Here is a 54,429-nt window from a genome sequence, read left to right as displayed (position 1 = left end):
AATGCCTCGGCCTCGGCCCGCCAACCCCGCCGCGAGCCGACACCCCCGCCGCGCTCGACTCGAAGGGGCTGGAATCCCTCCTCGCCGCCCTCGCGACGGCGGAGGTCGCGCCCTTCCTCCGCCGACAGTTCATCTGCCGCATGGCGCCGGAGCAGGATGCCGAACCCGTCGCCGAATCCGTCCGCCCCTGGCCCGAGGCCCTGCGCGACCGCCTTCTTCCCGGACGCGACCTGTCCGCCGCCCCCGCCCTGACCCGCCGCCTGTGTCTGGCGCTGGAGGAACGGCTGCTCGCCTCCCTCGCCGGCCCGGAATGGCGGGCCAGCCCGCGCCGGCTGCACCTCGGCATCTCCGTCCCCGCGCTCACCTGCGACGCCCTGCTGCGCCTGGACGCCGCCCTTCCCGCCGCGACCCGTCCGCTGCTGACCTTCGCCGTCCCGATCGGCGACGTCCTCGCGGATCCTGCGGGCTTCGCCCTGGGGCGCGACCTCGTCCGCTCCCGCGGCTACGGCCTGGCGCTGGAATCGCCCTCCGCCGCCGCGCTCGCGCTCCTGCCGCCAGAAGTCATCGGCGTCACCGCCGTCCGCCTCGCCTGGTCCGACGCCCTGCCGGGGGAGGACGCGCCCATCCCCGCCCTGCCGCCCATCATCCTGGCCGGCGCCGACCGCGCCGCCGCCATCGCCTGGGCCTGGGAGCACGGCATCACCCTCTTCCAGGGCCGCGCGACGGACCGCTGGATGCGGGCCGGCCTGAATCGCGCGGCCTGAGTCGAGCGTCTTGAGTCGATCGGCCTGATCGCCCGGCCTGATCGCGCGGAAAGCCGCCGGCCTAGCTGCAGCGCAGGCGAACCGGGGAGATCAGCCGCATCTCCGTCCAGAGCCTGCCAAGGAAGGTCTCGACCAGGATCGTCCCGCCCGGCTCCATCGTGACCAGACGGAACGACCAGTCCGTCGCGTCGCGGGAACCCCGCGGCGTCTGCATGAGGAACCCGTAGCTTCCTCCCGCCCGATGCGGCACCGGCGCGAGCGGCGTGATGCTGTCCCACCCGCCCCCCGCCCGTCGCAGGCGGGTTACGCGCCCCTCGGTCACCTCGACCTGCCACCTCGCCGCGGCGTCCTCGAGGTCGGTGTCGTCCAGCACCTCCACGCGGCAGGAAGACAGCCATTCCTGCGCCGCGGCGGGGCCGGCAAGGCACAGGGACAGCGCGATCAGGACCCACCGCATGCGACACATCTCCGAATTCGCCCAGCCGCGACACCTCGAGCCTAGCCGGGGTCGCGGCAGCCCCGTGTGACGAATGCGTGTCCCGGGCCGTCCCCTGGGCCATCCCCTGGGCCATCCCCTGGGCCATCCCAAGGATGCGTGACCGGCGGCCCGCTGGCGCCGCGCGGCCCGGCCCCCTTATGCATCGCCGATGCGGTCCCACCCGAAGCCCGACGCCCCGGCCATCGTCGCCGCCGGCCTGTCCAAGCGCTACGCCGAGACCTTCGCCGTCCAGGACCTTTCCTTCACCCTGCCGCGCGGCGCGACCTTCGGCCTGCTCGGCGGCAACGGCGCGGGCAAGTCCACGACGATCGCGATGCTGCTCGGCCTCCTCGTCCCGACCTCCGGCACCGCGACCGTGCTGGGCCACGACATGGCGCGGGACCGGTTCGCGGCGCTGGCGCGGATGAACTTCTCCTCCCCCTACGTCGCGCTGCCGCACCGCCTGTCCGTCTAGGAGAACCTGCGCGTCTATGCCCACCTCTACGACGTGCCGGACGCGCGCGCCCGCATCGCCGAACTGTCCCGCGACCTGCACCTGGAAGACCTGATGGGCCGCCCCGCTGGCCAGTTGTCGGCGGGTCAGAAGACGCGCGTCGCGCTCGCGAAGTCGCTCATCAACCGCCCCGACCTGCTGCTGCTGGACGAACCGACCGCCAGCCTCGATCCCGACACCGCGGACTGGGTCCGCACGTGGCTGGAGCGCTACCGCGGCGAATCTGGCTGCGCCATCCTCCTCGCCTCCCACAACATGGGCGAGGTCGAGCGCCTCTGCTCCCACGTCATGATGCTGAAGGGGGGCCGCCTCGTGGACCAGGGCTCGCCGGACGACCTGCTGCGCCGCTACGGCCGCGACGACCTCGAGGAGGTCTTCCTCGACATCGCCCGCAACCGCCAGGCCGCGCAGCAGGAGGAGCCGGCGTGATGCGGCACGGCGCGTCGCACAGTGGACCGCGCGCTGCCGCGCGACGCGTCTGGGGCATGATGTACCGCCACATCGCGCTCTTCCGCCGTTCCTGGCCGCGGCTGCTGGAACTGGCCTACTGGCCGGTCCTGCAGATGGTCGTCTGGGGCTTCGTCACCGCCTACATCGCGGGCGTGCAGGGCAACATTGCCTCCGTGGCCGCAGGTGCCCTCCTCGGCGGCGTGCTGCTCTGGGAAGTCGCGCTGCGGTCGCAGATGGGCTTCGCCATCTCCTTCCTGGAGGAGATCTGGTCCCGCAACCTCGGCCACGTCTTCGTCTCCCCGCTCCGCCCGCGTGAACTCGTCGCGGCCCTGATCGGGATGAGCCTCATCCGCACCGCCATCGGCGTCCTGCCCGCGATCGGGCTGGCCTGGATCCTCTACGGCTTCGGCCTCTTCTCCCTCGGCCCCGTCGTCGTCCTGTTCTTCGCCGCGCTGATGATCATGGGCTGGGCGATTGCCTTGGGCGTGACCGCCATGATCCTGCGCCACGGCGCGGGGGCCGAGGCGCTGGCCTGGTCGCTGATGATGGGCCTCGCCCCCGTTTCCGCCGTCTTCTACCCCGTTTCCGTCCTGCCGGGCTGGCTGCAGGCCTTGGCCGCGGTCATCCCGGCGTCCCACGTCTTCGAAGGCATGCGCGCCGCGCTGCTGGAGAGCCGCATCGCCTGGGCACAACTCGGCGCCGCCTTCGCCCTCGACGCGGTGTGGCTCGCCGTCATGTCCTGGATTTTTCTGCGCCAGTTCCACGCGGCCCGCGTGCGCGGCGCGCTGCTGAGCATCGGGGAGTAGGGGCGCGACAGCCGCGATCCGGGGCTTCCATCCCGTGACGTGGCCCGTCCAGGCGGGTCGCCGGACCGTCACGGATGGGTCGCGCCGTCTCCGCCTGTCGCGACGCACGGGCTTGGCGTAATCCGCCCCGGGTAACCCGGAGGACGAAATGACGGCGGTACGCACGATCGAGGACCTCGAACGCCTCTACGGCGCCTGGGACAAGGCCGTCGTCCCGGCATCCACGACGAAGGTCGCGGACCACGTCACCCCGCAATACCGTCGCTTCATCGAGGCCGCGCCCTTCCTCGCGCTCGCGACCGTCGGGCCGGAGGGGCTGGACTGTTCCCCCCGCGGCGACCGCCCGGGCGAACTGGTCCGCATCGCCGACCCGCGCACGCTGCTGCTTCCCGACCGCCGCGGCAACAACCGCATCGACAGCCTGCGCAACGTCGTCCGCGACCCGCGCGTGGCGCTGATGTTCCTCGTCCCCGGCAGCGGCAACGCGATCCGCGTCAACGGCCGCGCGCATGTCGAGGCCGATCCCGCCTTGCTCGATACCTTCAAGGTCGAAGGCAAGGCGCCGCGCACCGTCATGGTGATCGAGACGGTCGAGGTCTACTTCCAATGCGCGCGCGCCCTGATCCGCTCGCAACTCTGGGACCCCGCGGCGCGCGTGGATCCCGCGACGCTCCCCACCCCCGGCCAGATCCTCGCGGCGATGACCGCCGGCGCCGTCGGCGGCGACGCCTACGACCGCGAATGGCCTGAACGCGCGAAGGCCAGCATGTGGTGACGGCGCAAGGACCCGCCCGGCGTCGGGCCCGCCCGCCCCGGATGGCGCCCCTGCCTCCCGCGTCGTAAGCCGCGCGCCGATGCCGACGCGCCTGCACCTGATCCGCCACGCGTTGGTGGAACCCTCCGCCCGCCTCACCGCCTACGGTGCCATGGACGTCCCCCTCTGCGCCCTCGCGCTGGCCGAGGAGGTCGCGGCCCATGCCTGGCTGGCGGATCGCCTGCCGCAGCCCGCGCGCTGGTACTGCACGCCGCTGATGCGCACGAAGGCCACGGCAGCCGCCATCTTCGCCGCCGGCTACCCGGAAGCGGAACTGACCCCGCTCGACGGCTTCGTCGAACAGCGCCTCGGCGAATGGGAAGGCCTCGCCCATGACGCCTTCATCCGCATGCTGACCCTCCCCGCACATCCCTTCTGGATGCACGGCGCCGACGAGAAGCCGCCGGGCGGCGAATCCTTCCGCGACGTCATGGACCGCGTCGCACCTGCCATGCAGCGCATCGTGGACGAAAACCCGGACGGCGACGCGATCGTCGTCGCCCATGGCGGCTCCATCCGCGCCGCCATCGCCTGCGCGATGGAGCTCTCGCCGTTCCAGGCCTTCCAGTTCAGCGTGAAGAACCTCTCCCACACCCGGCTGGAGGCGGAAGGTGGCCACTGGCGCGTCATCACGATCAACGAAGAACCGCCCCTCGGCTGAGCCTGCCGCAACCCCGCCCCGATTCGGCCCTGGCGCCGCCCGAGTCGCCGCTGTAGGATGCCAGGTGCATCAGGGGGTTGGGGGACCTGCTTCATGCGTTATCTGATCCGTGCGGCGGGCTTCGCGCTCGCCCTGTCAACCGTCGCCTTCGCGCGGGACGCGAGGGCCCAGGTGGACCCGCAGACCGTCGTGGACCGCGCCACGCTCGCCGTGCAGGAGATGCTGACGGAAGGTGACGCCGCCGCTCGGCGTGACCTCGCCAACAGCATGTCCCGCGCCCGCGCCGTCATGGTCTGCCCGCGCGTGCTCCGCGCCGGCTTCATCATCGGCGGCCAGGGCGGCGACTGCGTGCTGGCGGCGCGCGACGGCGCGGGCTCCTGGTCCTCGCCGGCCTTCTACACGATGGGTGGCGGCTCCTTCGGCCTTCAGGTCGGCGTGCAGGACATGCAGCTCGTCATCCTCATCATGACGGATCGCGGCCTGTCGGCCGTCATGGACAGCCAGTTTAAGTTCGGCGCGGACGCCTCCGTGGCGCTGGCGACGCTCGGCGGCGGCGTCGGCGGTGCCACCACGGCGGCCGCGGGCGCGGACATCCTGACCTTCGCGCGCAACCGCGGCCTATACCTCGGCATCTCGCTCGACGGCTCGCTGTTGTCGGCGCGGAGCGACCTGAACCAGGGCTACTACCAGCGCTCGGTCGGCGCGCGGCAGATCGTCGTGGACATGCAGGCCCATAACCCCGCGAGCGACCCGCTCCGCGCCGCCCTCCTGCGCGGTGCCGGGGCGCAGCAGGCCGCCGCGGCTCCGTCGCCCGGCCCGGCCACGGCCCAGGCGCCGCAATCCTGGTCCAACCCGCCCGTCCCGGCGGCCCCCGCCGGCCGCGTGACTCGCGAGCCGCTGCGCTAGGCCCCACCCGGCCGACCGGGTCCGGCATGGCGACGCGGGCTCCCCCCGACGCGCTGCCCGGGCTGCCCGTGGCGGCGCGACCCCGGCGCGCGACAAGCTGTGCCGCGGCGCTCGGCGTCCTCCTCCTCGCCGCCTGCGCCGCCACCCCCGCGCCGACGGCCTGGGATGGGCGCCGCGGCTATGACGGCCTCGGCGATTACGGTTACGACCCCGAGGCCTCGCGCGCCGAGGCCCGCACCTACCGCGCCGCGGCGACCGGGCGTTACCGCGTCCCCGGCCCGCCCGAGGACCCCTGGGGCCCGCATGTCCAGGAAGCCGCCGCGCGCTTCGGCATCCCCGAGCGCTGGATCCGCGCCATCATGGCGGCCGAGAGCGGCGGCCGGCTGTATGACGCGGCCGGTGGCCTCATCACCTCGCCCGTCGGCGCGATGGGCCTGATGCAGGTCATGCCCGGCACCTACGACGTGCTCCGCGCCCGCCACCGCCTCGGCGCTGATCCGTACGAACCGCGCGACAACATCCTTGCCGGCGCGGCCTATATCCGCGCGATGCACGACCGCTTCGGCGCCCCGGGCTTCGTCGCCGCCTACAATGCAGGGCCGGAGCGGGTGGAGGGTGTCATGTCCGGCGCGACGATCCTGCCCGACGAGACGGTCACCTACCTCGCGCGGGTCGTCCCCGCGCTCGGCCTGGGGCGGGAAGCCCAAGCCACCTCGGCCCGCGACGCCGCGGGCGGCCTCCGGACCGCCGGCTACGACCCCTCCGGCGCCGCCTATGCCGGCGGCGGGCTGGTGGGCGGGGGCGGCGATGCGGTCTCGGCCGACGATCCCTCCCTCCGCGCCTATGACGGCGGCGGCCTCGTCACGCCGGGGTACCCGACCGGCCGACCGCGCTGACCCGGCGCGGGTCTTCGAGACGCACGCCGCCGTGGCACGCGCTGCGGTTCATCGCCCGACTAGTCCTGGAAGCGCCGGCCGGAACACCCCCGCGAAGACGATCGAGAGGATGGCCTCCAGCGCCGGCGCCGGCGGCACGCCCGCGCCGAGCAGCATCGGGGCGTAAACGGGGGAATACAGCGCCGCCAGCGCCGCCTCCACGTCCAGCCCCTCCACGCATTCCCCCGCGGCGATCGCGCGGTGCATCCGCTCTACTCCCCACCGCTTCCGGGGCATGACCCAGCGCTCGGCCAGCGCGCGGCCGAGCGCCGGATCGGTCCGCGCCCCCGCGACCATCGCGGCCATCGCCGCGCCCCGCTCCCCCGCAGCAGGTCCGCGACGCCGTGGATCTGCCGCCGGAAATCCTCCCGCGCCGATCCCGTGTCGGGGAAGGCCAGCGCCTCCCGCGTCGCCTCGAAAAAGGCCTCGACCGCCAGCGCCGCGCGGTCCGGCCACCAGCGGTAGATCGTCGCCTTCCCGACGCCCGCGCGTTCCGCCACCGCCTCGATGGCCAGGCCTGCGTAGCCCCGTTCCCGAAGCAGGTCGAAGGCCGCCGAAAGGATCGCCCCGCGCGAGGCCGGGCTCCGCGGCCGCCCGCGCGGTCGTTCCGTGGCCGTTGACTCCGTCATGGCATTCCAGGCATTAACGAGACACTACCGTATCGCAAATCTGCACAGGAAGCCCACCATGGCCGTCGTGCCGCACACCGTCGACATCGTCGTCTCCGACATGGCCCGCGCACTGGCCTTCTACCGCCTGCTCGGCCTGCCGGTGCCGGAGGGCCAGGAACAAGCCTTCCAGGTCGAGGTCCCGACCAGCGCCGGGTACAGCATAGGCTTCGTGGCCGAAGAAGCCGTCCGCCGCGCCAACGGCACCTGGGTGGAGCCGGTGGGACAGCGCATCGCCCTGGCCTTCCGCTGCGACACGCCGGCCGAGGTGAACTCGACCTACGCCGCCCTCGCCGCCGCCGGCCATCCCGGCACGAAGGAGCCCTGGGACGTTTTCTGGGGCCAGCGCTGCGCCTTCCTGCGCGACCCCGACGGCAACCGCGTGGACCTCTTCGCCCCCTCGGCACGGCCTGACGCCGTGCCCACCGTCCTCGTCACCGGCGGCGCCTCCGGCATCGGCGCCGGCCTGGCCCGCGCCTTCCACGCCCGCGGCGCGACCGTCGTCATCGCGGGCCGCGACCCCGCGCGCCTCGCCCGCGTCGCCGGGGCCTGCCCCGGCATGGAGACCGAGGTGCTGGACGTCGCCGATCCCGCCTCGATCGCCCGCTGCGCCGCCGCGATCGGCGAACGGCACCCGGACCTCGACACCCTCGTCAACAACGCGGGCATCCAGCGCCTGCTGGACTTCGCAGCCGGGATCCCGCCCGACCCCGCCGCGATTGCGGAGGAGGTGAACACCAACCTCCTCGGCCTCATCAATGTCACGTCGGCCTTCCTGCCCCTGCTGCGGCGGCAGCCCGCGGCGCGGCTGGTCCAGGTCGGCTCCGGACTCGCCTTCGTGCCGCTCGTGCGCGCGCCCGTCTATTCCGCGACGAAGGCCGCGGTCCACGCCTTCACCGTCGCGCTGCGGGAACAGCTGCGCGGCACTGCCGTGAAGGTCGTCGAACTGATCCCGCCGGTGGTCGCGACCGAACTGCACCGTGGCCAGGACCGCGCCCCGCCACGCGCCATGCCGTTGGACGCCTTCGTCGCCGCCGCCATGGCCGGCCTGGATTCCGGGAAGGACGAGGTCAATGTCGGCCTCGCCAAGGTGCTGCGCGTCGGCGCCCGCGTGGCGCCGGGACGGTTCCTCAAGATCATCAACGCGCCACGCGGCTGATCACGCGATCTGGTCCAGCCCCGCCCGAAGGCTCCCGTCCGGGTCCTCCACCAGCCCCTCCCGCAGGAAGAGGTCGAGCAGGACGAGGTTCACGTTGAACTTCACGTCCTCCGTATCGCGCACGCATTCCAGCACGCGCGCCAACGGCCACAGCTCGTAGCGCTCCACCTCGTCGTCGTTCGGCTTCGGCACGACCCCTTCCGGAACGTCGAGGTCGTAGAGGTGCAGCACGTCCCGCCGCATCCCCTCCTGCGTCCGCATGACGTAGGACACCCGCCCCACCCGCCGCGCCGTCACCGCGAGCTCGGCCGGCAGCGACGCCTCCTCCTCCGCCTCCTTCACCAGGCACCGTTCCGCGTCGTAGCCAGCGGGAATCCCGCCCGCGACGATGTTGTCCAGCTTCCCCGGCGCGACCGACTTGTCCTTCGCCCGCCACCCCACCCACAGGTGTAGGCCGTCGCTGCGCCGGACCAGCCCGTTGATGTGCACGCCCTGGGACATGACCCCGAGGGTCGGCAGCACCCCCCGGTCCAGCGTTGCGAGCACCGGCCCCTCCGGCGTCGCCCGCACGTCGAACCGCTCCCCGCGGATCCGTCCATACCCCGCCTTCGCCAGCGCCTCCGCGACCCCCGCCAGCGCCTCGGTCCGCGCGCCAACGCCCCGCAGCCGGGCGGCCAGCGACACCCCGCGCCCGTCGAAATGCACGTCCCGCGGCCGGAAGGTCAGCACCCGCGCCGCGTCCGGCGCGATCCAGCCGACCTGCTCCTCCCCGATCCGGAACGGCAGGTAACCGGCGGGGGAGGGGAGGTTGTTGCAGGCGGCGATGTGCCGGGCGAAGGGGCTCGTCATCCGGGGGTTATGGGGCCAGGCCCCGCGACCCGCCATGCGGGCAGGTGGCGGCGGCCCTGCCACGCCCCCATCTGGCGGGCAGGGCGCCGTGGCCCCACAACCCTCGACGGTGCCGTCCCCTTCCGTCGGGCCCTCCCGTCGGGTGGGGCGCGGCCCTCGACCCATGTGTGGCGCCGCCGGGCGCCGATCCCGGAGCGCCCCTTGTCCGCGACGACCCCTGCCGCGACTCCCGAACGCGGGAACTTCGCCACCCTCCGCACCCTCCTCCCCTACCTCTGGCCGGCGGGGAGCCCGGCCTGCGCGCACGCGTCGTCCTCAGCCTCGTCCTGCTGGTCTTCGCGAAGGGCGCGAACGTCCTCGTCCCCCTCGCCTTCGCCCGTGCCGTGGACGCCCTCGCGCCGCATTCCGGGGCCGGGGCCGGGGCCGGGGCCGGGGCCGTCGCCGCCGTCCCGATCGCCCTCGTCCTGGCCTATGGCCTGACGCGCCTCACCGCCTCCGGCTTCAACGAGCTGCGCGACGCCATCTTCGCCCGCGTTCAGGGCCGCGCGCTGCGCCGGATCGCGCTGCGGGTCTTCACGCATCTTCACCGCCTCTCGCTCCGCTTCCACCTCGACCGGCAGACCGGCGGCATGTCGCGGATCATCGAGCGCGGAACGCGCGGGATGACCTTCGTCCTCGACTTCCTGCTGTTCAACATCGTCCCCACGATCTTCGAGATCCTGCTGGTCTCCGTGATCCTCTGGGGGATGTTCGACATCTCCTTCACCGCCGTCATCCTCGGCACCATCGGCGTCTACATCGGCTGGACGCTGATGTTCACGGAATGGCGCCTGAAGTTCCGCCGCCGGATGAACGAGACGGACCAGGAGGCCAACACGAAGGCCGTGGACTCCCTCCTGAACTTCGAGACGGTGAAGTACTTCGGCAACGAGGCGCACGAGGCCCGCCGCTACGACGCGAGCCTGGAGCGGTATGAGCGCGCCTATGTCCGCTCGGAAACGTCGCTCAACGGCCTGAACTTTGGCCAGCAATCCACCATCGCACTGGGCCTGACCGTCGTGATGATGATGGCGGCGCACCGCGTCAGCGCGGGCGGGATGACGGTCGGCGACTTCGTCCTCGTCAACACCTACATGATCCAGCTCTTCGCGCCGCTGAACATCCTTGGTTTCGCCTATCGCGAGATCAAGCAGGGCCTGATCGACATGGAAGCCATGTTTGCCCTGCTGAAGGAGGAGCGGGAGGTCGCCGACCGCCCCGGCGCGCCGGCCCTGCACGTTGCGGGCGGCGAGGTCCGCTTCGAGGACGTGCGCTTCGGCTACCGCCCGGACCGCACGATCCTGAAGGGCGTGTCCTTCGCGGTCCCGCCCGGCCGGACGCTTGCGATCGTGGGCCCCACGGGCGCGGGCAAGTCCACCATCTCCCGCCTGCTGTTCCGCTTCTACGACGCGACGGGCGGCGCGGTCCGGGTGGATGGCCAGGACGTGCGGGACGTGACGCAGGACAGCCTTCGTGCGGCGATCGGCGTCGTCCCGCAGGATACCGTCCTGTTCAACGACACGATCCACTACAACATCGCCTACGGCCGGCCCGATGCGACGGAGGAGGAGGTGATCGCGGCTGCGCGCCTCGCCCAGGTTCACGACTTCGTCCTGCGCCTGCCCGACGGCTACAAGACCCGCGTCGGCGAGCGCGGCCTGAAGCTCTCGGGCGGCGAGAAGCAGCGCGTCGCCATCGCCCGCACCATCCTGAAGAACCCGCGCATCCTGATCCTGGACGAGGCGACCTCAGCCCTGGATACGCGCACCGAGCAGGAAATCCAGGCCGCGCTCCGCGGCGTCTCGCGCGGCCGCACCACCCTCGTGATCGCGCACCGACTGTCCACGGTGGTGGAGGCGGACGAGATCATCGTCCTCGTGGACGGTCGCATCGCCGAACGCGGTACCCATGCCGGACTGGTGGCGGCCGGCGGCACCTACGCCGCGATGTGGGAACGCCAGGCCCAGGCCGTCGCGGCGGCCGAGGCCGCGGCGGAGGCCCAGCGCGCCGCCGACCTCGACACCCCCCGCGACGGAGCGGCCGCCCACGCGCGTCATGCCGACCCCGTGGCCGCCGCACCGACCGACTGACGAAAGATCCCGACCGGAACCCTCAACAATCCGGGAAGCGTTCCATATCCGTCGATCAGCCGGCAACCAGCGGTTGTAGGGTGTCCCAGCGGGCCGGAGCCCGGCGAGTGGATCGGAGGGGTTCGATGCGGACGGCAACGCACGGGACAGGCCCTGGAGCCCGGCGTTCGGGAGAACGTGCCCCGTGACGGCGGCAGCCCACGCCTTCGGCGGCGAGTGGCTCCTCCCCGGGCGGGAGGTGATCGCATGGCGGATCTGGGATCGCTTCGCCGCCGGCGTCTACGAACGCGGGGCCGGGGAAGGGGTCTGGCGCGGCGGCCAGCACCGCCTCGTCTATCCGCTCAATCCCCGTCCACCGATCCTCCTCCAGGTGGATGGGGGCCCGATCGAGCAGCTGCCTTACGCCGAGGACGAAATCCTCGGCTTCTACCCCGCCGGCGCGGCGGTCCGGACCCAGGGCGACAGCTCCCGCTACGCCCAGCTCTGCTGGGACCCGAACCTCTACGGCAGCATCGCCCCCGACCTCCCCGCGCCCCCGAGCCTCGAGCCCGTGATCTGCGATGACCCGCTTGTCGGCCAGATCATGCGCACGCTCGTCGCGGAGATCGGGGCCGGCACCCTCGACCGCCTCCTCGCCGAAAGTCTCGTCGCCGCACTCGCCATGCGCATGGCGCACCGCACCGCCGCCAAGGCGCCTGCGACGCCGGACCTGGACCAGCCCCGCCTCCGCCGCGTCCTCGACTATATCGAGGCCAATCTCGGCGCCGACCTGTCCCTCGCCGAACTGGCGGAGGTCGCCTGCCTCAGCCCCTGCCACCTCTCCCGCAGCTTCACCCGCGCCCTGGGCATCGGCCCGCGCCGCTACGCGCAACGGCGGCGCGTCGAGCACGCGAAGGACTTGCTGCGCGGCGCTGACCCCATCGCCACCATCGCCGCCGACCTTGGCTTCGCCGACCAGAGCCATTTTACCAACGTCTTCCGGAAGGAAACGGGGATGACGCCCGGCCGCTTCCGCCGCGGCGCCGCGGGCTGAGGCAGGTCCGCGCGGGGTGGCCTGCGCCAGGATGCAGCGAAGCCCGCGCCGCGGGTCATCCCACGCTGCCGACCGCAACGGCCGTCCGGCGGACGCGCGTCCCGGGGTCGCCGGCCGTCGCCCCTTGCGCGCCACACGACGCCCTGCGCCGAAGCCCTGCTGCGCTCGGCGATCCAGCGCAGCGCCTGGCGTCCGCAAGAACCTGCAAGAACTCCGCAACACCGTCCAAGCGCCGCGGCCCCCCGCCCCGCTACGCCATCCGGACCGACCAGCACCGGATGACGGGGAATGCGGAGGTCCGGAGGGAGAGACGCCGCCGAAGCGATCCGCTGCCTTCGGGCCGCGAACCGCGCCGGCGATCCGGACGACCGCGACGCGCTGATGCGCCGCGCCCTCGCCATTCTCGACGCAACCCGGAATGATCGTCGGCGGGCCAACCGATCCGGGCCGGCCCGGCAAGGGATGGAGGACACGACCATGAACCGCAAGCTTGCGGCGGAGTTCCTGGGCACGCTCTGGCTCGTGCTCGGCGGATGCGGCAGCGCCGTGCTGGCTGCCAAGTTCCCCGAAGTCGGCATCGGCCTCGTCGGCGTCTCGCTCGCCTTCGGGCTCACCGTTCTCACCATGGCCTACGCCATCGGCCATATCTCCGGCTGCCACCTCAATCCGGCAGTCACCCTCGGCCTCGTCGCGGCCGGGCGGTTCCAGGCTAAGGAAGCGCCGGCCTACATCGCGGCGCAGGTCGTCGGCGGCATCGTCGGGGCGGGGCTGCTGTTCCTCATCGCCTCGGGCAAGGTCGGCTTCGACGCGGGCGCCGGCTTCGCGACCAACGGCTACGCCAGCGGGTCGCCCGGCGGCTACGGCACCGCGGCCGCCTTCCTGACGGAGGTCGTGATGACCTTCTTCTTCCTCCTCATCATCCTCGGTGCCACGTCCGAGCGCGCGCCCAAGGGCTTCGCCCCCATCGCCATCGGCCTCGGCCTGACGCTCATCCACCTCATCTCGATCCCCGTCACCAACACCTCGGTGAACCCGGCGCGGTCCACGGGCGTGGCGCTCTTCGGCCCGTCCGGCTCGATCCTTCAGCTCTGGATGTTCTGGATCGCCCCGATCGCCGGCGCGGTGCTGGCCGGCATCGTCCATGCCTGGCTCGGTGCCGAGGACAGCGCCGCCGACCGCGACGCCGCCGCCGCGAAGGCCGCGGCCATCGCGCCGGAGGAGCCACTGGCCCCCGCCACCGCGCGCGAGCCGCGCTGACCCGCCGGAGCGAACCGCCCGCCCCGCCGGGGACGGGCTGTCCGCTCCCCGGAGGACCCCGGGGATGCGGGCCTCTCGAGGCCCGACGGGGGCACCCCCGGGGCGCCGGCGCGGGCTTGCCGCCCGCGCCGGCCACCCCACACGAAGAAGTTCCGAAGTCGCACCGATACCGGAACGAAGCTTTCGGAAGAGCCGGGATGCGAGGAGACGAAAGAGCGCCGTGAACCAGGAAAGTCCCATCGCCCGAACCTGTCTCCGGCGAACCCTTCTCCGGATCGTCGCCGTGCTCGTCTTCTGGATCGCGGCGGCGCCCGCCTTCGCCCAGTCCACCTGGACCGGCACCTGGGACACCCGCTGGCGCGGCGGCGGGGCCATCCTCGACCTGCGCCAGGACGGCAGCCGGGTCACCGGCACCTACCCGCTCTACGGCGGCACCGTGGAGGCGGAGGTCCGCGGCCGCGACCTCGAAGGCCGCTGGCAGGAAGGCGACCGCTTCGGCCGCTTCCTGTTCGTGCAGTCGGAAGACGGCGCCTCCTTCATGGGCCGCTTCGACACCGGCGAATGGTGGACCGGCGGCCGTGTCGGCACCGCCAATGCCCGCCTGGTCGTGGACCAGGGCACGCCACGCCGGGCCATGCGTACCTTCCTCGCCGCGGCCAACCGCGCCCGCGCCGGCGACGTGGAGGCCTGGGGCGCCGCCGCCGCCGTGGTCGACTTCGGGGAGGCCGGCCGCTCCCTCCGCCCGGGTCAGCGCCTTGCCGCGGCCCAGGCGCTCGCCGACGCGCTGGACCTCACGACCTTCCGCCTCTGGTCCATCCCCGGCCGCTCCGCCGCGGGGGACGACGTGGAGGTTGAGCTCCCCCAGGCCGGGACCGAAGTCGAACTTCCGCTCTCCTTCCGCCGACGCGACGGGCGCTGGTCCATCCTGAACCCGCCCGCCGAGGCGCTGGAGGCGCGGGTCCGAGCCCTGCGGGCCGCCCGCGGCGGCGCCCCGCCACCGGCCGACGCCTACCTCTCCCTCCGCAGCGCCCGCGACGTCTTCCTGACCCTGCTCGACCGCCGCGCACCGGAAGCCGCCCGCCTCGCCGCCTTCGACCTCTCCGGCATCGCCGAGCCGGTCCGCGTGCACGAGGGGAACCTTGCCGCCGAATACCTGCGCCAGATCCTCCTGCGCATCGGCCCCGTGCTGCCGACCGAAGTGCCCGACGACCCCGCGGCCACCCAGCCCTACGTCCATTTCGAGCACCCGGCCGGCCGCATCGCCGTCACCCGCGACCCCACCGCGACCAACCCGGGGGACCCGCCGCGCTGGCGCGTGTCGCGCGAGACCGTCGCGTCCCTCCGCGCCCTCTACGCGGCGTCCGAGGCCATCCCGCCGGACCCGGAAGCAGCGAGCGCCGCGCCGCGCCCCACCGGCTTCTTCGCGCTCCGCGAACGGATCGGCGGCGTCGCCCCGGCCCTCCTCTCCCGCGTCGGCCCGGTCGAGGCCTGGCAGATCGTCGGCATCCTCCTCCTGCTGCCGATCGGCTGGTTCGCCGGCTACCTCCTCGCCTGGCCCGCCGTCGCCGGACTGCGCTGGGCGACCGCCGCGTCGCGGGAGGACGCGTCGCCCCTCCGCTGGCCCGTGCGCCTCGCCGCGGCCTCGGCGCTGTGGCTCGTCGGCACCGCCCGCCTCGGCCTGCCGGAGGTCGTGCAGGGCACGCTCGTCATCACCTTCACCGTCACCCTCGCGCTTGCGGCGGTCTGGGGCGGGTGGCACCTGATCGACCTCGCGGCGCGGCGGCTGCACGGCGTCGCGTCCCGCAGCAACTCCCAGTTCGACGAGATCATGGTCTCCCTCGTCGCCGGCGCGGCGAAACTCGGCCTCGTCGTCGCCGGGCTGCTCTACCTCGCCGACGCATTCGGGATCCCCGCCGCAGGCGTCGTCGCGGGCCTCGGCGTCGGCGGCATCGCCTTCGCCTTTGCGTCCCGGGAGACGCTGTCCAACGTCTTCGGCGCCGGCATTCTGCTGACCGACCGTCCCTTCCGCCGCGGCGACTGGATCGTCGCCGGCGACGTGAAGGGCACGGTCGAGAAGGTCGGTATCCGCTCCACCCGCGTCCGGACGTCGGATGACAGCCTCGTCGTCGTCCCCAACGGCAAGCTGGCCGACGCCACCATCAACAACCTGGGCACCCGTCGGCACCGCCTCGCGAACGGCAAGGTCACGATCGGCTGGACCGCGACGCCCGCGCAGGTGGACGACTTCGTCGAAGGCGTGCGCGAGATCCTTGCCACCCGCGGCGACGTGGCGCAGGGCCGCACTCAGGCCGGCGCGACCGGCCTCGGCACCGACGGCGTGGAGGTGGAGTTCAGCGCCTACCTTGCCGCTGCGACGGCGACGGAAGAGCGCGCGGCGAAGCACGCCATCCTCCGCGACGTGTTGGCGCTTGCGCACCGCCTGAGCCTGCCGGCCTGCGACCCGCCCGCCGCGCCCGACATTCGCTGGGCCGCGTTGCTCCGGCCGGAACGCACCGCCTCCGCTGCGGATTGAACGAGGGGACCGGGCGGATCCCGCTTCCGCCCGGTCGGTGCCACGCCGTATCGTTCCCTGACAACCCGGGGTTGCGCGGCCCGGGACGGGGGATGCCATGCGCTTCGGCAACCAGCATCGCGGGCGGCCGGCGACGCTGTCCTGCACGACCGCGAGGCCGGGGGCACGATGCCGGGGGCGTGATGCCGGGGGACGCCGCCGACTGCGCCTGCTGCGGCCCCGCCGCGCGCGCAGCCACCGCGCGCCTCACCGCCGAGATGTCGCGCCGCGGCTTCCTCGCCGGCCTCGCAGCCATCGCCCCGGCCGCCGCCGGCGCGCAGGCTCCGTCAGACGCCCCGCAACGCCCGATCCTGCTGACGAACATCCGCCTGTTCGACGGCACCGAACGCCGCCTGCGCGAAGGCGTCGCAGTCCTCGTCCGCGGCAACCGCATCGAGGGCCTGCCGCGCCGGGGCGAACCCGTCGCCGAGGCGCAGGTGATGGACTGCGGCGGCCGCCTCCTCATGCCCGGGCTGATCGACGCGCACTGGCACGCCTTGATGTGCGCCCTGCCGCAGGTCGTGCTGCTGACCGCCGACGTCGCCTTCGTCCACCTCGTCGCCGCGCGGGAGGCGGAGCGAACGCTGATGCGCGGCTTCACCACCACACGCGACGCGGCGGGGCCTGCTTTCGTCCGGAAGCGGGCGATCGACGGCGGCCTCTTCCCCGGGCCGCGCATCCACCCCTCCGGCGCGATGATCTCCCAGACCTCCGGCCACGGCGACTTCCGCCTCCGCCACGAGGTGCCGCGCCAGCGCCCCGCCTACACCGAAATGCAGGGCGTCGGCGCCATCGCCGACGGAGAGGCCGAGGTACTCCGCAGCGTGCGGGAGCAGCTCCTCCTCGGCGCGACGCAGATCAGGTTGGCCGGGGGCGGGGGCATCGCATCTGACTACGACCCGATTGACGTCGTGCAATTCACCGAAGCCGAGCTCCGCGCCGCGGTGGCAGCCGCGTCGGATTGGGGCACCTACGTCATGATCCACGTCTACACGCCCGTGGGTATCCAGCGCGCCATCCGCGCCGGCGTGCACTGCATCAAGCACGGGCAACTCGCCGACGCGGAATCCGCCCGCATGATGGTGGGGGAGGGGACCTGGTGGAGCCTCCAGCCCTTCCTCGCCGACGAGGATGCGAACGAGCGCGCGACGCCCGAGGCCGCCGCGAAGGGCCGGGAGGTCGCGCGCGGGACCGTCAACGCCTTCGAGATGGTCAAGCGCTTCAACCTGAAGATGGCCTGGGGCACGGACATCCTCTTCTCGCCGCAACTCCTGCCGTTCCAGGGCCGGCAGCTCGCGAAGATGACACGCTTCTTCGACCCGCTGGAGATCCTCTCCATCGCCACTGCCCGCAACGGGGAGCTGCTGCGGATGTCTGGCCCGCGCGACCCCCATGGCGGCCCGCTCGGTGTCATCGCACCAAGCGCGCTTGCCGACATCCTCGTTGCCGACGGCGATCCGACGCGGCGCCTCGACTTCTTCATGAACCCGTCCGAGACGCTCCGCGTCATCATAAAGGACGGCCGTCTTCACAAGAACACGCTGTGATGCGCCGCATCGCCCTTGCCATCGCGGTCCACCTCGCCGCCGGCACGGCGCGCGCGCAGGACACCGCGCCGCCACCCGACGCGGGCTGGCGTGGCCAGGTCACGCCCTACCCCTGGCTCATCGCCGTCGGCGGCGCGATCCAGCCGCGGGACGGCCTGCCGACCTTCGACGCCAGCCTGCCGCTCCTCGGCCTCACCTACCCCTTCTGACCACCCGCCGCGTCATGCTCGGCCGTCCCTGCGCCGCGCATCACCCGCGCAGCGCCGCCTCACGCCCCAACCGGCGTGACCCGCACCTCCGCGCCGGGGATGAGCGCCGTCACGTCGGCCCGCACCTCCTCCACCACCCCCTGCACCGACCCCATCGTCCGCTCCGGCGCAAAACCCGGCGCGACCTCGACCACCGGCGTATCCCCGATCGTCCGCGACCTCACGGAGACCAGGCTCTCATAGGCGTGGAAGCGCTGCGCCAGCACGCGGTTGATCGCCGCCTGGCTCTCCTCGTCCAGCGTGCGATCCAGCAGGGAGGGCAACGATCGCCGCCACATCGTTACCGCCAGCTCGATCGTCACCACCGACACGAAGGCTGCGCCGATCACCGCCGCAGCCACCACCACAGGGGAATCCCCGACTACCGCTTGCACGACGAGCAAGACGGGCACGAGCGCCGAGGACACGGTCTTCGTCAGCCGCGACCGGATCTGCCCCCCATGATGAGCGAGGTCCCGCCCCGCCCGCCACAGCCCCAGGAAGGCAAGCCCGTTCTGCACGAGGTTCGCGGCCCCGACCGCGGCCGCGAAGACCAGCCCCGGCCCCGGGTGCTCCGACGGGTTGCCCCAGGTGTCGAAGGCGCCGACCGCGACCCAGACGCCTGCCAGCCCCATCGCCGTGCCGGTCACCCGGTTGCCGAACTGCTCCAGCTTCGCGATGCCGTAGTCGAAGCGGTGGACGCGCCCGCGGTGGATCCGCCGCATCAGGATCAGCAGCAGGAACTCCAGCGCCATCAGCAGCGCGCCGCGCAGCGTCTCCGCGAGCATCGTCAGCGAATTGGCCCGGAGCGCCGCGGCCACGATGGCCACCAGCATCACGCAGTCCGAACCGAGGGCGAGGACGATCGAGCGCTCCCGTGCCGCGGCGTCCGGTCCGATGCTGGGCTGCGATGGCACCGGCGCATCTTTCGCCGTTTCCCGCCCGCCGGGCGACGTGACGCGGGACCGCCGCTCACGCCGACGTGACTGGCTATGCTGCACCGCAGCATTACGTGGAGGTCATCAGGGAGGAACAACACGGAGACACCTCCCATGCTGATCCTGGCCGCCCTGATCCTCGCCTGCCTCGCGGCTTCCGTCGTGACTGCGCGGGCCGTCGCCCGCTTCCCCGCGGTGCAGCACCGCCCAGGCCCCGTCGGGACCTGAGGCCGGACCCTTCCCGTCGCCCGCAACCCCGCCCATCTGCGCGGGGCAACGAGGAGTGACGGGATGGCGTCCGACCAGCTAGGCGCAGACCAGCCGAAGAACCTCGGCGACGACGCGCCGCAGGACCTGAGCCATGCCGGCTCCGTCACCGACAAGGCGATCGAGTACATGATCGAGCAGGGCATCGCCCCGATCTCCATCGCCTCCGCCCTCCTCGGTGGCGCGCTCGGCCTCATGGCGAAGACGATGGAGGACCGCGCGATCGCCAACGTCCTCCGCTCCGCCCTCGCCTCGGTCGAGGGCGGGGAGCTCCGGTCCATGCGCGACGGCAACGCCTGAGGCGTCCCCCGCCCCGCCTCCCTTTCGCCTCGCCTTGACTCGCCGACCCCGCCCGGCCATACGCCCCGCCTCATCCCGCGCCGCCCGCCGCGTCTCCGCGCGGCCACTGCCCAAGGTCATCCATCATGTCCCGCCGCTGCGCCATCACCGGCAAGGCCGTCCTGACCGGCAACAACGTCAGCCACGCCAACAACAAGACCCGCCGCCGCTTTCTCCCGAACCTGCAGCAGGCCTCGTTCTTCTCGGACGTGCTGGGCACGCCGGTGCAGATGCGCCTCTCCACCCGTGGCATCCGCACGGTGGAGCACAATGGTGGCCTCGACGCCTTCCTGCTCGGCACGCCCGACCGCAGCCTGCCGGACGAGGCGAAGGTCCTGAAGCGCCGCATCCTGCGCGCCCAGGCCAAGAAGACGGCCTCCGCGGCGGCCTGAACCGCCCATCCCTGACGGGCCGACCGACGGCGCGGGCATCCCCCGCGCCGTGGGCGTTTCAGGCCGGCCCGTTCAGCTTTCGGTAAGCCCTGCCCGGCATGCTGCGCCGATGGCCCTGGACGACGCCCTCCTCGCCGCCTGCGCGCTCGCCCTCGTCGCGGCGGTTCTCGCCGGCGCAAACCTTCTGCGTCGCCTTCGCCGGACCGAAACGGCGCTCGACCACTGCGAAGCCCTCGCCGCCACTCGCGGCCGCTGCCTCGGCCTGCTCGCGCGGGAACTGGAAGCGCCGGCCCTCACACTCCTGAGCCAGGCACCCGAACTCGCGCCACCCCACGCTGCCGCGGTGGACGCGGCCGCCCGGCGCTTCCTCGCCCTGGCCGATGAGGTCAGCGACGTCCTCTCCCTCTCCACCGGGCCACGCCGCCTGGACCCCGTGCGGATCGCCCTCGGGCCCCTGCTCCGGGAAACGCTGGAGGAGGTCGGCCTGATCGGCACCGGCCGCCACTGGCGCATCGCGCCCGAAGCCGAAGCCGCCATTCTTCATGCCGACCGCCGCGCCCTCAAGCGCATCCTGTTCCAGGCCCTGGCGCGTGCGGTCCGGGAAACCCGTCCCTCCGACTGGATCGCCCTTCGCCTCGACCGCACCGAGGACACGGTTGCCCTCGTCGTCGAGGACGAGGGGGCAGGCCTGTCCCCCGGCGACCTCACCGCACCGGGCGGCACGCGCGGGGTCGGCCTCGGCCTCGCCACGGCGCGGGACCTCATGCGCGCCCATGGCGGCGACCTGGTCACGGAAGCCGCCCCGGGCATCGGCGCCCGCACCTGGCTGACCTTCCCCGCCTGGCGCGTGCTGGAGGCCGATCCCGTCCCCGCATAGTGCTCCGGCCCGGCGCTCCGGCCGGCACCTTGCGATCTACGCGCCCGGCCAGACGAAGACGGACAGCAGGCTCCGCTGCAACGGGATCTCGTTGTCGTCGGACAGCACCGCGACCAGCAGCCGCCCGCGGTGGCGGAAGGCGCTGATGCCCTCCCAGTTGTCCGTCGGCAGCGGCGGGCCCAGCAAGGCGACCGTCGCGCCTTCGATCACCCCGTCCCCGATCGGGCCGGGCAGGTGCGCGACGCGCGCGGAGAAGCCCTCGACCCAGGTGAAGCGTCGTTCCAGCACCAGCGCCCCGCCCCCGGGCAGCGGGCAGGCGTCGCTCGGGTCGAAGCCCGGCGCCGCGCGATAGGTCAGCGGGCGCCATCGGCCCGGCCCGCCGATCCAGGCCGCGCGGTGGCCCGGACCCCGCGCTGCGGCACCAACCGCTCGGCCACCGCCAGCCAGCGCCCGTCCGACAGCACCGCCAGCGCTTCGAGGCCCCCATTGTACGGCGCGTCGTCCAGCCCGGGCGGCGACTCCACCACCTCTGCCGGTCCGTCCAGCCGCGGGTAACGCCAGATGCGGTGCGCCCGCTCGAACCCGACGAGCCATCCGCCGTCCGGCAGCGCTGCCAGGCACTCCGCATCCCCCTCTACCCCGCGCCCAAGGCGCCGCCCCAGCGGATCCCGCAGCGCCCCGCCCGCCACGTCCTCCAGCCCCAAGGGCGCCCCGTCCGCCCCGAGCACCAGCCGCGCCCGGAACCACCGTCCGATATCCGTCACCGCATGCAGCGTCAGGTCCTCCGCCACATGAAGCCCGGAGAGTCCCGCGGTCCCCTCCGCCTCCATCACGATCGTCCCGAGCCAGCGAAGGAGGTTCCCCGACCCGTCCTCTCCTTCCCGCAACACGCGTGCCGCGGGACGCACGCCCCGCGTGTCCGCACAGGCCCCGACCAGCGCCGCTATCGCGGCCCGACGCCCGACGCGACGCGGCACGTCAGTGCGGGGAGGGTGTACGGGCGGCGACTCCGGGGAAAGGCTCCGCCTTCCCCCGGACCCCCATCCGCCAGGAGCCTATCCTCCTGGACCTCGATTTATTGAGGGGATGCCCTCGATCGGAGGGTGGGTCGCATACCGCGCAAGCGCGCGTGCGACCCCCCCTCCGATCGAGGGCGTTCAATAGAAGTGGGTCCAGGGGACAAGTCCCCTGGTGGGAGGGGTCCAGGGGAGGGCCAAGCCCTCTCCTGGGGCCACCACCCGTATGCTCACACCAGCACCGGCGCCCGCTCCGCGGCCGCGCGCTGCCACGCCAGGGCCGCGTCCTCGTCGAAGAGTTCGGCGAGCTTCTTCATCATCGTGCCGCCGAGTTCCTCGGCATCCACGATCGTCACGGCGCGGCGGTAGTATCGCGTGACGTCGTGCCCGATGCCGATGGCGATGAGTTCGACGAGTTCTCGCCCCTCGATGTCGTGGATCACCTTGCGCAGGTGCCGTTCGAGGTAGTTGCCGGGGTTCACGGACAGCGTGGAATCGTCCACCGGCGCGCCGTCGGAGATGACCATCAGGATGCGCCGGTGCTCCGCGCGCGCGAGGAGCCGGCGGTAGGCCCAGTCCAGGGCCTCCCCGTCGATGTTCTCCTTCAGCAGCCCCTCGCGCAGCATCAGCCCGAGGTTCTTCCGCGCCCGCCGCCACGGCGCGTCGGCCGACTTGTAGATGACGTGCCGGAGGTCGTTCAGGCGCCCGGGGTTGCGCGGCTTGCCGTCCTGCACCCAGCGTTCCCGCGACTGTCCGCCCTTCCAGGCGCGCGTGGTGAACCCGAGGATTTCCACCTTCACGCCGCAGCGTTCCAGCGTGCGCGCGAGGATGTCGCAGCACATCGCGGCCACCGTGATGGGCCGCCCGCGCATGGAACCGGAATTGTCGATCAGCAGCGTGACGACGGTGTCGCGGAAATCCGCCTCGCGTTCCCGCTTGTAGGAAAGCGCGAGCATCGGGTTGACGACGATGCGCGCGAGCCGTGACGCATCGAGCATCCCCTCCTCCAGGTCGAACTCCCAGGCCCGCTGCTGCTGCGCCATGAGCCGCCGCTGCAGGCGGTTCGCGAGCTTCGAGACGACGCCCTGCAGATGCGACAGCTGCTGGTCCAGCTGCTGCCGCAGCCGCGACAGCTCGTCGGCGTCGCAGAGGTCCGCCGCGTCCGTCTCCTCATCGAACTGCCGGATGTAGGCCCGGTACAGCGAGGCATCGTCGGTCTGCGGCACCTCCTTGCGCTGCTGCGGGCCGCCCGGACGGTCCTCGCCCTCGGCCGCGGCGCCGTCCTCCTCCTCGCCCTCGGAATCCTCCTCGCCGGCGTCGCCCTGGGTCTGCTCGGGCTGCGCGCCCATGAGTGACTCCTGGTCCTGCGGGCGGCTCTCGCCCTCGCCGGACTGGTCCTGCGCGCCGGAGGTCTCGGTGCCCTCGTCCTCCTGGTCCTGCGACTCCTCGCTCTGCGCCTCGACCTCGGCCTCCGCCAGGTCGAGCGCCGTCAGCAGCTTCCGCGCGGCCCGCGCATAGGCGTCCTGGTCGTCCGCCGCCGAGGCCATCTCGTCGAGCGCCGTATCAGCCTTCTCGCCGAGCGTGTCCCGCCACAGGTCCAGCACGCGCTTCGCTGCCGCCGGCGCCGGATCCCCGGTCAGCCGCTCGCGCGCGAGGAGGGACAGCGCCGCCGGCAGCGGCAACTGGTCCTTCCGCGTCATGCGGTCGTAGCCCTCGGCCTCCGCCTGCTCGGACAGCCGCGCCCGCAGGTTGGCCGCGACTCCCGACATGACCTTGCCGCCGACCGCCTCGACCCGCGCCTGTTCCAGCGCGTCGAAGACCTCCCGCGCCTCACGCCGGGTGGGGATGCGGGCCTCGTGCGTCCTCTCGTCGTGGTGCCGCAGGCGGAGCGCCACGGAATCGGCAGCACCGCGCAGCCGCGCCATCTCGGCCGGCGGCAGGGCCCGCGTCGGCAGCGGCAGCCGCGCGCGCTTGCCGGACAGGCCCGACGGCCCCGGCTGATAGGCCACCTGCACGTCGGTGGATCGCGCGATGGCCCGAAGCGCGCCGGCGGTGGCGCGCTTGAAGTCTTCCTGCCGCGTCGTGTCCTTGGAACCGCTCATGCCGATATCCCTAGGGCAGATCGCGGGACTGCGGAACGCCCGAACGCGTGAATCCAGACTTGGGGCCGCCGTCGCGCCGGGTCGCGGAGGCGCGGGCCAGACCCACTTATCGACGGGTCCGGCCCATCATCGGAGGGCATATTCAACATGCCGGGCGAGTCCGCCCGGCGCGGATCCGGACTAGGCCGGTACGTCCTCGCGGGCGAGCGCCCGTTGGCGCGCCGGCCGCGCCTCCATCTCCGCGAGGTAGCGCGAGACATTCGGGCCGGGCTGAAGCATTCCCCAGCCCACGACCCATGCCAGCAGGGCGCCGACCATCACATCCGCGGCCGAGAAATGGCTGCCCAGGAGCCACGGCCCACGCGCCAGTGCTCCCTCGACGCGTGCCACCGCTTCGGAGAAGGCTGGCCACCCCAATGCCGAGGCCGGGGCCGTCTTCGCCCGGGGGAAGGCCTGGTCGGCCATTGCCGGTTCCAGCACTCCGTTGGCGTAGGCCATCCAGGTTGCGTAGGACGCCCGCGCGCGGGTCCCGACGGCCGGCGCCAGCCTCGCCTCGGGCAGCAGGTCGGCCAGGTAGGCGCAGATCGCCGCGCTCTCCGTGATGATCACGTCGCCCCAGGCGCCCTCCGGCCCCCGGTCCTCCAGCGTCGGGACCTTCCCGTGCGGGTTCTTCAGCAGGTAGTCGTCCCGCTTGTGCGTGCCCTGCGCCAGCGAGTGCCATACAAGATCGTAGGGCGCCGACGCTTCCTCGAGCAGCCAAAGGATGCGCCCGGACCGGGACCGGGGCGCGTGATGCAGGAGGAAGCGCGGCTCCGTCATCGCACCACTACTTCTTCACGTAGAGCCCCGTCGGGATCTCCTCGTTGAAGCAGCGCTGGTAGTATTCGGCGACGGTCGAACGCTCGGCCTCGTCGCACTTGTTCAGGAAGGTCAGGCGGAAGGAAAAGCCCACGTCGCCGAAGATCTTCGCGTTCTCCGCCCAGGTGATGACCGTGCGCGGCGACATGACCGTCGAGATGTCGCCCGCGATGAAGCCCGCGCGCGTCAGGTCCGCCAGCGCCACCATCGCCTCGACCTGCTTGCGCATGGCCTTGTCGCCCTCGGCGATGCCGAGCTTCGCCATCACGATCGCCGTCTCCTGCGCGTGCGGCAGGTAGTTCAGGGTCGCCACGATGTTCCAGCGGTCCATCTGGCCCTGATTGATCTGCTGGGTGCCGTGATACAGGCCGGTGGTGTCGCCGAGGCCCACCGTGTTCGCCGTCGCGAACAACCGGAAGGACGGGTTGGGCCGGATCACCCGGTTCTGGTCCAGCAGGGTCAGCTTGCCCTCGACCTCCAGCACGCGCTGGATGACGAACATCACGTCCGGGCGGCCCGCGTCGTACTCGTCGAAGACGAGCGCGCAGGGGTGCTGCAGCGCCCAGGGCAGGATCCCCTCGCGGAACTCGGTGACCTGCTTGCCCTCCTTCAGCACGATCGCGTCCTTGCCGACGAGGTCAATGCGGGAGATGTGGCTGTCGAGGTTGATGCGGATGCACGGCCAGTTCAGCCGTGCCGCCACCTGCTCGATATGCGTGGACTTGCCGGTGCCGTGGTAGCCCTGGACCATAACGCGCCGATTGAACGCGAAGCCCGCGAGGATTGCGAGCGTCGTGTCCTTGTCGAACCGATAGGCCTGGTCGACCTCCGGCACGTGGTCCGCACGCTGGGAGAAGGCAGGGACGACCATGTCGGTGTCGATCCCGAAGACCTCGCGCACCTTCACCGACGTATCGGGCGTCTGCGGCAGCGCCTCCGGCGTGACGGGGCGGGCGAGGGTGGCGACGTCGTTCATGCGGCGGTTCCGTTCGTCTCGTGCGCCGCTTGCGGAATGTTCGCCGCGGCGGCGTGCGTCAGGCGGCCTGGCTCGGTTGCGGCTGCGGCAACGTAGCAAGCCGCTTCCGGATGAGGCTGTACGCCCGGTTAATGTCCTTCAGACGATCCTCGGCGGATTTGTCGCCACCGGTCACGTCGGGGTGATAGCGCTTCGCGAGTTCCTTGTACCGCGCACGCAGCCCGTCCTCGTCGATCGGCCAGCCGAGCCCCATCACGTCGAGCGCGGCGCGCAGTTCCGGCGGCGCATCGCGCGCCGTCTTCTTCGGCGTCGGCTTCACGTCCGAGAACAGGCCGAGCGGATCGCGCAGCACCTCCGGCCCGACCCGCGCCTTCTGGCCCAGGCGCCCGAGCGGCCAGGTCGGCCGCTGCCAGCCCGTGTCTTCCTTCAGGTTCTTCTCGATCTCTTCCGGAGACATGCCCCGGTAGAAGTCCCAGGCTTCGTTGTAGGCGCGGACGTGCTCGAGACAGAAATGATAGTAGTCGCGAATGCGAGACCGGTCGCGCGGGGCGCGGAACTCACCCACCGCCTCGCAGCCCGGCGCGTCGCAGAGGCGCGGGGCGGAGCCGGCGGTGACGGTAGGGCGGTGCAGCGAACTGCCTCGGCGGGCCATGACAGCCCGGTTATGGGCGCGCTTTCCCCTCGGGGCAAGGCAGGTTTTCCGCACTTCACCCCTGCACGGAAAGCGATAAAACCTTGACTACATGGAGAATCGAGCAGACCGCGTCCGCACCGCCCTCCTCGCCGCCTTCCCGGGCGCCGAGGTCGCGATCCGCGACGACAGCCACCGCCACGCCGGCCATGCCGGCGCCCGCCCCGAAGGCGAGACGCACTACGCCGTCCGCGTCGTCACCCCGGCCTTCGGCGGCATGAACCGCGTCGCGCGGTCCCGCGCCGTACACGCCGCGCTGGCCGCCGAATTCGACGCGGGCATGCACGCCCTGCAACTGGAACTGCGCGCCCCCGGGGAAGGGTAGGGGCCCGCCCGCCCCGCTACTGTTCCTTGAACGCCCGGTGGAACGAATCCAGCAGCGGCTGGATCATGTAGCGCAGGAAGGACCGCTCGCCCGTCTTGATCTGCGCCTCGACGGGCATGCCGACGCGCAGTTGCACCTCCGGCAGATGCGCGATCTGGCTCTCGTCCACCCGGATCTGCACCCGGTAGTATTGCTGCCCCGTCCGCTCCTCCGTCGTGACGTCGGATGCGACGACGGCGACCTCGCCGTGGATGTAGGGGATCACGCGCGCCTTGAAGGACGGCAGCCGCATCTCCGCGTGCTGGCCGATCATCACCGTGTCGATGTCGGTCGGCATCACGCGGACTTCGGCGACCAGCCGCTCCCGCGCGGGGATGAGGTCGATCACCGGCTCGCCCGGCCGCACCACAGCTCCCGGGTTGAAGAAGCGGGAGTTCAGCACCGTCCCGTCCTCGGGGGCCGTGATCTCGCGCCGCGCCGAGACGTCGTCGGCCGCGCGCAGCCGCTCCTCCGTCTCCGCCAGTTTCGTCCGCACCTCCCGCGCCTCGGCGGTCACCTCCTGCAGCCGCTGGTCCCGCAGCCCCTTCAGCGCCGACTGCGCCTCGGCGATCTGCGCCCGCGCCCGCTCGGCCTGCGCCGTCAGGTCGGCGATGTTGCCCTCGGCGGACGCGACCTGGCGCTGCAGCGCCAACAGCCGCGGCATCCGCTCGAGCCCCTGGGCCACCAGGTTGCGCACGTCCCGCTCCTCCTGCCGCAGCAGGTCAAGCTGCCGGCGCTGGCTCGCCACCTGCGCATCGGTCGCTGTGATGGAGGCGTTGAACTGCACCATCCGCGCCTCCTGCACCTGCATCCCGCTGCGCAGGCTCGCGTCGCGCGCGGCGAAGAGCAGCCGCTGGCCCTCCAGCGCCTCCCGCGCCCGCAGATCGGTCAGCGAAAGCAGCTCCGGCGCGAAGGCGACGGAGGAGGCGCCGGCGATCTCCGCCTGCGCCCGCGCGTCCTGCGTCATCAGCGACCAGCGCTGGGACCGCAGCGCGTCGCGGTTCGCCGCGGAGGCCACGTCGTCCAGCCGCACGAGCGGCTGCCCCGCCCGCACCTGGTCCCCGTCGCGCACGAGGATCTCGCGGATGATCCCGCCTTCGAGGTGGGCGATGATCCGCCGGTTGTTCTCGTTCCGCAGCACGCCCGGCGCGATCGCCGCCTCGGACAGCGGTGCCATCGTGGACCATCCGGCGAAGCCCGCCGCGAAGGCGATCAGGGCGAGCATGCCGAGCACCGCCGGCGTGCGGGTCGCGGGCCGCGGCAGGTCGAGGATCGCGGTGCTCCGCGCCGGCTCTTTCGGCGCGGGCACCGCGCTCGCGGGAAGCGTGATGCTCATTCAGCGGCTACCGACTTCGGGCCGGCGACCGCGAGGACGCCCGGCGTGGCAGGGGAAACGCCCGGCGCGGCAGCCGGGGCGGCGGGGCGCGGCACCGGCCGCGGCCCGAGCTTGGCAAGAACCTCGGCGCGCGGCCCGAAGGCCTCCGCCGCACCGTCGCGCATCAGCAGCACCTTGTCTGAGGCCGCGACGAGCGCGGGCCGGTGCGAGACGAGGATGACGGTCGTGCCGAGCGCCTTCAGCCGCCCGATGCCCTGAATGAGCCGCGCCTCCGCATCGCCGTCGAGCGACGCGTCGGGCTCGTCGAGCACGACGAGCTTGGGCTTGCCGTAGAGGGCGCGGGCCAGCCCCACCATCTGCTTCTGCCCGCCCGAGAGCCGCACGCCGCCCTCGCCGATCACCGTGGCATACCCGTCCCGCAGCCGCAGGATCGCCTCGTGGCAGCCCGCGAGCTTCGCGGCCTGGTGCGCCTCCTCGACCGTGGCGTCGGGGCGCAGGCGCGAGATGTTCTGGAACACGCTGCCGTCGAACAGTTCGACGTCCTGCGGCAAGTAGCCGATATGCGGCCCGAGCGTCGCCCGGTCCGAGCGGAACAGGTCGGCACCATCCAGCCGCGAGGCCCCGTTCGCCGGCGGCAGCGCGCCCACCAGGAGCCGCAGCAGCGTGGACTTCCCCGCCGCCGAGGGCCCGATGATGGACAGCACCTCCCCCGGCTCCAGAGCGAAGGACACGCCCTTGACGATCGGCGGCTCGCCCGGGAGCCCCCAGACCAGCCGTTCCGCGGAAAACCGCCCCGTCGGCTCGGCCATCGGCAGCGCGTCGGGACGCAGGCGGGGGAGGGACATCATCTCCCGCAGCCGCGAGCGCGCCTGGCGCGCCTGCACCAGCCCCTTCCAGGACCCGATGAGCATCTCCACCGGCGCGAGCGCCCGGCCCATGATGATGGACCCCGCGATCGACGCGCCGCTCGTCAGTTCGTTCCGCAGCACGAGCCAGGCGCCGACGCCGAGCACCGCGAGCTGCAGGGCAAGGCGCACGAACTTCGTGATGCCCGCCAGGACGGACGCCGTATTCGCCGCCCGCTCCTGCAGCGGCGCGCTCTCCGCGACGTCCTCGCGCCAGCGGCGCAGCAGGTCGGGCGACATGCCCATCGTGTCCGCCACTTCCGCGTTGCGCGCGATCGCGTCGGCCTTGCGCTGGGCCGCGATCGAGGCCGTCGCCGCCTCCTTCAGCGGCTTGGCCGTCAGCACCTCGCCCAGCAGCGTCAGCCCAAAGAGCGCCAGCGCCCCGCAAAGCGCGATCCAGCCCATGATCGGGTGCAGCAGGAAAATGACGCCGAGGTAGATCGGCACCCACGGCACGTCGAACATCGCGAGAGCCCCGGGCCCGCCGAGCCAGCCGCGGCAGATCTGGAGGTCCCGCAACGCCTCCATCCGGTAGGGCCGCCCGACGAGGGTCGCGTCCAGCGCCCGGTGGAAGGCCTCGGGCACCATCCGCGCCTCGAGCCAGGTGCCGATCCGCCCCATCACCTGGGACCGGCAGGCATCCAGCAGTGCCAGCAGCCCGACCGCGCCCACCGCGATCACCGTCAGCCACAGCAGCGTGTCGAGGCTCCGTGCTCCGAGCACCCGGTCGAACACCTGCATCATGTACAGCGACACCGTCAGCTGAAGCAGGTTCACCACCGCCGAGAACACGACCGCGACGACGAACGCGCCCCGCGCTACCGAAAGGGCCTTGGCGAGCGGGTCGGGCCCGCGGGGGCGAAGACGCGGCATGAACACGCGATGGGCTCTCCCGGGCGGCGGGACGCATGGCCCCGCCACCTCACTATCTCGTCAGTAACACCTTACACGCGAGTGAAGGGCACCGGCTATCTCAAAAACTGGATTCCGCGGCTGGACCGAGACGTTTCCGTAACACTCACGAGATCGGCTCCCGCGCCCAGCGCTCCGTCACCACCGGGCTGTCCGGCGCGTAGGCCAGGCAGGTCCCGATCATTCGCTCCCGCGACCGCCGCGCCGCCTCGGGATCCTGCAGCTCCTTCTTGCGCCGCACCGGGTAGATCGTCTGGTACGCCACGGTGGCCATCTGCGCCAGCATCTCCCGGATGTGGGTGCAGCCCAGCGAACCGCCGACCCGCTCCTTGATCGTCCGGTTCCATCCCGGCCCGATCCGCGTGCCCGCCAGCGCGGCGAAGTTCGGCGCCGCCGCGGGGCATACGTCGTAGGGCGCGAACTCCGTCACCGCCTCCGCCGCATGGACCAGCAGGTCCTCGTCCACCGTCAGCCGCACCCGCATCCCGTGCAGCGGCGTCCCCGGCTCGATCCGCCCGCGGTCGTGGTTGTCGAAGGCATAGGCCTTCACGTCGGTGATGTGCCCCTCGATGTCGAAGAGCCCGTCCTCCCGCCGGTAGCCGTCCATCACGATGGTCCGGGTGTGCAGTCTCTCGCGCGGCGTGGGCGGGGGGAGCGGCATGGGACAGTCCGTGTTGCGGCGCGGAAGATAGGCAGGCGCTGCCCCCGCCGGAACTGCCGTCGGGCTGGTGCCGCGCGGGTTGCCCCGGGAGGCGCCGCCTCCCCGGGCGACCCGCTCACGCCGCCCCCGCCACGCCCTCCACCGCCCGCAGGAACTCACGGCAGATCGCGTCGGGCTCGATATGCGGCGCCCCGGCCTGCCGGCGCGCCGCCTCGACATGGCGGTCGTAGGCCGCGCCCTCCCACATCTCCCGCAGCGCATCCCGCCACACCGGAACCGGCGAATCCGCCGGCAGGCAGATCCCGCCGCCCCCCACGGCCTCCGGCAGTCCGCCGCGATCGCTCGCGAGGACGGGGATGGCGTTGACATGCGCCTCCGTCGCCATCCGGCCCCAGGTCTCTTCCCAGCGGCTCGGCGCCAGCACCAGCCGGGTCCGGGCATAGAGCCGCCCGCCGGTCCGCTTGGCGCGCGTCACCCGCAGGTTCGGCAGCCGCGCCGCGCGGGCCGCGAGCGCCCGGTCCGACGGCGACCGCGCCGCCTCGTTCGCATAGACCTGGAAGCGCATCCCCGGCAGCGCCTCCGCCAGCCCGAGGACGACGTCCGCGCCCTTGTCCTCCGTCAGGCCGAAACTCGTCACCTCCTCCCGCCGCACCTGCGTCCGGTAGTGGTGCCCGAAGACCAGCGGCCGCACGACGGCGGTGGCCTCCACGCCATAGGCCTCCGCGATGCGCCGCCGGCAGAACAGGGAATTGGCCGCGTAGCCCACACGCCGGGGGCGCGGCACCTCCGGCCATCCGGGGATGAAGCGGAAGAGGTAGAGGACCGGCACGTCCAGCGCCGCCGCCGCCCGGACCACGCCGTAGTCCCCGCACTGCATGACCAGCGCATCGGGCCGCACTGCCGCGACGATCTCCGGAAGTGCTCCGGGCAGGTACCAGGCGCGGTGCGTCGGGTAGCCCGCCGCCCGGTCCGTCGCCCAGCCCCGCCCGCACAGCCGCAGCGCGACGCGGTGCCGCAGCCCGACGAAGCCGTCCGGCAGCAGCCGGCAGGCCACCGCGACCTTGTGCCCCCGCTCCGCGAGCGCGAGGCAGAAGGCATGCGTGCTGGCCTCCGTCCCCCGGCGCTTCTGCGGCAAGTGAAAATCGTTCACGAAAAGGATTCGCATCGCGTGTCCCGAGTCGGCCCTCCACTCGCCCGGGTTGCGGTTTAGGGCGCGCGGGTGGCCGTCGTGATCACGGTTCCCGAACCCAGCGTCACATCTCGTCGAGAAGCGCAGCATCGAGACGCGCGCCGCCGAACGGCGCAGCGCCGAGGAGCATATCGTCCGGAAGCACACGCACGGTCGCGAAGCACACCTCCGACAACCGCGTCGGCCGCCATGGCACCGCCGGGCAGGGAACCGCCGGGGGCGCGGCGCCGTCAGGCAGGGAACCGTGTCGCCGATCGGCGCCGAGAGGGGCGGCCGGTCTGGCCGCGCCCGCGTCAGCCCGCCGCGCCCTCGTCCCGCAGCAGCGCCTCGACCACCCCGGCCTCCACACCGTCGGCCGTGAAGGCCCCTCCGGCGTCGCGCAGCAGGACGAAGCGCAGCATTCCGTCGCGCACCTTCTTGTCCTTCCGCATCCGCCCGATTAGCGCCCCCGCCGAGAACCCCCGCGGCAGGTCCCGCAGCCGCGCCGGCAGCCCGACGGTCGTCAGATGCTCCATCACCCGCCCCGGCCATTCCTGCGAACAATGCCCAAGCCGCGCGGACAGCGATGCCGCGAGGCCCAGCCCGACCGCCACCGCCTCCCCATGCAGCAGCGTCCCGTCGTAGCCGCATTCGGCTTCGAGGGCGTGGGCGAAGGTGTGCCCCAGGTTCAGCAGGCACGCCCGCCCTCCGGCGCTTCCTCCCGCTCATCCGCCGCGACGACGCCGGCCTTCAGGCGGCAGGATTCCAGCACCGCATGCCGCAGCGCCTCCGCATCCCCCGCCATCGCGGCGCGCCCGTTCGCCTCGCACCACTCCCACATCGGTCCCTGCAACAGCCCGTGCTTCGCGACCTCCGCCCACCCGGCGCGCAGCTCGCGCGGCGGCAGCGTCAGCAGGGTGTCCGTGTCCGCCAGCACGATCCGCGGCTGGTGGAAGGCCCCGGCCAGGTTCTTGCCCGCCGACAGGTTCACCCCCGTCTTCCCGCCGACCGAGGAATCGACCTGCGCCAGCAGCGTCGTCGGCACCTGCACGAAGGGCAGCCCGCGCAGTGCCACCGCCGCTGCGAAGCCCGCCAGATCCCCCACGACTCCGCCGCCCAGCGCGATCACGGTGGTCCGTCGGTCCGCCCCGCGGGCGAGCATCTCCTCCAGCACCGCCTCCAGGCGGGCCATGGACTTCGACCCCTCGCCCGGCGGAACCCGGATCTCGCCCCGCAGGTCGAACCCTGACTCCAGCAACCCCTCCCGAAGCGCGGCCCCGTGCAGCGGTGCAACGGACGCGTCGGACACCACCACCGCCCGCCGTGCCGGAAGGTGCGGCGTCACCAGCCCCCGGCCCGCGGCAGCAACCCGGTCCCCACCACCACCTCGTAGGACCGCTCCGACAGCGCCACCGTCAGCCGCGACGGCCGCGCCCAGCCGGCGATCGCCCGTTCCAGCCGCGCCGTCGTCACCTCCGGCGGGTCGTCGCCGCATTCCAGGGCGATGTCGGCCTCCGCGTAGCAATGGGTCCGCGCGGCCATCAGACTCTGCAGCACCTCCTCCGGATCGCGCCCGATGAAGAGCGGCCGGTTGCTCCGCCCCACGATCCGCCGCTTCAGCACGGGGATGGAGGCCCGCAGCCACACCGTCAGCGCCCCGGCCTCCCGCAACGCCGCACGCGTCCGTGGGTCCACGAAGGCCCCGCCGCCCGTCGCCAGCACCACGGGCGGCCCCGCGACGATCCGCCCGATGACCCGCCGTTCCCCGTCGCGGAAATGCGCCTCCCCGTAGCGCGCAAAAATCTCCGCGACCGTCAGCCCCGCCGCGTTCTCGATCTCCGTATCCGCATCCTGGAAGGGCAGCCCCAGCCGCGCCGCGAGACGCCGCCCGATCGCCGACTTCCCTGCCCCGGGCATGCCGACAAGGACGATGCTCGCCCCGCCAGCCGGCCGAAGGGGGCAACCACGGCGTCCCCGCGCCACGCCGCCGCCGCATCGGGCAGGGCGGCGTGAGCCGGTTCGGCCCCCGGCGGGGCAAGGGGTTCGGCGAGGTTGCGTGACACGGCGCCGGACGGTAGCACGCCCCTCCGGCCCCCGACCAACCACCCCGCATCCCACCCCCCGCGTCCCACCACCCCGCGTCCCACCACCCCTCGACCGCCCGATCCCGGCGCCGCCCCCGGAGCGCCCGCCCGAAGGACCCCCATGTTCCGTCGCCCGCTCCTGCTGATCGTGCTGGTGCTGCTCGGGCTGGTCCTGGTCGGTCTGCTGGCGATCGGCGCCTTCCCGCCCTCCGTCACCCCGCAGCCTGTCGAGCGGGTCCTGCCGAACGAGCGCTTCACCCCGCGCTGAGCCCCGTGCATCACCCGGTGCCACGGCCACCCGCCCCGCCCGAGATCCCCCCGGAGGACCGCGCCCGCATCGCGGCGGACCGGCACGTGGAAGCCTTCTTCGAATCGCTCGCGGCGGAGAAGGGCGCGGCCCGCAACACCCTCCTGGCCTACCGCTCCGACCTCGAGGACGCCGCCCATTTCGCGCAGCGCCAGGCGGGGAGGGGCCCTCGGCCATGTCGGCCGAAACCCTCCGCCGCTATCTCGGCCACCTCGCCGCCCTCGGCCTCTCCCCCCGCACCGCCGCCCGCAGACTGTCCTCGCTGCGCGGCTTCCACCGCTTCCTCGCGCGCGAGGGCATCCGCACCGACGACCCCACCGAAGCCCTGGACGGCCCCCGCCGCGACCGCCTCCTCCCCAAGCCGCTGCGCGAGGCAGAGGTCGAGGCCCTGATCGACGCCGCCTTCGCCCTCCCCGGCCGCAAGGGCGCGGTGGCCGGCGCGGCCTGCGAACTCCTCTACTGCTCCGGCCTCCGCGCCTCCGAACTCGTCGCCCTGCCCGCCAGCGCGATGCGGGAGGACGCGCCCCTCGTCGTCGTCCGCGGCAAGGGCGGCAAGGAACGCCTGGTCCCCATCTCCGGGCGCGCCCGCGTCGCCGGCCTGGCCGCCCGCGACGCCCTGCGCGGAAAACCGGGCTCCCGCTGGCTCTTTCCGTCCCACGGCGCCTCCGGCCACCTCACGCGCCAGAGCCTGAACAACCTGATGCGCGAAGCCGCCCTCGCCGCGAACCTGGACCCCTCGCGCGTCACGCCGCACGTCCTCCGCCACTCCTTTGCCTCGCACCTGCTCGCGCGCGGCGCCGACCTGCGCTCGCTGCAACTCCTCCTCGGTCACGCCGACGTCGCGACTACGCAGATCTACACGCAAGTGCTCGAGGAACGCCTCCGCACTCTCGTCGAAACGCACCACCCCCTCGCCGAGCCCGCGTGAGCGCGCCGGGGCTCCTCTTCGCCCATCTCGGCGCCCACAAGACGGGTTCCACCTTCCTCCAGCACGTCTTCGCCGCGGAAGCCGCGCGCCTCGCCAACGCCGGCATCGCCTACGTCCCGCACGCCGCCTTCCGCCGCGGCATCTCCCGCAACCTGGATTCCTGGCGCCGCGACCCGGCCGGCCCCGATGCGGTCCGCACCGCCGCCGCCGCCCTGATCGCCCCCGCCGCGCCCCGCGCCGTCCTCCTCTCCGACGAAACCGCCCTCGGCCACCTCCGCACCGACCTCGGCAACGCCCCCGACCGCCTCTACCAGCACTGCCACGAGACGGTGGCCCTCCTCCGCGCCGCCCTGGGCCCCCGCGGCACAACGATCCTCCTCGTCATCCGCCGCCTCGACGAGTTCGTGGAATCCGCCTTCCTCCAGCGCGTCCGCCTCGGCGACACGGCGGGCTTCCCCGCCTACGCCGCCGGCCTCGACCTCCCCCGCCTCTCCTGGCTCCCGACGATCGAGGAGATCGCCTCCGCCCTCACCGGTCCCGACGACCGTCTCGTCATCTACGACCACGCCTGGCTGCGGGCGGACCCCGACGCCGTCCTCGCCGACCTCTTCGCGCGCCTGGGCGCCCCGCCCCCCTCGCGGATACCGGCCGCGCCCGTGAACCCGTCCTACACCGCGGCCCAGTATCGCGCCGTCGCCGCCCTCAATGACGCCTGGCCGCGCGACCGCGTCCGCCTCCTCCGCGCCGCGGTCCTCGCGGTGGCCGAACGCGCCCGCCTAGGCCCCCGCGCACGCTTCCTCGGCGATGAGGCCCGCGCCGCCCTGGCCCGCCGCCACGCCAGCGACCTCGCCGCCATCGCCGCACGGGGCGGCGTGGTCGAACTGGCCGGCCCACGCCCGAACGGCGATGCTCAGGCCGGACGCCCCCGGCCTCCTGACGCCGCGCCGAGAGCATCAGCGCCGCCACCCATCCCGCCAGGCCGCCGAGCCCCGTCACGGCCAGCGCCGTCGCCGCGTCGCGGACCGGATCGTCCTCGCCCGTCACCCACACACCCACCGGCACGCCGGGCCGGTTCACCAGCCGAGCCTCCCGCGCCGCGGCGGCCACCGCCTCCTCCACCCGCTCGTCCGGCAGCAACGCCACCAGGCGACCGCGGCGTTCCGCCCAGCCCGGCGGCGCCTCCCGCCCCGGTGCCACCGCCCAGGCCGTCACCGGCCGGTCCGGCGTCCAGGAGAACGGCACGACCGGCGCCACCGCGTACTCCGCCGTCACGTCCCGCCCCGCCCGCCCCCGCCGCGTCACGCCCACGGCCCGCCCGCGTGAGGGGATGGGCCAGGCATCGCCGAACCGCCACGCCGACACGAAACCCCCGTCGCCGATGCGACCGGCCCCTCCTGCTCCGCCCCCGCCACCGCGACGTCGAGCAGGAAGGCCACGAACACCGCCGGCGCCAGCAGCCCGACCCCGCCCAGCACCATCGCCAGGACCCCGCGCGCCGACATCGCCGCGACCCACAGCACGGGTACCGCGATCAGGGCGTAGGCCAGCCAGCGCACGACCTGCTCCAGCCCCGCCAGCCGCACGCCATAGGCCAGCGCCGCCGCGCCGAGCATGAGAAGGATCCCGAGGAACAGCGCGGGCACCGTCGAAATCCGTGGCACCGGCGCGTCGTTCCTCATGTCGCGGGAGAGCCGGATTGGTCGGGCGCGCTGCCGACCCTGTCAACCGCGCCCGTCCCGCTTGCCGCGCCCCGCTTGCCGCGCCCTGCCCGCCCGTCGATCCTGCCGCCCATCGGGAGACAGCGGATGGCGATCGGAACCGTCGGGGTGATCGGCCTCGGCAACATGGGCCTCGGCATGGCCGGCACCCTGGCCCGCGCGGGCTTCGACGTGCTGGGCCAGGACCTGTCGGAATCGCGTCGCGACGCCGCCGTGGAGGCCGGCATCCGCTTCACGTCGGAGGCGCGCGACGCGCTGCGCGCCGCCGACATCCTCGTCCTGTCGCTCCCCTTCGCCCGCGACGTCGAGGCGGTCCTGACGCAACGCGACGCCCTGCTGTCCCGCCGCGACCGCCGCGTCGTCGTCCTGGACACCACGACCTCGGACCCCGGCACTTCCCGACGCCTTCACGCCCGCCTCGCCGAAGCCGGCCACGGCTTCGTGGACGCGCCCGTCTCCGGCGGCCCCGCCGGTGCCCGCGCGGGCACGCTCACCGTCATGGCCGGCGGCGACGCCGCGGACCTCGAGGCCGCGAAGCCCGTCCTCGACGCCATCGCCGGCACCGTCCTCCATGTCGGCGCATCGGGGGCTGGCAACGTCGCGAAGCTCGTCAACAACCTCCTCGTCGCCGCGCACCTGATCACGGCGCGCGAGGCGCTGCGCCTCTCCGAAGCCGCCGGCCTGCCCGCCGCCGACGCACTGCGGGTCGTCAACGCCGCCACCGGTCGCTCCGCCGTCACCGAGGCGATGATCCCGCGCTGGATCCTCCCCGCCACCTACGACAGCGGCTTCACCGCCGGCCTGATGCGCAAGGACGTCGCCCTCGCCACTGCGCTGGCGGCGGAGACCGGCCTCGACGCCCCGCTCTCCGCCCTCGTCCACGCCCTCTGGCACGGATCCCGCGACGCGATGCCCGATACGGACGACTTCACCCGCATGGCCGACTACCGGAGCACCCCCGATGCCTGACGGCCTGTTCCCCGACGCATCTCCCCGCGTCCGCACCCTCCTGCGCACCCTCCTCGGCACCGACGTCGTCGGCAGCCTCGTCGCCGGCGAGATCCTCCCCGGCACCGGCGAATCCCTCACCCTCACCAACCCCGCCGACGGCCGCACCATCCTCACCTACGCCGATGCCGGCGCCCCCGTCGTTGACGCCGCCTTCGGGGCCGCAGCCAAGGCCCAGCGCGCCTGGACCGCACTCCCCGCCGCGGCACGCGGACGCGCGATGTGGAACGTCGCCGCGTTCATCCGGGCCCACGCCGCTGACATCGCGGAACTGGAGACGCTGTCGGCCGGAAAACCCATCCGCGACACGACCGCGGAGGTCGCCCGCGTCGCCGAGATGTTCGAATACTACGCGGGCTGGTGCGACAAGCTGCACGGCGAGGTCATCCCCGTCCCCTCCGGCCACCTCGCCTATACGCGCCACGAACCGCTCGGCACCGTCGTGCAGATCACGCCCTGGAACGCGCCGGTCTTCACCGCGGGCTGGCAGGTGGCCCCCGCCATATGCGCCGGCAACGCGACGGTGCTGAAGCCCTCGGAACTCACCCCGCTCACCTCCCTCGTCCTCGGCGCCCTCTGCGACCGCGCGGAGGGCATCCCGCGCGGCCTCGTCTCCGTTCTCGCCGGTGCGGGCCCCACCACCGGCGCCGCGGCCGTCGCCCATCGCGACACCCGCCTCGTCGTCTTCGTCGGCAGCGCGGAGGCCGGCGCCCGCATCGCGTCCGAAGCCGCACGCAACATCGTCCCGAGCATCCTCGAACTCGGCGGAAAGTCCGCGAACATCGTCCTCCCCGACGCCGACCTGGACCGCGCCATCCTCGGCGCCCAGGCCGCCATCTTCGCCGCCGCCGGCCAGTCCTGCGTCGCCGGGTCCCGCCTGCTGGTGCACGAGAGCATCCGCGACGCCCTCGTGGAACGCCTCTCCCGCGCCGCGGCACGAATCCCCGTGGGCGCCCCGACCGACCCCGCGACCCAGATCGGCCCCGTCAACAACCGCCGCCAGCTCGACCGCATCACCCGCATGGTCGGCGACGCCACGGCCGGTGGTGGCACCCAGATCGCCACCGGCGGCGCCGCCCCCGATGCCCTGCGCGACTCCCCCGGGTACTGGTACGCCCCGACGATCCTGGACGGCGTCGCCCCCGATGCCGAGATCGCGCGGGAAGAGGTCTTCGGCCCCGTCCTCGCCGTCCTCCCCTTCGCGTCGGAGGAGGAGGCGGTCGCCCTCGCAAACGCCACGCCCTACGGCCTCGCGGGTTCCATCTGGACCGCCGACCCCGCCCGCGCCCACCGGATGGCCGCCGCGATCCGCGCCGGCACGGTCTGGATCAACGGCACGAAGACCATCCACGTCTCCGCCCCCTTCGGCGGCTTCGGTCGCTCCGGCTTCGGCCGGTCCTCCGGGCGGGAAGCGCTGCTGGCCTACACCGCCGCGAAATCCGTCTGGGTGGAGACCGCCGCCAGCCCCGCCACCCCCTTCGGCCACCCGGGCTGACGGGCATCCCGGCCGGCGGGGACCGCGGCCGCCCGACCGCCGCCCGCAACCGATGGTTGCTGGCGCGAACCGTTCCCCTCCCGCACCTTCCGCCCGTCCTGGCCGCAGCCGCGCCGCCACGCGCCGCGGCGCGTCGCCCGGCGCACCGGCCCCCACGCCGCGCGCGACACGCGCCGACCTGCCCCGGAGCGACCCATGGCGACGATCTACGGAACCCCGGGCGCCGACCAGCGCAACGGCACCGACACCGCCGACACGATCTACGGCGGCGCGACCTCCAGCCCGGCATCCGACGCGGCGAACGACACCCTCTACGGCGGGCTGGGCAACGACCTCCTGCTCGGCTTCGGCGGCGATGACAGCCTCGATGGCGGCAACGACAACGACACCCAGGACGGCGGCGACGGCAACGACACCCTCTACGGCGACAGCGGGAGCAACACCTTCCTCGGCGGCGCCGGAGACGACACGGTGCAGGCCGACAACATTGGCACCATCGCGTCCTTCAACGGCGGCACGGGCGCCGACACGCTCCTGCTCCTCTTCGACACCGAGATCCCCAGCACCGCCATCTTCACCTCGGTCGAACGCATCGACCGGGTCGGGAACGCCGTCATCAAGGGCGACAACAACGGCAACACCCTGGACTTCACGGGCTATGCGACCTTCCAGGACGGCAGCGCGGCCGGCCTCCGCGTCTTCGGCGCCGGCGGCAACGACACGATCACCGGCGCCGCGCTCGGCGACACGCTGGAAGGCGCGGCCGGCGACGACGTCCTGAACGGCGGGGCCGGCGACGACAGCCTCTCCGGCGGCACCGGCACCAACACGCTCTCGGGCGGCGATGGCAACGACACCCTCGTCGGCGACAACGTCGGCAGCATCGGCAGCTTCAACGGCGGCACCGGCACCGACACCCTCTTCCTCGGCTTCGACATCACGCTCGACTCCTCCGCCCGCCTCGTCTCGATCGAGCGCGTGGAGACCAACGGCAACCACCTGATCCAGGGCAACTCCGCGAACAACGTCCTCGACTTCTCGACCTATGCCGGGTCCAACGGCGGCCTGGCCGCCGGCCTCAACCTTTCCGGCAACGCCGGCAACGACACGGTGAGCGGCACCGCCCTCGGCGACACGATCGACGGCGGCACCGGCAACGACACGCTGATCGGCGGCGCCGGCGACGACCGGCTCGACGGCAGCTCCGGCACCGACAGCCTCGTCGGCGGGGCGGGGAACGACACCTACCGCCTGGAATCGGACGCCAACATCGACGTGGTGGTCGAAGCCGCGCGCGAGGGAACCGACACCGTCGAGGCCGGCTTCACCTACACCCTCGGTGCGAACCTCGAGAACCTCACCCTTCTCTTCGAGGGGAACATCAACGGTATCGGCAACGGGTTCGCGAACCAGATCACCGGCAACACCGGCAACAACCTCCTCAACGGCGGCGGCCGCGACGATACCCTCGACGGCGCCGGCGGGAACGACATCCTCGTCGGTGGCACCGGCAGCGACCTCCTCCTCGGCGGGGAGGGGACCGACAAGCTCTATGGCGGCGCCGGAGACACGCTCCGCGGCGGCACCGGCGACGACGCCTACATCGTCACGGAAGCCGGCTGCATCGTGGACGAGACGGGGGGCGACGGGTACGACAGCGTCACGGCCTCCGTCTCCTTCACCCTCGCCGACGGCGTGGAGCGCCTGACCCAGACCGGTACCGCCGGCCTGTCCGGCACGGGCGGCGCCGACGCGAACCGCATCACGGGCAATGCCGGCGCCAACCTCCTCTCCGGCGCGGGCGGCAACGACATGATCCAGGGCGGCGCCGGGGACGACACGATCGTCGGCGGCGCCGGCGCCGACCGCCTCTACGGCGACGCGGGGCTCGACACCTTCCGCTACGCCTCCGCCGCGGAAGGCCGCGACGTCATCACCGGTTTCGCCGCCGTGGACGACGGGATCGAGGTCTCGGCGGCGGGCTTCGGCGGCGGCCTGGCCCAGGGTGCCCTTGCCGCCAACCGCTTCGTCTCGAACGAGACCGGCCTGGCGACGGCCGGCTTCGGCCAGTTCATCTACGAGACCGACGTCGCCAGCCTCTGGTGGGACGCGGACGGGACGGGCAGCGGCGCACGCCTCCTGATCGCCACCCTGACGGGCGCCCCGGCACTCACGGCCGCCGACATCTCGGTCTTCGCCTAGCCGCCTCGCGCTCAGGCACCGTTTGAGACTACGCCCGCGGAGGGCCGGCAAGGGGCTTTGGGGCCGGGCGGGGGCGCGTGCCCCGGTCCCGCTCCCCCACGCGCCGGGGCGGCATCCGCCGGGCCGCCCGCCGGTCTGGCGCCCGGCCCCCCTTCGGCTATCCCGCCCCGCCACTTCCACCCGCCTGCCCCGCGCGTGGCCCCACCCGGGGCCGCGACCCGGCACGCCCCAGCGGACCGAGATGCGCCACTTCCTCGACTTCGAAAAACCCATTGCCGAACTCGAAGGCCAGATCGAGGAACTGCGCCGCACGACGGACGCCGGCGGCATCGATGTCGCCGACGAGGTCGGCCGCCTGCGCGACAAGGCGGAGAAACTCCTCGCCGCGACCTACGCCAAGCTCTCCCCCTGGCAGAAGACGCTCGTCGCCCGGCATCCCGACCGACCGAAATGCCTCGCCTACGTGAACCACCTCATCGAGGACTTCACCCCGCTCGCCGGCGACCGCGCCTACGCCGATGACGCGGCGGTGGTCGGCGGCCTCGGCCGCTTCCGCGGGACGCCCGTGGTCGTGCTCGGCACGGAGAAGGGAACCGACACCGATTCCCGCGTCGCCCGCAACTTCGGCATGGCGCGACCTGAGGGGTACCGGAAGGCCCGCCGCCTGATGGAACTCGCCGGACGCTTCGGCCTGCCGATCCTGTCCTTCGTGGACACCGCCGGCGCCTTCCCCGGAATCGAAGCGGAAGCGCGCGGCCAGGCCGAGGCCATCGCCCGCGCGATCGAGGCAGGCCTGGACGCCCCCGTGCCCTTCGTCGCCACCATCATCGGCGAAGGCGGCTCCGGCGGCGCCATCGCGCTGGCCTCCGCCGACCGCGTCCTGATGCTCGAGCACTCGGTCTACAGCGTGATCTCGCCGGAAGGCTGCGCCAGCATCCTCTGGCGCGACGCCGCCAAGGCGCCGGAGGCCGCCGAGGCCCTGCGGCTGACCGCCGAGGACCTGCGCCGCCTCAACCTCGTGGACAATGTCGTCGCCGAACCGCTCGGCGGCGCGCACCGGGAGCCGGAGGTCACGATTGCCGCCGTCGGCGACCGCATCGAGGCCTCGCTCGCGCCCCTGATGGAACTCGACCCCGGCACGCTGCGCGCGCGCCGGCGCGAGAAGTTCCTGGAGATGGGCCGCGCCGGGGTCGTCTGACGCCGGCCCCCAAGTCACCAGCCCCGGTAGTAGGGCCGCCCGTAGTAGTGGCGCGGGCCGTAGTAGTACCGCGGCGTCGCCGCGCTGGTGATCGCGGCACCCGCGACCGCGCCGGCCAGGCCCGCCGCCACCGCCGTCCCGACCGCCGCGTTCTGCGCGTTCTGCTGCGCCTCGACCTGCGCGGCCGGCGCAAGGGCCTGGGCGTTGTAGCAGGCGTTCCGGTCGCCGTAGGTGCAGGCCTGCACCGCCGCACTGTGCTGCGCCTGCGTCGGGCCGACCTGCGGCGTGCACGCCGCCACCGCCAGCCCCGCCATCGCCACCAGGCCCATGCGCGTCTTGATCATCGTCGGGGTCTCTCCCTGCTGTACCGCCCGTAGCCACCAACATAGCGGCCCCCGGGCGTTGCGCACGAGAAACATGGTCGCGAGCGTCAGCGCGCCTGTCGCGTCGGTCGCGCGGGGATCACCCCCGCCCGTGACAGTGCTTGTACTTCTTCCCCGACCCGCAGGGGCAGGGCGCATTCCGTGCGGTCCGGTGCCAGGTCGTCGGGTCGTTCGGGTCCACCCCGTCCACGCCGCGCGTGGTCAGCTCCTGCGTCGCCGCCATGCCGTAGGACGGCGCCGCGTCGTAGCCCGGGTCCAACCCGTCCGGCGCGGGATGCCGCATGTCCGTGAAGGACACCGGCTCCGGCGAGGGCAGCGGCGCTTCCGGCGCCAGCTCCACCTGCATCAGCCAGCGCGTCGTCTCCTCCCGCATCTCCGCGAGCATGTTGTTGAACAGGTTGAAGGCCTCGGACTTGTACTCGTTCAGCGGGTCGCGCTGGCCGTAGGCGCGCAGGCCGATCCCCTGCCGCAGGTGATCCAGCGACAGCAGGTGGTCCTTCCAGACCTTGTCGAAGACCATCAGCACGATGGACTTCTCCACCTCCCGCATCCGCTCCAAGCCGATATTGGCGCTGCGCGCGGCATAGGACTGGTCGGCCGCGGCCTGGATGCGCTCGCGCACCGCCTCCTCGTCGATCCCCTCCTCGCGGCCCCATTCCGCGATCGGCAGGTCGAGCCCGAGTGTCTCCCGCACCCGGTTGGTCAGCCCCTCCAGGTCCCACTGCTCAGGGTAGGCATTCTCCGGGATACCGCGCGCCACCGCGTCCGCGATCACCTCGCGCCGCATCTCCGCCACGGTCTCCGCGACGTCCGCCGCGGCCATGAGCTGACGCCGCTGGGCGTACACCTCCTTCCGCTGGTCGTTCATCACGTCGTCGTACTTCAGCAGGTTCTTGCGCGTGTCGAAGTTCCGCGCCTCGACCTTCTTCTGCGCGCGCTCCAGGGCCCGGTTGATCCAGGGGTGGATGATCGCCTCCCCCTCCTTCAACCCCAGCTTCTCCAGCAGCCCGCCCATCCGGTCGGACCCGAAGATCCGCATTAGGTCGTCTTCCAGCGACAGGAAGAACCGCGACGCGCCCGGGTCGCCCTGGCGCCCCGACCGGCCGCGCAGCTGGTTGTCGATGCGCCGGCTCTCGTGCCGCTCCGTCCCGATGACGAAGAGGCCGCCGGCCTGCTTCACCTTCTCCGCGTTGCTCTCGACCTCGCGGCGGATTTCGGCCAGCCGCGCCTCGAACTCCGGCCCGTCCGGCTCGCCGGCGAAGGACGCCCGCGCCAGCATCTCCGCATTGCCGCCGAGTTTGATGTCGGTGCCGCGCCCCGCCATGTTCGTCGCGATGGTGATCGCGCCGGGGCGCCCGGCCTGCGCCACGATCGCCGCCTCCTGCTCGTGGTAGCGTGCGTTCAGCACCTGGTGCGGGATGCCCTTGGCCTTCAGCGCCGCCGACAGGTGCTCCGACTTCTCGATAGACGTCGTGCCGACGAGGCAGGGCTGCCCCCGGTCCCGCGCCTCGATGATCAGGTTGGCAACAGCCTCGTACTTCTCCGCCGCGGACCGATACACCTCGTCGTCCGCATCCGCCCGCGCCACCGCCACGTTGGTCGGGATCTCCATGACCTCGAGCTTGTAGATTTCCGCGAACTCGTCCGCCTCGGTCGAGGCCGTGCCCGTCATCCCCGCCAGCTTCGGGAACAGCCGGAAGTAGTTCTGGAAGGTGATGGAGGCCAGCGTCTGGTTCTCCGGCTGCACCTCCACGTGCTCCTTCGCCTCGAGCGCCTGGTGCAGCCCTTCCGAATACCGCCGCCCCTCCATCGCGCGCCCGGTGAACTCGTCGATGATGACGATCTTTCCGCCCCGCACCATGTAGTCCACGTCCCGCGCGAAGAGCGTATGCGCCCGAAGCGACTGGTTCACGTGGTGCACCAGCGTCACGTTCTGGAAGTCGTAGAGGTCGCCTTCCTCCAGCATCCCCGCCGCCGTCATAGCATCCGCCACGACCTGCGTGCCCGCCTCCGTGAGGGAGACGGTCTTCATCTTCTCGTCCTTCTCGAAGTTGGACGGATCCTTCACGACCTCCTTCACCACGATGTCCACGCGGTTGTAGAGGTCGGACAGGTCGTCGGTCGGCCCGGAGATGATCAGCGGCGTCCGCGCCTCGTCGATCAGGATGCTGTCCACCTCGTCCACGATGGCGTAGGCGAAGTCGCGCTGGACCATGTCCTCCAGCCGGTACTTCATGTTGTCGCGCAGGTAGTCGAAGCCGAACTCGTTGTTCGTGCCGTAGGTGATGTCGGCGTGATAGGACTGGCGCCGCTCCGGGTCCGACAGCCCGTACACGATCTTGCCGACGGACAGCCCGAGGAAGTTGTACAGCTTCCCCATCCAGTCCGCGTCGCGGGAGGCCAGGTAGTCGTTCACCGTGACGACGTGCACACCCTTGCCGCTCAACGCGTTCAGGTAGACCGGCAGCGTCGCGACGAGGGTCTTGCCCTCGCCTGTCTTCATCTCCGCGATCTTGCCGTCATGCAGCACCATGCCGCCGATCATCTGCACGTCGAAGTGCCGCATGCCGAGCGACCGTTTCGCCGCCTCGCGGCAGACCGCGAACGCCTCGTTCAGGATGTCGTCGAGCGTCTCGCCCTTCGCCAGACGCTCCTTGAACTCGTCGGTCTTGCCGCGCAGCGCATCATCGGACAGCGCGGCCATCCCCGGCTCCATCGCGTTGATGGCGGGCACGCGGGCCTGGTAGCGCTTGAGGGCACGGTCGTTCGAGGAACCGAAGACCATGCGGGCGAGACGGGCGAACATCGGGTAAGGCTTCTCCGGGGCCGGGCGGGAGGTCTTCCGCGGGCCACCGAAGGGCCGGCGCGGCGGGAGGCGACGGGCCCGGCGAGCAAGGTCGCAGAGATAGGGAAGGGCAGGGGGCCGGTCAACGAAACCACCCCGCCGCCCCCATCCGCGCGCGCGCTCGTGACGACCCGGGAACGGCCCGCATGGAGCGGTCCGCTTGGAACGACCCGATCAACGACCCCGATCAACGACCCCGGCGAACGGCCCGGTCCGCGCCGGCCGCGCTTGTGGCGCGGTGGACGCTCTGCCATGGGGAACGCCCCTTCCTTCCCGGACTCCCCCGATGCGTCGTCTCCTCCTCGCCAGCGCCGCGCTCCTCCTCGCCCTGCCGGCCTACGCCCAGGCGCCTACCACGTCGCCTACCACGACGCCGGCTACGACGCCGGCCACGCCCCCGGCCGCCGCCGCCGGCCCCCGGACCGAGCAGCCCACCCCCCAGGTCGCGCCCGCCACCCCCGGCCCCGACCAGAACCCCGTCGTCGCCCGGGTCGAGGGCCAGGAGATCCGCCTCTCCGACGTCCGTGACGCCGCGGAGGCCCTGCCGGACGAGCTCCGCTCCGCCCCGCCCGCGATGCTCTACCCCCTCATCGTGGACCAGTTGGTCGCCCAGAAGGCCATCGTCATCCGCGCCCGCGCCGAGGGCCTGGAGCGCGACCCCGACGTCCAGCGCCGGATCCGCCGCGCCGAGGACGAGACCCTCCAGCAAGCCCTTCTCCGCCGCGAGGTCGAGCCCGCGCTGACCGACGAGGCCCTGCGCCGCCGCTACGACGCCGCGAACGCCGGCCGGCAGCCGGAGGAGGAGGTCCAGGCCCGCCACATCCTCGTCCAGTCCGAGGCCGATGCCCGCGCCGCCCTCGAGGAAGTGCGCCGCCCCGGCGCCGACTTCGCCGAGGTGGCGCGCCGCCGCTCCTCCGGCCCCGGTTCGCAGCAGGGCGGCGACCTCGGCTTCTTCAAGCGGGGCGACATGATCCCGGAATTCGCGGAGGCCGCCTTCGCGCTCCAGCCCGGCCAGATCTCCCCGTCCCCGGTGCGCACCCCCTTCGGCTGGCACGTGATCAAGGTCGAGGCCCGCCGCGCCGCCCCCGCCCCGACCTTCGAGGAAACCCGCGACACCCTGCGCCAGCAGGCCTTCGAGGAGACGGTGAACGCCGCGGTCCAGCGCATCCGCGACGCCGCGCGCGTCGAGCGCTTCAACCTCGACGGCTCGCCCCTCCGCGCGCCGTCGCTGCTGGACAACGCGTCGCCGCCCCCGGGGGCGCCAGCAACGCCTTCGCCGGCGCCGCAGTCCCCGGCGACAGCCCCCTCCCGGCGCTGAAGCCGCGCCGGACAACCATCCGGCAAACAGGAAGACATTAGCTTTCGCAGGATGGTTGTCTGGGAACATCGGCGGAGGCCCGCCGATGTCCGACACCGTCGCGCTGACTGAAGCCGACCCCCGCGCCGCTATCCGCGACCCGCGCGACCGTTCCCCCGCGAGCCCTGGTCGCGCGGCCTTCGCCGCCTGGCTCACCGACCGCTATCGCGCCTTCGGCAGGTCCCGCCGGCGGACCGGCGGCGGCTGCGCGGGCGTCCACGTCCGCGCCTACGCGCGCACCCGGAAGGGCGTCGTCCAACAGGTCGCCGCCCCCACCCGCGCGGCGCCTCCGGCGACGGCCTGCTCATCCCCGTCGGGCGCCGGTCCCGCAACCGCTACGGCAGCATGTCGGGCGACCTACCACCCCGCCCGATCGCCTCGCTGCGCCGGAGCCGCCCGAACACGGTCCAGCCCCGCCCGGTCCTGCCGCCCGGCCAGGGAGGAGGCCGGGGCGGACCGCGCCCGCTCCGCCCGCCCATGGTCCGCCGCGAAGGTCAGTCGGGAAGGGGAGCGGCGACGGACGTACCGACCCGGGGGCGCAGCCGCCCACCGTTCGAGGGCGAAACCCACCAGGATGATGCGAGACGCCTCATGGACGAACGGTATCCGGTCGGACGGGAGCGCCGCCGCGGGAACACCGGCCAGCGCAGCGAGTCCGGCCAGATCATGGAGGCCGTCCGGGGGTATCGGCCGCGGGGGGAGCGTCGAGGAGGGAGGGCATGAACCAGAAAGCCCCGGCCGACGCCGGGGAGGCGCCCCGCGTCCACGAGCTCGCGCAGGTCGAGATCGCCGCAACCGACGATCTCCATGACGGCGGGGATCATCGCATCATCGGCTTCTTTTCACCCGAGGAGAGAGTGGGCGAGGCCGTCGCCCCACTCCGCAACAAGCCGGCTTCCGCAACTGGTCCGACGGCTTCCGCTGGCATGACTGCTACGCCGATGAGGTTGCCCACCCCCGCAGCGGCGGCAGCGCCACCCTCGACGAATTCGGCGACGCCTTCCCGGAGAAGGGCCATCCCTGGCCGGAGGTCCTGCATACGCTCGACCACGTCGTCCACCTCCGCCGCCGGCACCTCCCGCGCGCCGCCCCCGCGGTGCACCCTCGCGAAGGTCGTCCGTTTCGCGAACGGCCGGCATGCCTGCCGAGGCGTGGAAGTCCTTTGTCGGGAAGGCGGCACGCGCGTTTCGCCGCGCCATGGCCCACCCACCGCCGTTGACACCCCATCCCCCCGCCGCTACCCCGCCCCGCCCCTCGCGGGCCCGTCACCAGGGGGACACCCACCGCATCATGGCCATCGCCTTCGTCTTCCCCGGCCAGGGCAGCCAGGCCGTCGGCATGGGCCGCGACCTCGCCGCCGCCTTCACCGCGGCCCGGGAGGTGTTCCAGGCGGTGGACGAGACCCTCCACCAGAACCTCTCCCGCCTGATGTTCGAAGGCCCGGGCGAGGAACTGACCCTGACGGCCAACGCCCAGCCCGCCCTCATGGCCATGTCGCTGGCCGTCCTGCGGGTGCTGGAGAAGGAAGGCGGCTTCGCGCTGAAGGACCGCGTCGCCCTCGTCGCCGGCCATTCCCTCGGTGAATACTCCGCCCTCGCCGCTGCTGGCGCCTTCGACGTGGCCCAGGCCGCCCGCCTGCTGCGCCTGCGCGGGGACGCCATGCAAAAGGCGACCCCCGCCGGCACCGGCGCCATGGCCGCCCTCCTCGGCGCCGAGATGGACCAGGCCATCGCCATCGCTACGAAATCGGCCGAGGACCCCGCGACCGGCGAGCGCGCCGTCGTGGAAGTCGCGAACGACAATGGCGGCGGGCAGATCGTCCTCTCCGGCCACAAGGCGGCCGTCGAGCGCGCCGTCGAGGTGGCGAAGGCCGAGGGCGTGCGCCGCGCCGTCCTCCTCCCCGTATCCGCCCCCTTCCACTGCTCCCTCATGGCCCCCGCCGCCGACGCGATGGCCGAGGCCCTGGAGAGCGACCCGCCCCGCGCCCCCTTCGTCCCCGTCGTCGCCAACGTCACCGCCGCGAAGGCGACCGACCCCACTGAGATCCGCGATCTCCTCGTCAAGCAGGTCACCGGCACCGTCCGCTGGCGCGAATGCGTCGCCACCATGGCCGCGCTGGGCTGCGACACCTTCGTCGAGGTCGGCGCCGGCAAGGTCCTGACCGGCCTGATGAAGCGCAACGCCCCCGACGCCCGCGCCCTTTCCTGCGCGACCCCGCAGGAGATCGAGGCGGTGCTGAAGGCGCTCTGATGCGGATCATCCTCTCCGAGGACGATGAGACCCCTCTCGGGCCCGTCCTCCACGCGGGCTTGGAGGCCTTCAACGCCCCCTTCGTCGGCCCTCACGGCTGGAAGCCGCTCCGTCTCATGGTCTTCCGGGACGGCGAGGAGGCGCCCGCGGGCGGGCTGCTCGCCCAGCGCTACGCCGCTTGGCTCCACGTCCTCTTGTTTTGGCTCCCGGAGGACCTCCGCCGCGGCGGCGTCGGTCGCGACCTCCTGCGCCGCGCCGAGGAATGGGCGCGCGCCGAGGGCTGCATCGGCTGCTACCTCGACACGCTGAGCTGGCAGGGCCGCCCCTTCTACGAGAAGCAAGGCTACCGCCTCTTCGCGGAACTGCCGGACAGCCCGCCCGGCCACTCTCGTTTCTTCATGCTGAAGCGCTTCGACGGAGACGCCCATGTTCCGGCTTGATGGCAAGGCCGCCCTCGTCACCGGCGCCACGGGCGGCATCGGCGCCGCCATCGCCAGTGCGCTGCACAAGCAGGGCGCGAAGGTCGCCCTCACCGGCCGCCGCGAGTCCGAACTGCAGTCGCTCGCCGCCGACCTCGGCGACCGCACACTCGTCGCCCCCGCCGACCTCTCCGACCCCGAGGCCCCCGCGAGGCTCGTCGAACAGGTCGAGGCCGCCTTCGGCTCCCTCGACATCCTCGTCAACAACGCCGGCCTCACCCGCGACGGCCTCGCGCTGCGCATGGGCGACAAGGACTGGTCCGACGTGATCGAGGTGGACCTGACCGCTCCCTTCCGCCTCGCCCGCGCGGCGCTGCGCGGCATGATGCGCCGCCGTACCGGCCGCATCGTCTCCATCGCCTCCATCGTCGGCGTCACCGGCAACCCGGGCCAGGCGAACTACGCCGCCGCCAAGGCCGGCCTCATCGGCATGAGCAAGGCCCTCGCCCAGGAAGTCGCCCCCCGCGGCGTCACCGTGAACGTCGTCGCCCCCGGCTTCATCAAGACCGCGATGACCGACGCCCTGAACGAGCAGCAGAAGACGACGCTCCTCTCCCGCATCCCCATGGGCAAGATGGGCGGGACGGACGACATCGCCGCCGCCGTCGTCTACCTCGCCTCCGACGAGGCGGCCTGGACGACCGGCGTCACGCTGCACGTGAACGGCGGCATGGCGATGATCTGAGGGAATTCCTGGACCTTGTTCGGCAGCACGGCGGCCACTGCCGACGAGCACGGTGCCAGTTTACTTGCCCGGTGATTCCTCGGGGCAGGCGCGGTCCGGGCGGTCACGCAATCGAGGATAGGGACTCCGTTCCTCGACGACTCGGGTCGCCACGACCTCGATCTCGACGCTCCGGTTTTGCGCGTCCCGTGTCCCGTCGCGCCAGGACACGAGTCGTCGGCGATCCCCGAACGACTCCACGGCGATGAAGGCTTCCGGAATGCCGAGAAGGGCGAGGCGCGCCCGCACGGCATGCCCGCGCGCGAGGCTCAGGGCACATTGATCGCGGGTCCCGGGATCGTCTGCGTTCGCACGGATGAGAACCCTGTAGTCCCCCGGCGGAAGCGGACCACAACCCACCCGCGCTTCGTTCTCGGTCGGTGTTCTCTGATACCTGAAATAACGTACGAATTCGTCCAGCATCTGGCTGCCGCGTTCCGTGATCTCGTCGGAGCGCTCGCCGAAGAACACCCTGAACCCGCGCGAACACGCCTCGGCCCGCCCTGAGGGAAGCGATGCGGCAGCGGCCAGTAGCACGACGCCAAGAGCGGCGGAGAGGAGGAAGCCCTTCATTCTAGCACCTTACCCGATAGTGGCGCCCGTTTAGGACAAGCAGTTCGGCCGGATGATAGCTTCAGCGTGCGATCCGCCTTGCCGCATCAGCAGTCAGAACAGCACGCCTGTTGCCCGCCGATGACGGCTTCAATGCGTTTCAAGACCTGATGCTACGAGCCGGCACGACGACACCTCCCTCGGCACCTGAGGTCGGCGGATCGTCAGGCGTTAGCGGGCTGCGTAGCCTTGTCCGTATCCTCGCGCCGGCTGGGTCGAACCTTCCCCGCCGTACCGCGACCATCAGCCCGCCGACGATCAGCAGGTTCGCGATCCCTGCAAAGGCCGCATTGGCAAAGCCAGGCACGTAGCTCCCGGCCACGTCGAAGAAATACCCCGCCTGGAACCCGCCGAGCCCGTGCCCGAGCCAGGCGAAGGAAAGGATGACACCCATCATGGAGGCCCGCCGCGCCGGCGGTGTCAGCGCCCGCGCCGTCACCAGCAGCCCCGTCATCACGCCGGCATAGCCGAAGCCGTAGATCGGCGCGAAGACGTAGAAGCCCGACAGTCCCTCGATCCGCGTGAAGGCAAAGACCGCCATCGTCTGCCACAGCGATGCCGTCAGGTAGGCCGGCATCGGCCCGATCACGTCCGCCAGTTTCCCGAAGGCCACCCGCCCCGCCACCGCCGCGATCAGCATCGCGAACAGCACGCCCCCCGCATCCGACCCGGAGATGCAGAGCCCCTGGATCAGCGGCACCAGGTGCATCAGCGGCACCGACATGCAGGTGCAGCAGAACAGCACCGCTGCGCTGAGGCACACGACGACCGTCGCCGGCGCCAGCGGCGCCGATGGCCCACCCGCCGCCGCCACGGACACGCCGGGCCGCGGCGCCTCCCGCATCAGCAACGCCAGCGGCACCGTGACGAGGAGCGAGATCATCCCTTCCGCCAGGAAGGCCCCGCGCCACCCCAGCGCCTCGATCAGGAAGGCCGCCCCGAACGGCACCCCACCCTGCCCGACCGCCTGCCCGGCCGAGGCAATCCCGATCGCCAGCCCCGCCCCTGCCGGAAACCAGTTCCCCGCCAGCGCGATCAACGGCGCGAACAGACCCGCCCCGAGCAGCCCGGCCACGAAGAACAGCACGTAGAACTGCCACAGCGCCTCCGCACGCGACGCCAGCGCCACGCAGACGCCCACGGCCACCACGCCGGTAAGGCAGACGTCCCGGATCCGTGCCCGGTCCGCGACCGCGCCCATCACGATCCCACCCAGCGCCAGCCCCACCAGCCCCGCCGTGTTGATCAGCGCGACGGAGCCCCGCGCCCAGCCGAACTCCCGCTCCAGCGGCACGAAGAACACCGACAGCCCGTTCACCAGCTGCCCCATCGCGATCGCGAGCATCGTCGCCGCGCCCGCGACGACGAACCAGCGATAGCCCGACTCCTTCGCGCGAACCGGCGGCACTGACATGGCAAGACTCCTGGCTCGCGCCGGCCGGCCGCAGCGCATCCTGTCGCCGCCGGCCCGCCGCGCGGCCAAAGACCCCGCCCGAGCCCGGGGCACGGTTCCGGCGGACCGTAAGGCCCCGCCATGGCCGTTTCATCGGACGAATGGTCGCGTGCGTCGTGTGCCCCCCGCCGCCACGCGTCCGGTTACCGCCCGCCCCCCGCGCGACGGAGCCGGCGTCGCACATCACCCTTCGACGAAACTCGTTGCGTCACGAGATGACCCACGCTATTCGACAATCCTCGAAATATCGGAGGCCCGCCTTGGACTCTCCTCAAGCCGTCACCGCCCTCGGCGCCCTCGCGCACGAACACCGCCTCGCCGTCTTCCGCCTCCTCGTCGAACGCGGCCCCGACGGCCTCGCCGCCGGCCTCATCGCCGAGCGCCTCGGCATCCCGGCGTCCTCGCTCACCTTCCACCTGCAGCACCTGCTCCGCGCCGGCCTCGCCACGCAGCGCCGCCTGGGTCGCCACCTCATCTACGCCGCCGATTTCGGCGCCATGCGCGACCTCGTCGGCTTCCTCACCGAGAACTGCTGCGGCACCGCCCAGCCCGCTCTCTGCCCCCCGGCCTGCGCGCCGGCCACCCCCGAGAGGAGGATCGCATGAAGCGCATCCACGTCCACGTCTCCGTCACCGACCTGGACCATTCCCTTCGCTTCTACAGCGCCCTCTTCGCGACCCCGCCGACGGTCGTGAAGGACGACTACGCGAAGTGGATGCTCGACGACCCCCGCGTGAACTTCGCCATCTCCGCCCGCGGCGCCGCGCCGGGTGTGGAGCACCTGGGCATCCAGGCCGAGGACGAGTCCGAACTGGCCGAAGTCTTCACCCGCCTCTCCGCCGCCGAGGGCCCCGTCCTGGCCGAACCGGACGCCACCTGCTGCTACGCCCGCTCCGAGAAGCAGTGGATCGCCGACCCGTCCGGCGTGGCCTGGGAGACCTTCTGGACCCACGGCGAGAGCACGACCTACGGCCAGGGCGGCGCCATCGAACGCCTCGCCGAAGCCGAAGCGACGGCCTGCTGCACCCCGAGCGCCCTCGCGCCGCCTCGCGCCGCCGCGACCCCGCCTCCCGCCCCGCCTCCCGCCCTGCAGGACGCGGCCTGCTGCGCCGCACCCGTCGCGCCGCGTGCCGCCGCCCCCTGCTGCGTCCCGCACGCCGGGCAGCCCGCATGACGGTGACCATCTGGCATAACCCGGCCTGCGGAACCTCCCGCAACGTCCTCGCCCTCATCCGCAACAGCGGCGCAGAGCCGAGGATCGTCGAGTATCTCAAGACACCGCCCGACCGCGCGACGCTGGCCGACGCGATCGCCCGCATGGCCATCCCCGTCCGCGCCCTGCTGCGCGAGAAGGGCACGCCCTACGCCGAACTCGGCCTCGACGACCCCTCGCTGCCTGACGACGCGCTGCTCGACGCGATGCTCGCGCACCCTATCCTTATCAATCGCCCCGTCGTCTTCACCCCGCTCGGCGTCCGCCTCTGCCGCCCGTCGGAGACGGTTCTCGACATCCTCCCCGATCCGCAGCGCGCCGCCTTCGCGAAGGAGGACGGCGAAGCCGTGGTGGACTCCTCCGGCCAGCGCCTGGCGCGCGCGACGTGACCACTCCGCTCCCGCAGCGTGCCGTCGCCGAGGTCGTCGCGACCGCCCTCCTCCTCTCCGCCGTCGTCGGCTCCGGAATCATGGCCGAGCGCCTGTCCGGCGGGAACGTCGCGGTCGCGCTCCTCGCCAACACCATCGCCACCGCCGGCGCCCTCGTCGCGCTGATCCTCACCTTCGGCCCCGTCTCCGGCG

The 54,429-nt window shown here is 72.7% G+C and carries 55 protein-coding genes and 3 pseudogenes (2 of these 58 cut by a window edge); 32 read left to right on the top strand and 26 right to left on the bottom strand.

The genetic code is table 11. The features are described from left to right. Positions 1 to 764: the 3' portion of a hypothetical protein gene (locus tag ACE7GA_RS04795; RefSeq protein WP_376096388.1), read on the top strand. It extends 394 nt beyond the left edge of the window; only the last 764 of its 1,158 coding nucleotides appear in the window; its start codon lies beyond the left edge, outside the window; the stop codon is at positions 762 to 764. A gap of 61 nt (positions 765 to 825) precedes the next feature. Here the strand turns inward: ACE7GA_RS04795 and ACE7GA_RS04790 are convergent, their stop codons facing one another. After that, entirely contained in the window at positions 826 to 1,221 is a 396-nt protein-coding gene (locus ACE7GA_RS04790; protein WP_376096385.1) for a hypothetical protein, read from the bottom strand. A gap of 190 nt (positions 1,222 to 1,411) precedes the next feature. Between ACE7GA_RS04790 and ACE7GA_RS04785 the strand changes: the two are divergent. The 6 genes and pseudogenes from ACE7GA_RS04785 (at position 1,412) to ACE7GA_RS04760 (ending at position 6,289) form a co-directional block, all read left to right on the top strand. Then, positions 1,412 to 2,185: pseudogene (locus ACE7GA_RS04785) on the top strand (ABC transporter ATP-binding protein). Beyond that, entirely contained in the window at positions 2,185 to 3,012 is an 828-nt protein-coding gene (locus ACE7GA_RS04780; protein WP_376096382.1) for an ABC transporter permease, read from the top strand. The pseudogene ACE7GA_RS04785 and the gene ACE7GA_RS04780 overlap by 1 nt, the downstream one beginning before the upstream one ends. A gap of 148 nt (positions 3,013 to 3,160) precedes the next feature. Next, positions 3,161 to 3,787, top strand: a complete 627-nt coding sequence (locus ACE7GA_RS04775; protein ID WP_376096379.1) for a pyridoxamine 5'-phosphate oxidase family protein — start codon at positions 3,161 to 3,163, stop codon at positions 3,785 to 3,787. A 79-nt stretch (positions 3,788 to 3,866) separates the two neighbouring features. Continuing rightward, on the top strand, positions 3,867 to 4,487 hold the full coding sequence (locus ACE7GA_RS04770) for a histidine phosphatase family protein (RefSeq protein ID WP_376096376.1): 621 nt from the start codon (positions 3,867 to 3,869) through the stop codon (positions 4,485 to 4,487). 93 nt (positions 4,488 to 4,580) lie between these two features. Next, complete coding sequence (locus ACE7GA_RS04765) at positions 4,581 to 5,393, top strand: lipid-binding SYLF domain-containing protein (RefSeq protein WP_376096373.1); 813 nt, start codon at positions 4,581 to 4,583, stop codon at positions 5,391 to 5,393. A gap of 26 nt (positions 5,394 to 5,419) precedes the next feature. After that, the gene (locus ACE7GA_RS04760) at positions 5,420 to 6,289 is read left to right on the top strand and encodes a lytic transglycosylase domain-containing protein (RefSeq protein ID WP_376096370.1); all 870 of its coding nucleotides are present in this window, start codon (positions 5,420 to 5,422) and stop codon (positions 6,287 to 6,289) included. 48 nt (positions 6,290 to 6,337) lie between these two features. Here the strand turns inward: ACE7GA_RS04760 and ACE7GA_RS04755 are convergent, their stop codons facing one another. After that, positions 6,338 to 6,625: a TetR-like C-terminal domain-containing protein gene (locus ACE7GA_RS04755; RefSeq protein ID WP_376100101.1), complete on the bottom strand. Its 288-nt coding sequence runs from the start codon at positions 6,623 to 6,625 to the stop codon at positions 6,338 to 6,340. Then, a complete protein-coding gene (locus tag ACE7GA_RS04750) occupies positions 6,541 to 6,957 on the bottom strand; it encodes a TetR/AcrR family transcriptional regulator (protein ID WP_376096367.1) in 417 nt (138 codons plus the stop codon). The genes ACE7GA_RS04755 and ACE7GA_RS04750 overlap by 85 nt, the downstream gene beginning before the upstream one ends. Positions 6,958 to 7,024: 67 nt before the next feature. Here ACE7GA_RS04750 and ACE7GA_RS04745 point away from each other — a divergent pair, with 67 nt between their 5' ends. Then, positions 7,025 to 8,155: an SDR family NAD(P)-dependent oxidoreductase gene (locus tag ACE7GA_RS04745; protein WP_376096364.1), complete on the top strand. Its 1,131-nt coding sequence runs from the start codon at positions 7,025 to 7,027 to the stop codon at positions 8,153 to 8,155. On the opposite strand, the gene ACE7GA_RS04740 is transcribed toward ACE7GA_RS04745, so the two are convergent. Continuing rightward, positions 8,156 to 9,004, bottom strand: a complete 849-nt coding sequence (locus tag ACE7GA_RS04740) for a DUF4743 domain-containing protein (protein ID WP_376096361.1) — start codon at positions 9,002 to 9,004, stop codon at positions 8,156 to 8,158. Positions 9,005 to 9,205: 201 nt separating this feature from the next. Here ACE7GA_RS04740 and ACE7GA_RS04735 point away from each other — a divergent pair. From ACE7GA_RS04735 to ACE7GA_RS04710, 6 genes and pseudogenes are all read left to right on the top strand, one after another. Continuing rightward, positions 9,206 to 11,133 (top strand): annotated as a pseudogene (locus ACE7GA_RS04735) (ABCB family ABC transporter ATP-binding protein/permease). Positions 11,134 to 11,317: 184 nt separating this feature from the next. Continuing rightward, positions 11,318 to 12,166, top strand: a complete 849-nt coding sequence (locus ACE7GA_RS04730) for a helix-turn-helix domain-containing protein (RefSeq protein WP_376096359.1) — start codon at positions 11,318 to 11,320, stop codon at positions 12,164 to 12,166. A 477-nt stretch (positions 12,167 to 12,643) separates the two neighbouring features. Further along, complete coding sequence (aqpZ, locus tag ACE7GA_RS04725) at positions 12,644 to 13,423, top strand: aquaporin Z (RefSeq protein WP_376096356.1); 780 nt, start codon at positions 12,644 to 12,646, stop codon at positions 13,421 to 13,423. A 220-nt stretch (positions 13,424 to 13,643) separates the two neighbouring features. Continuing rightward, positions 13,644 to 15,956, top strand: a complete 2,313-nt coding sequence (locus ACE7GA_RS04720) for a mechanosensitive ion channel family protein (RefSeq protein WP_376096353.1) — start codon at positions 13,644 to 13,646, stop codon at positions 15,954 to 15,956. 182 nt (positions 15,957 to 16,138) lie between these two features. Then, complete coding sequence (locus tag ACE7GA_RS04715) at positions 16,139 to 17,542, top strand: amidohydrolase family protein (RefSeq protein WP_376096350.1); 1,404 nt, start codon at positions 16,139 to 16,141, stop codon at positions 17,540 to 17,542. After that, positions 17,542 to 17,751: a hypothetical protein gene (locus ACE7GA_RS04710; protein ID WP_376096347.1), complete on the top strand. Its 210-nt coding sequence runs from the start codon at positions 17,542 to 17,544 to the stop codon at positions 17,749 to 17,751. The genes ACE7GA_RS04715 and ACE7GA_RS04710 overlap by 1 nt, the downstream gene beginning before the upstream one ends. Before the next feature lie 59 nt (positions 17,752 to 17,810). Here ACE7GA_RS04710 and ACE7GA_RS04705 read toward each other — a convergent pair whose 3' ends face one another. After that, complete coding sequence (locus tag ACE7GA_RS04705; RefSeq protein ID WP_376096344.1) at positions 17,811 to 18,707, bottom strand: cation transporter; 897 nt, start codon at positions 18,705 to 18,707, stop codon at positions 17,811 to 17,813. 312 nt (positions 18,708 to 19,019) lie between these two features. On the opposite strand from ACE7GA_RS04705, the gene ACE7GA_RS04700 reads away from it, so the two are divergent. The 3 genes from ACE7GA_RS04700 (at position 19,020) to ACE7GA_RS04690 (ending at position 20,603) form a co-directional block, all read left to right on the top strand. Then, entirely contained in the window at positions 19,020 to 19,295 is a 276-nt protein-coding gene (locus ACE7GA_RS04700; protein WP_376096341.1) for a hypothetical protein, read from the top strand. A gap of 125 nt (positions 19,296 to 19,420) precedes the next feature. After that, a complete protein-coding gene (rpmB, locus tag ACE7GA_RS04695; protein ID WP_376096338.1) occupies positions 19,421 to 19,726 on the top strand; it encodes a 50S ribosomal protein L28 in 306 nt (101 codons plus the stop codon). Between the two features lie 109 nt (positions 19,727 to 19,835). After that, on the top strand, positions 19,836 to 20,603 hold the full coding sequence (locus ACE7GA_RS04690) for a sensor histidine kinase (protein ID WP_376096335.1): 768 nt from the start codon (positions 19,836 to 19,838) through the stop codon (positions 20,601 to 20,603). 36 nt (positions 20,604 to 20,639) lie between these two features. Here the strand turns inward: ACE7GA_RS04690 and ACE7GA_RS04685 are convergent, their stop codons facing one another. From ACE7GA_RS04685 to ACE7GA_RS04660, 6 genes are all read right to left on the bottom strand, one after another. Further along, positions 20,640 to 20,912 carry a hypothetical protein gene (locus ACE7GA_RS04685; protein ID WP_376100099.1) on the bottom strand — a complete coding sequence of 91 codons (273 nt, stop codon included), beginning with the start codon at positions 20,910 to 20,912 and terminating at the stop codon, positions 20,640 to 20,642. A 44-nt stretch (positions 20,913 to 20,956) separates the two neighbouring features. Next, complete coding sequence (locus ACE7GA_RS04680; protein ID WP_376096332.1) at positions 20,957 to 21,580, bottom strand: esterase-like activity of phytase family protein; 624 nt, start codon at positions 21,578 to 21,580, stop codon at positions 20,957 to 20,959. 269 nt (positions 21,581 to 21,849) lie between these two features. After that, complete coding sequence (gene cobT / locus ACE7GA_RS04675) at positions 21,850 to 23,721, bottom strand: cobaltochelatase subunit CobT (protein ID WP_376096329.1); 1,872 nt, start codon at positions 23,719 to 23,721, stop codon at positions 21,850 to 21,852. 180 nt (positions 23,722 to 23,901) lie between these two features. Beyond that, positions 23,902 to 24,540 carry a glutathione S-transferase family protein gene (locus ACE7GA_RS04670; RefSeq protein ID WP_376096326.1) on the bottom strand — a complete coding sequence of 213 codons (639 nt, stop codon included), beginning with the start codon at positions 24,538 to 24,540 and terminating at the stop codon, positions 23,902 to 23,904. A gap of 7 nt (positions 24,541 to 24,547) precedes the next feature. Continuing rightward, positions 24,548 to 25,555, bottom strand: coding sequence for a cobaltochelatase subunit CobS (gene cobS, locus ACE7GA_RS04665; RefSeq protein ID WP_376096323.1), 1,008 nt, complete (start codon positions 25,553 to 25,555; stop codon positions 24,548 to 24,550). A 58-nt stretch (positions 25,556 to 25,613) separates the two neighbouring features. Further along, positions 25,614 to 26,207 (bottom strand): J domain-containing protein, encoded by a 594-nt coding sequence (locus ACE7GA_RS04660; RefSeq protein WP_376096320.1) that lies wholly within the window; start codon positions 26,205 to 26,207, stop codon positions 25,614 to 25,616. 91 nt (positions 26,208 to 26,298) lie between these two features. On the opposite strand from ACE7GA_RS04660, the gene ACE7GA_RS04655 reads away from it, so the two are divergent. Next, the gene (locus tag ACE7GA_RS04655; protein ID WP_376096317.1) at positions 26,299 to 26,571 is read left to right on the top strand and encodes a BolA family protein; all 273 of its coding nucleotides are present in this window, start codon (positions 26,299 to 26,301) and stop codon (positions 26,569 to 26,571) included. Positions 26,572 to 26,587: 16 nt separating this feature from the next. On the opposite strand, the gene ACE7GA_RS04650 is transcribed toward ACE7GA_RS04655, so the two are convergent. From ACE7GA_RS04650 to ACE7GA_RS04620, 7 genes are all read right to left on the bottom strand, one after another. Beyond that, positions 26,588 to 27,946 carry an HlyD family type I secretion periplasmic adaptor subunit gene (locus ACE7GA_RS04650; protein WP_376096314.1) on the bottom strand — a complete coding sequence of 453 codons (1,359 nt, stop codon included), beginning with the start codon at positions 27,944 to 27,946 and terminating at the stop codon, positions 26,588 to 26,590. Beyond that, on the bottom strand, positions 27,943 to 29,724 hold the full coding sequence (locus ACE7GA_RS04645; RefSeq protein WP_376096311.1) for a type I secretion system permease/ATPase: 1,782 nt from the start codon (positions 29,722 to 29,724) through the stop codon (positions 27,943 to 27,945). The genes ACE7GA_RS04650 and ACE7GA_RS04645 overlap by 4 nt, the downstream gene beginning before the upstream one ends. 145 nt (positions 29,725 to 29,869) lie before the next feature. After that, the gene (locus tag ACE7GA_RS04640) at positions 29,870 to 30,424 is read right to left on the bottom strand and encodes a DUF2889 domain-containing protein (RefSeq protein ID WP_376096308.1); all 555 of its coding nucleotides are present in this window, start codon (positions 30,422 to 30,424) and stop codon (positions 29,870 to 29,872) included. 115 nt (positions 30,425 to 30,539) lie between these two features. After that, positions 30,540 to 31,574: a glycosyltransferase gene (locus tag ACE7GA_RS04635; protein ID WP_376096305.1), complete on the bottom strand. Its 1,035-nt coding sequence runs from the start codon at positions 31,572 to 31,574 to the stop codon at positions 30,540 to 30,542. Positions 31,575 to 31,906: 332 nt separating this feature from the next. Continuing rightward, a complete protein-coding gene (locus tag ACE7GA_RS04630; RefSeq protein WP_376100097.1) occupies positions 31,907 to 32,278 on the bottom strand; it encodes a hypothetical protein in 372 nt (123 codons plus the stop codon). 2 nt (positions 32,279 to 32,280) lie between these two features. Further along, the gene (locus tag ACE7GA_RS04625) at positions 32,281 to 32,901 is read right to left on the bottom strand and encodes a 3-dehydroquinate synthase family protein (RefSeq protein WP_376096303.1); all 621 of its coding nucleotides are present in this window, start codon (positions 32,899 to 32,901) and stop codon (positions 32,281 to 32,283) included. 32 nt (positions 32,902 to 32,933) lie between these two features. After that, on the bottom strand, positions 32,934 to 33,509 hold the full coding sequence (locus tag ACE7GA_RS04620) for a shikimate kinase (RefSeq protein WP_376096300.1): 576 nt from the start codon (positions 33,507 to 33,509) through the stop codon (positions 32,934 to 32,936). A gap of 288 nt (positions 33,510 to 33,797) precedes the next feature. Here ACE7GA_RS04620 and ACE7GA_RS04615 point away from each other — a divergent pair, with 288 nt between their 5' ends. Next, complete coding sequence (locus ACE7GA_RS04615; protein WP_376096297.1) at positions 33,798 to 33,944, top strand: hypothetical protein; 147 nt, start codon at positions 33,798 to 33,800, stop codon at positions 33,942 to 33,944. 68 nt (positions 33,945 to 34,012) lie between these two features. Beyond that, positions 34,013 to 34,911, top strand: a pseudogene (locus tag ACE7GA_RS04610) (tyrosine recombinase). Here ACE7GA_RS04610 and ACE7GA_RS04605 read toward each other — a convergent pair. The 3 genes from ACE7GA_RS04605 to ACE7GA_RS04595 all read right to left on the bottom strand — a co-directional run bounded on the left by ACE7GA_RS04605 (position 34,839) and on the right by ACE7GA_RS04595 (position 36,590). Beyond that, positions 34,839 to 35,477, bottom strand: coding sequence for a hypothetical protein (locus ACE7GA_RS04605; RefSeq protein ID WP_376096294.1), 639 nt, complete (start codon positions 35,475 to 35,477; stop codon positions 34,839 to 34,841). The pseudogene ACE7GA_RS04610 and the gene ACE7GA_RS04605 overlap by 73 nt on opposite strands. A gap of 136 nt (positions 35,478 to 35,613) precedes the next feature. Continuing rightward, entirely contained in the window at positions 35,614 to 36,213 is a 600-nt protein-coding gene (locus ACE7GA_RS04600) for a hypothetical protein (protein WP_376096291.1), read from the bottom strand. Then, positions 36,210 to 36,590 (bottom strand): hypothetical protein, encoded by a 381-nt coding sequence (locus ACE7GA_RS04595; RefSeq protein WP_376096288.1) that lies wholly within the window; start codon positions 36,588 to 36,590, stop codon positions 36,210 to 36,212. Before ACE7GA_RS04595 ends, ACE7GA_RS04600 begins: the two co-directional genes overlap by 4 nt. Before the next feature lie 126 nt (positions 36,591 to 36,716). Here ACE7GA_RS04595 and ACE7GA_RS04590 point away from each other — a divergent pair, with 126 nt between their 5' ends. From ACE7GA_RS04590 to ACE7GA_RS04575, 4 genes are all read left to right on the top strand, one after another. Beyond that, on the top strand, positions 36,717 to 37,598 hold the full coding sequence (locus ACE7GA_RS04590) for an NAD(P)-dependent oxidoreductase (protein WP_376096285.1): 882 nt from the start codon (positions 36,717 to 36,719) through the stop codon (positions 37,596 to 37,598). Beyond that, on the top strand, positions 37,591 to 39,132 hold the full coding sequence (locus ACE7GA_RS04585; protein WP_376096282.1) for an aldehyde dehydrogenase family protein: 1,542 nt from the start codon (positions 37,591 to 37,593) through the stop codon (positions 39,130 to 39,132). Before ACE7GA_RS04590 ends, ACE7GA_RS04585 begins: the two co-directional genes overlap by 8 nt. Positions 39,133 to 39,327: 195 nt before the next feature. After that, complete coding sequence (locus tag ACE7GA_RS04580; RefSeq protein ID WP_376096279.1) at positions 39,328 to 41,334, top strand: beta strand repeat-containing protein; 2,007 nt, start codon at positions 39,328 to 39,330, stop codon at positions 41,332 to 41,334. Between the two features lie 241 nt (positions 41,335 to 41,575). After that, entirely contained in the window at positions 41,576 to 42,532 is a 957-nt protein-coding gene (locus ACE7GA_RS04575; RefSeq protein WP_376096276.1) for an acetyl-CoA carboxylase carboxyltransferase subunit alpha, read from the top strand. Between the two features lie 14 nt (positions 42,533 to 42,546). Here ACE7GA_RS04575 and ACE7GA_RS04570 read toward each other — a convergent pair whose 3' ends face one another. Both ACE7GA_RS04570 and secA read right to left on the bottom strand, forming a co-directional pair. Further along, on the bottom strand, positions 42,547 to 42,876 hold the full coding sequence (locus tag ACE7GA_RS04570; RefSeq protein ID WP_376096273.1) for a hypothetical protein: 330 nt from the start codon (positions 42,874 to 42,876) through the stop codon (positions 42,547 to 42,549). A 118-nt stretch (positions 42,877 to 42,994) separates the two neighbouring features. Beyond that, complete coding sequence (gene secA, locus ACE7GA_RS04565; protein WP_376096270.1) at positions 42,995 to 45,721, bottom strand: preprotein translocase subunit SecA; 2,727 nt, start codon at positions 45,719 to 45,721, stop codon at positions 42,995 to 42,997. A 325-nt stretch (positions 45,722 to 46,046) separates the two neighbouring features. Here secA and ACE7GA_RS04560 point away from each other — a divergent pair, with 325 nt between their 5' ends. Next, the gene (locus ACE7GA_RS04560; RefSeq protein ID WP_376096267.1) at positions 46,047 to 47,078 is read left to right on the top strand and encodes a peptidylprolyl isomerase; all 1,032 of its coding nucleotides are present in this window, start codon (positions 46,047 to 46,049) and stop codon (positions 47,076 to 47,078) included. Between the two features lie 859 nt (positions 47,079 to 47,937). Here the strand turns inward: ACE7GA_RS04560 and ACE7GA_RS04555 are convergent. Further along, positions 47,938 to 48,219 (bottom strand): hypothetical protein, encoded by a 282-nt coding sequence (locus tag ACE7GA_RS04555; RefSeq protein ID WP_376096264.1) that lies wholly within the window; start codon positions 48,217 to 48,219, stop codon positions 47,938 to 47,940. A 188-nt stretch (positions 48,220 to 48,407) separates the two neighbouring features. Between ACE7GA_RS04555 and fabD the strand changes: the two genes are divergently transcribed. The 3 genes from fabD to fabG are packed head-to-tail and all read left to right on the top strand — an operon-like array spanning position 48,408 to position 50,531. Beyond that, on the top strand, positions 48,408 to 49,367 hold the full coding sequence (fabD, locus tag ACE7GA_RS04550) for an ACP S-malonyltransferase (protein ID WP_376096261.1): 960 nt from the start codon (positions 48,408 to 48,410) through the stop codon (positions 49,365 to 49,367). Beyond that, on the top strand, positions 49,367 to 49,807 hold the full coding sequence (locus ACE7GA_RS04545; RefSeq protein ID WP_376096258.1) for a GNAT family N-acetyltransferase: 441 nt from the start codon (positions 49,367 to 49,369) through the stop codon (positions 49,805 to 49,807). The genes fabD and ACE7GA_RS04545 overlap by 1 nt, the downstream gene beginning before the upstream one ends. Continuing rightward, positions 49,794 to 50,531 carry a 3-oxoacyl-[acyl-carrier-protein] reductase gene (gene fabG / locus ACE7GA_RS04540; protein WP_376096255.1) on the top strand — a complete coding sequence of 246 codons (738 nt, stop codon included), beginning with the start codon at positions 49,794 to 49,796 and terminating at the stop codon, positions 50,529 to 50,531. The genes ACE7GA_RS04545 and fabG overlap by 14 nt, the downstream gene beginning before the upstream one ends. Positions 50,532 to 50,591: 60 nt before the next feature. Here fabG and ACE7GA_RS04535 read toward each other — a convergent pair whose 3' ends face one another. Both ACE7GA_RS04535 and ACE7GA_RS04530 read right to left on the bottom strand, forming a co-directional pair. After that, positions 50,592 to 51,143 carry a hypothetical protein gene (locus ACE7GA_RS04535; RefSeq protein ID WP_376096252.1) on the bottom strand — a complete coding sequence of 184 codons (552 nt, stop codon included), beginning with the start codon at positions 51,141 to 51,143 and terminating at the stop codon, positions 50,592 to 50,594. A gap of 139 nt (positions 51,144 to 51,282) precedes the next feature. Then, positions 51,283 to 52,596 (bottom strand): MFS transporter, encoded by a 1,314-nt coding sequence (locus ACE7GA_RS04530; protein ID WP_376096249.1) that lies wholly within the window; start codon positions 52,594 to 52,596, stop codon positions 51,283 to 51,285. Positions 52,597 to 52,895: 299 nt separating this feature from the next. Here ACE7GA_RS04530 and ACE7GA_RS04525 point away from each other — a divergent pair, with 299 nt between their 5' ends. The 4 genes in view from ACE7GA_RS04525 to ACE7GA_RS04510 are tightly spaced (each overlapping or abutting the next) and all read left to right on the top strand, a layout consistent with a single transcriptional unit that may run on beyond the window. Next, complete coding sequence (locus tag ACE7GA_RS04525; RefSeq protein WP_376096246.1) at positions 52,896 to 53,240, top strand: ArsR/SmtB family transcription factor; 345 nt, start codon at positions 52,896 to 52,898, stop codon at positions 53,238 to 53,240. Then, positions 53,237 to 53,809, top strand: coding sequence for an ArsI/CadI family heavy metal resistance metalloenzyme (locus tag ACE7GA_RS04520; protein WP_376096243.1), 573 nt, complete (start codon positions 53,237 to 53,239; stop codon positions 53,807 to 53,809). The genes ACE7GA_RS04525 and ACE7GA_RS04520 overlap by 4 nt, the downstream gene beginning before the upstream one ends. Then, positions 53,806 to 54,237 carry an arsenate reductase (glutaredoxin) gene (arsC, locus tag ACE7GA_RS04515; protein ID WP_376096240.1) on the top strand — a complete coding sequence of 144 codons (432 nt, stop codon included), beginning with the start codon at positions 53,806 to 53,808 and terminating at the stop codon, positions 54,235 to 54,237. Before ACE7GA_RS04520 ends, arsC begins: the two co-directional genes overlap by 4 nt. Beyond that, positions 54,234 to 54,429: the 5' portion of an aquaporin gene (locus tag ACE7GA_RS04510; protein WP_376096237.1), read on the top strand. The gene runs 506 nt beyond the window's last position; only the first 196 of its 702 coding nucleotides appear in the window; the start codon lies at positions 54,234 to 54,236; its stop codon lies beyond the right edge, outside the window. The genes arsC and ACE7GA_RS04510 overlap by 4 nt, the downstream gene beginning before the upstream one ends.

The sequence above is a fragment of the Roseomonas sp. CCTCC AB2023176 genome (assembly GCF_042259275.1).
Classification (GTDB): domain Bacteria; phylum Pseudomonadota; class Alphaproteobacteria; order Acetobacterales; family Acetobacteraceae; genus Roseomonas.
The sequence above is the reverse complement of the archived record's forward strand: the minus strand, read 5'-3'. Positions and strand labels throughout refer to the sequence as shown.

Excerpts from the sequence above, each read along its gene's own strand:
- ACE7GA_RS04790 (WP_376096385.1), bottom strand. The coding sequence starts at position 1,221 with ATGCGGTGGGTCCTGATCGCGCTGTCCCTGTGCCTTGCCGGCCCCGCC.
- ACE7GA_RS04780 (WP_376096382.1), top strand. The coding sequence starts at position 2,185 with ATGCGGCACGGCGCGTCGCACAGTGGACCGCGCGCTGCCGCGCGACGC.
- ACE7GA_RS04775 (WP_376096379.1), top strand. The coding sequence starts at position 3,161 with ATGACGGCGGTACGCACGATCGAGGACCTCGAACGCCTCTACGGCGCC.
- ACE7GA_RS04770 (WP_376096376.1), top strand. The coding sequence starts at position 3,867 with ATGCCGACGCGCCTGCACCTGATCCGCCACGCGTTGGTGGAACCCTCC.
- ACE7GA_RS04765 (WP_376096373.1), top strand. The coding sequence starts at position 4,581 with ATGCGTTATCTGATCCGTGCGGCGGGCTTCGCGCTCGCCCTGTCAACC.
- ACE7GA_RS04760 (WP_376096370.1), top strand. The coding sequence starts at position 5,420 with ATGGCGACGCGGGCTCCCCCCGACGCGCTGCCCGGGCTGCCCGTGGCG.
- ACE7GA_RS04755 (WP_376100101.1), bottom strand. The coding sequence starts at position 6,625 with ATGGTCGCGGGGGCGCGGACCGATCCGGCGCTCGGCCGCGCGCTGGCC.
- ACE7GA_RS04750 (WP_376096367.1), bottom strand. The coding sequence starts at position 6,957 with ATGACGGAGTCAACGGCCACGGAACGACCGCGCGGGCGGCCGCGGAGC.
- ACE7GA_RS04740 (WP_376096361.1), bottom strand. The coding sequence starts at position 9,004 with ATGACGAGCCCCTTCGCCCGGCACATCGCCGCCTGCAACAACCTCCCC.
- aqpZ (WP_376096356.1), top strand. The coding sequence starts at position 12,644 with ATGAACCGCAAGCTTGCGGCGGAGTTCCTGGGCACGCTCTGGCTCGTG.
- ACE7GA_RS04715 (WP_376096350.1), top strand. The coding sequence starts at position 16,139 with ATGCCGGGGGACGCCGCCGACTGCGCCTGCTGCGGCCCCGCCGCGCGC.
- ACE7GA_RS04710 (WP_376096347.1), top strand. The coding sequence starts at position 17,542 with ATGCGCCGCATCGCCCTTGCCATCGCGGTCCACCTCGCCGCCGGCACG.
- ACE7GA_RS04700 (WP_376096341.1), top strand. The coding sequence starts at position 19,020 with ATGGCGTCCGACCAGCTAGGCGCAGACCAGCCGAAGAACCTCGGCGAC.
- rpmB (WP_376096338.1), top strand. The coding sequence starts at position 19,421 with ATGTCCCGCCGCTGCGCCATCACCGGCAAGGCCGTCCTGACCGGCAAC.
- ACE7GA_RS04690 (WP_376096335.1), top strand. The coding sequence starts at position 19,836 with ATGGCCCTGGACGACGCCCTCCTCGCCGCCTGCGCGCTCGCCCTCGTC.
- cobT (WP_376096329.1), bottom strand. The coding sequence starts at position 23,721 with ATGAGCGGTTCCAAGGACACGACGCGGCAGGAAGACTTCAAGCGCGCC.
- ACE7GA_RS04670 (WP_376096326.1), bottom strand. The coding sequence starts at position 24,540 with ATGACGGAGCCGCGCTTCCTCCTGCATCACGCGCCCCGGTCCCGGTCC.
- cobS (WP_376096323.1), bottom strand. The coding sequence starts at position 25,555 with ATGAACGACGTCGCCACCCTCGCCCGCCCCGTCACGCCGGAGGCGCTG.
- ACE7GA_RS04660 (WP_376096320.1), bottom strand. The coding sequence starts at position 26,207 with ATGGCCCGCCGAGGCAGTTCGCTGCACCGCCCTACCGTCACCGCCGGC.
- ACE7GA_RS04655 (WP_376096317.1), top strand. The coding sequence starts at position 26,299 with ATGGAGAATCGAGCAGACCGCGTCCGCACCGCCCTCCTCGCCGCCTTC.
- ACE7GA_RS04650 (WP_376096314.1), bottom strand. The coding sequence starts at position 27,946 with ATGAGCATCACGCTTCCCGCGAGCGCGGTGCCCGCGCCGAAAGAGCCG.
- ACE7GA_RS04645 (WP_376096311.1), bottom strand. The coding sequence starts at position 29,724 with ATGCCGCGTCTTCGCCCCCGCGGGCCCGACCCGCTCGCCAAGGCCCTT.
- ACE7GA_RS04640 (WP_376096308.1), bottom strand. The coding sequence starts at position 30,424 with ATGCCGCTCCCCCCGCCCACGCCGCGCGAGAGACTGCACACCCGGACC.
- ACE7GA_RS04620 (WP_376096300.1), bottom strand. The coding sequence starts at position 33,509 with ATGCCCGGGGCAGGGAAGTCGGCGATCGGGCGGCGTCTCGCGGCGCGG.
- ACE7GA_RS04615 (WP_376096297.1), top strand. The coding sequence starts at position 33,798 with ATGTTCCGTCGCCCGCTCCTGCTGATCGTGCTGGTGCTGCTCGGGCTG.
- ACE7GA_RS04595 (WP_376096288.1), bottom strand. The coding sequence starts at position 36,590 with ATGAGGAACGACGCGCCGGTGCCACGGATTTCGACGGTGCCCGCGCTG.
- ACE7GA_RS04590 (WP_376096285.1), top strand. The coding sequence starts at position 36,717 with ATGGCGATCGGAACCGTCGGGGTGATCGGCCTCGGCAACATGGGCCTC.
- ACE7GA_RS04585 (WP_376096282.1), top strand. The coding sequence starts at position 37,591 with ATGCCTGACGGCCTGTTCCCCGACGCATCTCCCCGCGTCCGCACCCTC.
- ACE7GA_RS04580 (WP_376096279.1), top strand. The coding sequence starts at position 39,328 with ATGGCGACGATCTACGGAACCCCGGGCGCCGACCAGCGCAACGGCACC.
- ACE7GA_RS04575 (WP_376096276.1), top strand. The coding sequence starts at position 41,576 with ATGCGCCACTTCCTCGACTTCGAAAAACCCATTGCCGAACTCGAAGGC.
- ACE7GA_RS04570 (WP_376096273.1), bottom strand. The coding sequence starts at position 42,876 with ATGATCAAGACGCGCATGGGCCTGGTGGCGATGGCGGGGCTGGCGGTG.
- secA (WP_376096270.1), bottom strand. The coding sequence starts at position 45,721 with ATGTTCGCCCGTCTCGCCCGCATGGTCTTCGGTTCCTCGAACGACCGT.
- ACE7GA_RS04560 (WP_376096267.1), top strand. The coding sequence starts at position 46,047 with ATGCGTCGTCTCCTCCTCGCCAGCGCCGCGCTCCTCCTCGCCCTGCCG.
- fabD (WP_376096261.1), top strand. The coding sequence starts at position 48,408 with ATGGCCATCGCCTTCGTCTTCCCCGGCCAGGGCAGCCAGGCCGTCGGC.
- ACE7GA_RS04545 (WP_376096258.1), top strand. The coding sequence starts at position 49,367 with ATGCGGATCATCCTCTCCGAGGACGATGAGACCCCTCTCGGGCCCGTC.
- fabG (WP_376096255.1), top strand. The coding sequence starts at position 49,794 with ATGTTCCGGCTTGATGGCAAGGCCGCCCTCGTCACCGGCGCCACGGGC.
- ACE7GA_RS04535 (WP_376096252.1), bottom strand. The coding sequence starts at position 51,143 with ATGAAGGGCTTCCTCCTCTCCGCCGCTCTTGGCGTCGTGCTACTGGCC.
- ACE7GA_RS04530 (WP_376096249.1), bottom strand. The coding sequence starts at position 52,596 with ATGTCAGTGCCGCCGGTTCGCGCGAAGGAGTCGGGCTATCGCTGGTTC.
- ACE7GA_RS04520 (WP_376096243.1), top strand. The coding sequence starts at position 53,237 with ATGAAGCGCATCCACGTCCACGTCTCCGTCACCGACCTGGACCATTCC.
- arsC (WP_376096240.1), top strand. The coding sequence starts at position 53,806 with ATGACGGTGACCATCTGGCATAACCCGGCCTGCGGAACCTCCCGCAAC.